Below are 57517 nucleotides of genomic sequence, written 5' to 3'. Positions count from 1 at the left end.
GGAAAAAGCGCCCCTTCCTGCGGGACAAAACCAATTTTTCGCTGATGCGCCGGAACCGATACTGTCGGGCTGAACAGCGGCGTGCCGCGCATCGTTATCTGGCCGCTATCGGGCATCTCAAACCCGGCAATCAGGCGTAACAGGGTGGTTTTACCGGAGCCTGATGGCCCCACTATCGCGGTGCGGCTGCCGGGTGACAGTGAAAGCGTGATGCTATCCAGCACCTGAGTGTGGCCAAATTTTTTCGACACATTAATAAGCTCGAACATCTTAACGACCCGATAGTTTTTGTGATTGCTTGTAAAGCAGGCCCGTCAGGGGAAGAGAAATCAGGATCATGCACAGGGCATACGGGGCCGCAGCAACGTAGTCAATCTCACTGGTCAGCGCCCAGAAACCGGTGGCAAGCGTGCGGGTTCCCAGCGGAGAGAGCAGCAGTGTCGCTGTCAGCTCATTGCTCACCCCCAGGAAGACCAGTGCCGCGGCAGCCGCCGCACCGGGCGCCGCCAGGCGCATTGTCACGCGACACAGCGCCCATCCTGGCGACACGCCGAGACTCTGCGCGACATGTTCAAGTTCGACAGGCGCCTGAGCGATACCGGCGCGTAAGTTGATCAGCGCCCGGGGGATAAACATCAGCATATACGCCAGAAAGAGTGTCACTTCGGTCTGATAAATGGGCCGCGCGTAATGAATGGTGACCGTCACCAGCGCCAGCGCCGTCACGATCCCCGGCAGTGAACTGGCCACATAGTTCATGCTTTCCAGCAGCCGGAACAGGCGACGCGGATGGCGAACCGCCAGCCACGCGCACGGAATAGCAAAGCCAGTGGTAATGAGTGCCCCGGCCGACGCCAGGACCACCGTTTGATGCAGAGATAACCACAAATCACCGTTCTGCCAGACCGCCAGGCCGCCCGCCCACAGCCAGCGCCCCAGCACCGCGATGGGCGTTCCCAGCGCCAGCACGACCACGCAGGCCAGCAAGAGTTGTCCCAGCAGATGACCTGCCATTGCGGGTGCATGGATATTCTGACGGCGGGCGGAGCCTCCCCCTACGCGGGCATAGCGAGCTTTGCCACGGGTTGCCCCTTCCAGCAACAGAAGCCCCAGGCAGCACAGCGCGAGCACCCCCGCCAGCATATTGGCCGCCGGGCCGCTAAAAGTAGACTGGAACTGATCGTAAATAGCGGTAGTGAAGGTATCGAAGCGGATCATCACGTACAGGCCATACTCTGCCAGCAGGTGCAGGCCCACCAGCAGCGCGCCGCCCCAGATGGCCAGTTTCAGTTGTGGCAATACCACACGAAAGAAAACCTGCCACGGAGCAATGCCTAAGGATGCGGCAACGTCTTCAAGGTTCGGATCCAGTCGCCGCAGAACGGCGGCAACCGGCATATAAATAAACGGGTAATAAGCCAGCACGGAGATAAACACGGCGGCCGCCAGCCCATGTAATGAAGGGATAACGCTCACCCACGCGTAGCTTTGCACAAAAGCCGGGATCGCCAGCGGCGCAACCACCAACAACGACCAGACGCGACGCCCCCGCAGCGCGGTTCTCTCCGTTAGCCAGGCTAGCGCTACGCCAAGACAAACGCAAATAGGGAGCGAAAAAAGTATCAGCAGCAGCGTGTTCGCCAGTAACTCCGCGACACGCGGGCGAAAGACGAGCGCCTTAACGCTCTCCCATCCCGTATCAATACCTGTCGCAATCACAAACCCAACGGGCAGTAACGCCAACAGGGAAACCAGCATGGCTAATATCACCAACATTCGCGCGGGGCGATGCTGATGCGTTTGGCGTTGCTGTTTTCCAGCCAACGGAATGCTCAAACCAGACATAAGGCGCTCACTGTTATTATTTTAAAGAATACCCGCCTGGGTCATCAGCTCGGTGACTTTTTTACTGTTGAGCGTAGACGGTTCAACTTTCGGCGCTTCAAGTTTATTCAGCGGTACCAGTTTTTCGTTAGAGGCTGCGTTCACGCCCACCGCATATTCAAACGCGTTGTTGGTGCGCAGAATATCCTGCCCGGTTTTACCGGTGATCCATTTAATAAAGGCCTGGGCCTGCGCTTTATGTTTGCTGGACGCTAACACACCGCCACCGGAAATACTGACAAAGGCCCCCGGATCCTGATGTTTGAAATAGTGAAGTTGCGTGTTTTTGCTGTTCTCACCGGTTTTCGCCTGATCGACAAAATAGTAGTAATGGTAAATAACGCCACTATCAATCTGCCCGGCATTCACCGCTTTTAAGACAGTGCTGTTACCTTTATAAGCAACAAAATTGGTTTTCATCGCTTTCAGCCAGTCGAGGGTCGCCGGTTCGCCTTTTAACGCCAGCATAGCGCTGACAATCGCCTGGAAATCGGCACCCGACGGAGAGGCCGCCCAGCGCCCTTTCCATTCCGGCTTCGCTAAATCCATGAGAGATGTCGGCACCTGGGCCGGGCTGATTTTGCTCGGATTATAAACGAACACGGTGCTACGCGCGGCAATCCCAATCCAGCGGCCATGGGCCGGACGATAAGCGGCAGGCACCTGTTTTAGAGTATCGGCATCGAGCGGAGCGAACAGGTTTGCGTTGTCGACCAGGGTCATTGCCGGAGAGTTTTCAGTCAGGAAAACATCGGCAGGCGAAACACTCCCTTCCTGGACAAGCTGATTACCCAGCTCGGTATCGCCGCCATTACGCAGGGTCACTTTAATCCCGGTCTCTTTCGTGAAACCATCAACCCACGACTGAACCAGATTTTCATGCTGGGCATTATAAATGACAATGCCGTCATCATTGTCGGCCGCAAAAGCAGAAGAACCCGCGAAAACAGAAGAGATGACCAAAGCTATCGAACACATGGCAGAAAAGCGATTTCTCATATTTATTCCTTATAAAACGTGTGTCTAAACGAAGCGTTTGCAAGCTGGCTGGAGTTTAAACGCACAGATATAGGAATGAGAATCGAAATAATTCTCAATATTTGAGTTCGCTATTTAATACTGCCGAATTTTAAATATTTTAATAAACATATCGTCTTGAATTTCGAGAACATCCAAAGATTAAGAAAACCTTAACCCGCCTGAAATTTATCAACTTTTTCCAGCTTCCATTTTTTGTTATCGTCCTTTCTTTTCCGGGTTTATAAAATTAATATCATTCTATCCCTGATGCCAGCAGGGACACTATAATTAATAATAAAAGGCACACTGACTCATCATGAACGGTAAAAAAATAGATACCATCGCAAAAATTGCCATGCGCAGTCGTGGCATTACGGTAAAGGAAAAAAGAGTTCGCTTTCAGGGCGTCACTGTTCTTTTTCGCTACAATGAAGGCCGTTATGATGTCTTCTCTGATAACGAAAAGGTCGACTCTATCGAAACCAATAACATTAATCAGGCCATTGCTGAATACAAGAAGAAAAAGCAAAGCTAACGCCTCCTGCCCCGTTCTTCCCCTGACAACTCAACCGCGTTAAACGCCAGACGGCTACACTCATTACATCCTCTTTTGTCACCATGGAGATTGTTATGTCAGAAAAGCTTCACGCGCAGTGCCACTGCGGTGCCGTCGCTTTTACCGTTGAACTCACTGATGGGTTTAATACCTTACGCCGCTGTAACTGCTCGTTTTGCCGGATGCGTGGTGCGGTAGCTGTCTCTGCCCAGTTATCCGGGCTCGAAGTGACGCGGGGCAAGGAGAAACTCACCGAGTACCGGTTTAATACCCAGGCAGCGGCTCACTATTTTTGCTCCGTCTGTGGGATTTATACCTTTCACCAGCGCCGCTCCAACCCGGAGCAATTTGGCGTTAATGTCGCCTGCATTGAAGGCGTTTCCCCTTTCGATTTTCCGGTCATTCCTGTCATGGATGGCGTGCATCACCCCAAAGATGGCCCAAGCGATGGCATTATGGGCTATCTGACATTCAACCTGAAATAACCCCCCACCCTGGCTGACTTCGGGCCAGGGGTTCTCAACATTTACCTCGTGATTTTGCGCATTTGCCCCTTTTACTCGCCACTGAAAGATACTAGTATGGTAGTTACAAAAACATGACTGAATAAAAGGACAACTGTGATGCAAATGACAATGCGCTGGTTTGGGCCAGACGAGGATAAAATTCCGCTTGAGCATATCCGCCAGGTACCGGGGGTTGAAGGTGTGGTCGGCGCGCTTTACGACGTCGCTGTCGGTGACGTCTGGCCTGTCGATAAAATTAAACACCTGGTTGGTCTCGCCCATCAGGCAGGCCTCAAGATGGAAGTTATTGAGAGCGTTAACATCCATGACGACATTAAGATTGGCCTGCCCAGCCGCGATCAGTACATTGAAAATTACCAGCAGACCATCCGTAACCTCGCCCGTTTTGGCGTGAAGGTGATCTGCTATAACTTCATGCCGGTATTCGACTGGATGAAAACCGAGATGAATTACGTCCTGCCGGATGGCTCGCTGACCATGGCCTTTGAGAAAAAAGGTATCGACAAGAGTCTTGAGCAAGTGGTGCGCGAGGTGCTGGATAATTCTAACGGTTTCGCCCTGCCCGGCTGGGAACCTGAACGTCTGGCCGGCGTGCAGGAACTGTTCGCGAAATACAAAGACGTGGACGATAAGACGCTGCGTACCAATCTGGTCTACTTCCTTGAGCGTGTCATTCCGGTGTGTGAAGAGGTTGGCGTGAAAATGGCTATTCACCCGGACGATCCGCCGTATTCGATCTTCGGCCTGCCGCGCGTGGTAAAAAACCGCGACGACCTTGACTGGATCTGTAACGCCGTCGACTCCCCGGCTAATGGCATTACGCTGTGCACAGGCTCCATCGGTGAAGACCCGGAAAATAATGTCTACGACATCCTGGCGGAGTTCACACGCCGTAAACGCATCCATTTTGCGCATGTGCGCAATATTAAGCTCATCAAAGACAAAGATTTCTACGAGTGCGCGCATCCCTCTCCGTACGGTTCGCTGGACATGTACAAGGTGATGCAGGCACTGCATGACAATGGCTTCGAGGGTTATATCCGCCCGGATCATGGCCGCTTTATCTGGGGGGAAACCGGTCGTCCGGGCTACGGCTTATATGACCGTGCTCTGGGTGTGACCTATCTTGTCGGCCTCTGGGAAGCGCTGCAGAAGAAACAGCATTAACCTGTTTGCCGCCTGCGCATAGTTGGGCAGGCGGTTACCCCACATTTCACATCTTCCTCTCCTCGCCATCACCGCACCGGGTAATTCCCCTCTTATCATTCAATAAATCACCCCTGGATTTTTGCATTTTTTAGCGTTTCGATTACGCTTATGGATCAACTTGCCTGCCGCATGGCGTTCGCCAAATCTTTGGCTATAGATCCTGACTGAATGAGGCCGTCGTGAAGGGTACCCGTGACAGCGATGATGGTGCCATTAAGTGCCCTTTAACACAGATGCGCTCGTGTGAAGAGAGGTTAGGCGCGCTTGTGATAGAGATGTTGCACGCTAAGCAAACCATCAGCAAACGCACCATCTGCCTTAAAATTGCTGCCCGCATCGCGACTGAGACGGACGCGGCAACCGAAGCGCAACTTAACGCCTTAATGGCGCTGATCTTTACCAAAGGTCAGAAGTGAAAGCGCGGCCATCTTTTAAATAAGATCAACAAAAAGAGGCAGGTTTGGCCTGAGTGTGCATAATGTTTAGGGCTTGTGTAAAACAGTGTCGTAAATTTTGAGAGGCGAAATGAGTAAAAATGATAAGGACAAACTTGTAGATACTGTCATGGGAGAAGCGATTCTTACGCTTCTGGAATCAGCGGATGATATTTCTTTCGATGCCTTAATTGTGCAATTGCAGGAAAACCTAAGTAGTGAAACCGACAGTGAAAGGCAGGAAGCCTGGCGAAGCGCAATCAGTGGTGTGCACCATTTCCGTACGCAGCCCGAGCACAGCAAAAAAAGCGCCTGGTCTTTGCAAACGACCCAGCGCAAAAGTCGACTCCGTGACGACACTCTGTTAAGTATCAGCAAAGCAATCAAACACTAAGCATACACGCCCTGTTTAACCTGTATGGTTAACAGGTTTGCGATTCCACCTGTACCCTTCTAATCAGACTTGCGTCAGCATGTTCCGACATAATGCTCATTGTGAATTTGATCTGGCCTCACGGCTTTAGAAGACGTTCATCATCTCAGCAACGGGAGAGTAATTGAACGAAAATGAGCAAGTTCAACCAGAGGAAATCCATGAGGCGATTGGCCTGGCCGCCACTTATCTTATGAATTCGCGCCTGCCCATAAAGGCAGATAACCTCGTCATGGTGCTTCGCGCGCAGGAAGTCATGGCAACATGTTCCCGCCAGAGAAGCGTTCTGGAAGCCACCCGACACTATCTGATACAGCGGCGCAAAAAGCCGCTGTAATGGTTCCCCGGCATTATCCTGGCGTGACGGAGACAAATACGATTGATGGCTGCCTTCGATTTCATCGCGAAGGCAGCATATTTTCAGGCAGGGAATCAGAAAATTTGAATTAAACGTCGTCGGGGGTTTTCTGAACAACCATTTCAAGCGCGTTGCGATAGATATCCAGTTTGACGACATCTTTTTCAATTTCAAGCAGTTGAATGAGCGCAAAGATAAGGTCTTTATTGCTTACATCAGCCTTGTGAGCACGGAGGCTCTGCGTGATTTCTGCGATAAGCTGTTCTTCCGCCTCGAAAGCATGAGGATCGCGACCAAAAAAGGCGTTTAGTTGTTCCTCAGTTGTCGTGCTCTGCATATTCATTCCTGTAAAAAAGTAAACCACGGCTCTCTGCAAGGTGTCAGAAGAACCAAACCAAGAATAAAATTAGACAGCAATCTCATTACCCGCAATGTCATTGATGAAATTTTTTGACCGTCTGGTCCAGACGCGCTTTGCCGCTTGCCTGACATCAATCATTCCGGCTTTTTGTACAGTAAAATACTGGCGTATGACCATAGACAAAATAGTAACTTGCCGCATTCGCTCGCACGATATCGATACTGATACCACGATCGCGAAGATGGTAAAAATCAGGCATCTGGTCCAGTAAAGGTTCCGTCCGTTTTGGCAGTTCATTGGTGTCGTTCGACACCATAATCATTTTCCCATTCTCATACCAATAATTAAAAGAGACGTTATTACTGGTTGACAGCGCCGGCTGAGTCCCTTTTATATATTTTCCCGATGATTCATAACTACCACTACCGCCATCGAATGAATAATTGGTAATGATATCCATTATGGCATCCTCATCGACAATAATGGCATGTGCATCACAGGTAAAATGGTTACGCTGATAGCTGAGATACCCGGCGCAAAGTAGCGGCGTCGCAATGGCGATTAAGATAGCTCCCCAGAGCAGAAAAAGTTTATTGGTTTTCATGATATTTCTGCCGATAAAAAAGGGTCCTGCAATGTGCATTAGCGCTATCAGGTGTTTTATCACATATGAAGATTGATATTCCCTGTTGCAGGCGATTGACAGTCATATAGGCACTGTCCCCTGGCTTACAGGTGATCGGATAACGCGCCGATAACGCGTTAAACTGACTGCGACTGTGCTCCACATCGTACCAGGAAGAAAAAACCTCACAGTTGCCGATTTTTCCAACCTGCTGATAATCCGCAAACACGGCTTTATCATAATTAAGTGAGCCGTAGAGCACAGCACATGAGAGACAAAACAGCAGGCCTGCCATAAAAAAGGCAACAGGTGAATGTAATAGCGCATCCCATCTTGAGTCTTGCTTGTTGATGATTATATTGTCATTCGCAACGGGCATATACCCGGCCTCAACAGGCTCAGGGATAACTGTCCTCTGTGGCAGAAAATCGGCCGCTTCCCCCGCGCAAATTTGCGCGACAGATTTAAACCCTGCCTTGGGAATTGTTTTAATCACATCATCGGCGAGTCCTGCAGACTTCAACGCTTTTCTGACTGACGCAATAGCCTGATATAAAGCATTGGTTGTGACAACCGCCCCCTGCTTTCCCCATACCGCATCAAATAAAAAACGCTGCGAAAGCACCTCTCCGTTATGTAAAAGAAGCTGCAACAAGCATTCGTTTACCGGGCCGTGAAGGATAATGCATTGGGCAGGGTAGTTTTGTATCGCGCAAAGACGTCGCTCATCGGGTTCAAACAGGACAACATCGTTAATCAACCATGCAGTCTTCATAGCGTGATCATCAGAGATATACGCACACTGACTCCCCTTGAAACAACCGCGCGCACAAAAATCTGATTCAGATTTTTATTGTTAATTTTCAGCATTTTATCATCATTTTCTCAAATACTAAACCTACGTATTCCTACCTGCGGATCGCTTTCCATTCAGTATAAATCATATAACGTCACTCCACTTTTTTTCCACATTCCCTAGAGTAGCTGACATCCGGCACGTTGATTGGGCCAAAAGTATGTTCTCCGTCAGACAGGGCGCTGCCAGGCTCATAGGCGGAAGCAAGAAGCTTATATCAGCATGAATGACCAGCTTCTAACAAAAATATAGTTATAAATCTTGATGACTAAAAAAAGAATCTTTAACAGATAAAAGAGGAACGATGAAGCCACTTTTCAGGACAAAAAACTAAAGGTTCGATTTAGATAAGATTAAATGATTGAGGCGTGGAGTAGCATCCACCCCGAAATAGCGCAGCGGATCGGAGATTGGAAAGCCTCGGTATCAGCCATATAATCACCCTATAAATGTATGGTTTATCGAGAAGCACTCTGTGTCGCGGCATCAGGCCGATCTATTTTAATGCGAGCATGACAGAATGGGCTATCGCTTATATGGATTTATGATTGGTAAAGAAATACATTTCGACATTAACAGTCGTCGATTGTACAGGTTACCAACCAGCCAATCTGATAACAATTTGATATTTGCCTCTGTTGTTTTTAACGATACGATGATGAATCTTTTTCTTTACTTATTGAAATATGGTCGACATAACAACATCAGTAAAGAAGAATTGTTTCATAACATTTGGGAAGTGAGCAACTTAAGTCCTTCCTCGCAACGGCTATGGCAGGTTTTAAATAACTTAAGTAAAAAGCTTACTCTTATCGGTCTGCCCCGTGACTTTATCATAAATAAGAAAGGCCGAGGCTATACCATAAATTATGAGGACGTCACCCCTATTTATTATCGAGTGAGTGAACTCCCGACTCACTCTATTAAAAAAGAGGAGAAGCCAGATACCCTGCGAGAGTGATGTCAGCCAGGGATTTGCCCTGCGCACCCCCGTGCAAAGGGCTTTTTTTTCTATTGTAATCCGATCGCGGGACGTAATCTGCCCCCTTTAATACTGATGCAATGAAACCGTCCAATGACGGTAATGCCGATACTGGAAGAATAAATGAATCTGATACAACCTTTTTTAAACCTGAAAGTTGGCAGGAAATTACTGTTAGGTTTCTCGATCGTATTGTTTGTTACAATCGCGGTTCTGACCTCCGGTATTTTTGGCTTAAACAATATTCAGGATAAAGTTACCAAAAACGAGCTTTCAACCGATCTTTTTAATTCACTTTCAAGCGTAAGGCTTGGCCGAACTAATTTTCAGTATACGCTTGATCAAAAATATTTAGACCAAACAAATACCTCCGCACGTCGTATGCAGGACACTATCAACCAGCTTAATACATTCACCTGGTCGGTTGAGGGTAAAAGCGCCCTGGACAAAACGGCAAGTGCGGTTAGCGACTATGTCGAAACGCTAAATCTGTTCACCAAAGCGCTGAACACGAAGAAGCTGAGCGAGAAAAAACTGGATACGCAGGAACTCAATGACGATTCCGCACTGGCAGATAAAAGCAGTAAAAACAGTGCACTCACTCAAAGCCAGGCACTGCTGGCAGAGCAAGTGGCTTTCCTGATGAGTGATATTGACTCACAGGTCACGGTCTATAAAAGCCACCCGACGGAACAGTTGCAAAAGGAGATTATTGTTCGCCTGACCGCCTGTAAAACAGCAACGGAACAGCTTCTTCTGCAATTGCCGGATGACCAGAAAACCTGGCTTGCCGATGATGTGCCTTATTTCCAGAATATTGCTGCGGAACTCGAGCACTATCGCAATGTGTGGACGGAACAGTCCACCCTGTCATCTCAACTGACTGACCGGGCCGTGATATTAACTAATGCCATTCAGGCTCTGTTTGACCTCCAGCAGCAACTTGTCGCCACGGTCGTCAACAATGTGCAATGGCAAATGAGCACGGTAGCACTGATTGGTATCCTGGCCGGTATCGCTTTAGCGTTCTGGATCACCCGCGCCATTACCCGCCCCCTTAATGAAACCCTGTATGTGGCGGAACAAATTGCGAAAGGCGATCTGACCAGTACGCTGACCAGCAACCGTAGTGATGAGCCGGGCCTGTTAATGCAGGCAGTTGCCACCATGAATGAGAATTTGAAAAACATCATTTATGACGTGCGTAATGGCGTGGAGAGTGTGGCGCGGTCATCCTCGGAAATTGCCGCAGGCAATATGGACTTATCATCTCGTACTGAACAGCAGTCCGCCGCCGTTGTGGAAACAGCCGCCAGTATGGAGCAGCTAACCTCCACCGTGGCGCTCAATGCCGAAAATGCCAGCCATGCCCGTCTGCTCTCAGAAGAGGCATCGCAAAATGCCAGCCAGGGCAGCCAGATCTCGCAGCAGGTTATCGATACCATGAAGAACGTGCGTAGCAGCTCGCACCGCATTTCGGAAATTACCACGGTTATCAATAGCATTGCCTTCCAGACCAATATCCTGGCGCTCAATGCGGCGGTTGAAGCCGCGCGCGCAGGCGATCAGGGGAAAGGCTTTGCGGTGGTCGCCGCCGAAGTTCGTAACCTCGCCCAGCGCAGCGCGCAATCGGCAAAAGAGATTGAAAACCTGATTCAGGAGTCCGTGGTGTATGTCGACAGTGGTTTCACGCTGGTCGAAAGCGCGGGTGAAGCCATGTCCAAAATCGAGACGTCGGTAGCCCAGGTACGCGACATCATGGGCGAGATTGCCGCGGCAACCGATGAACAAAGCCGGGGCATTTCGCAAATTGCCCAGGCGATGGCAGAGATGGACACCACCACGCAGCAAAATGCCGCGCTGGTTGAAGAGTCCTCTGCCGCTGCCAGCTCACTGGAGGATCAGGCGGTGCAGCTCGAAAAAGTGGTTTCTATTTTCCGGGTCGCTAAAGAGACCGCCATTCAGAGTGAAAAACGGATGCTGTCGCGCAGTAATCTGCCAGTACTACCGACGAAAAAAGCCAGCAACCATGATAATGGCGACTGGGTTAAGTTCTGAGTCTCCGTTTTTCTAAATCTCGTCAGGCAATCGTAATTGCTGATTGCCTGACGACACAACCACTGATTGCCACCCTTTTGACTCTGTTTTATGACAACGACACCGGACTATGCCAAACCTGATTAAAGCAGCAACGTTGTTTTCACAACTGCAACAGAAAACCTATTTTGGTTTCGTCGTGATGACAGGCACGGTGAAATTAATAGCCGCTGTATTTTTATCACTGGTCTTGCTGGCATCAGGGCTTAGTTTGATAGCGATGCATCAGCTACATTCAGAACGGGAAAATGCCCGCGTCGCGGCACAAAGCATCCTCACCTATACCGAGGAGTTGCTGGGCGAAGCCAGCGATGCCGCTAAAAGTAGCCTGCAGGCGCAACAGGTCATATGCAGTGGCAGCCTCTCTCGTGAACAGGCGTTTTTGCTGAACCATTTCCCCCATATTCAGGCAATAAGTTTTGTGCAAGGGGATACGATTGGTTGCTCCTCATTAACCGCGGCCCAAAGGAAAATAATTCCACAACGGCTGTTTTCACATATCGGCACAACAGAAGCTCCCGTTGAAACATTATTGTTTGATATGCCAACCCTTTATTATCTGGCCAATATTCAAAACAATACGTTACTGGTCAATATCAGCGCCTCTTTTATTAACAATGCCTTTAACCTTGATGGTGTGCAGGGAAATATGTATCTGCAAATTGGCGGCGCACAGGTCTGGAGTGACGGCAGTATTATTTATGCCTCCGGAGACAACGACCACTTTATGCACCTGAGGTCGGCGACCTTCCCGATTTCGGTCGCCTGGCAAAACCCCGTGGCGATACCCTTGTATCGTTTTATTGCGGAAAACACGTCGATACTCGCGTTTGCCCTGCTGGTTTCAACAATGTGCGGCTATCTCTTCTGGCGACTGATGGGCTATTTCACATCGCCTTTCCAGACGTTACAGCAGGCGATTACGCAACGGCAGATTCATCCGTTTTATCAGCCATTCTTTAAAGGTGATACGGGTAAGATCGCCGGGTTTGAGGTACTCGCCAGATGGAAACACCCCACGTATGGCTATGTTTCACCTGATATATTTATTCCGCTGGCCGAACAGCATCATCTGATTGGCCCATTAACCCGGCTGCTGATGCAGCAAATTACCGCCGATTTTCAGAAGGCTATCCATCATTTTCCCGATGGACTCTATATTTGCATTAATGTCAGTGCGCAAAATTGCCTTGATCCCCATTTTGAAATTGATATCAGCGACATGATGCACAACCTGGAGGCGAAAAAACGCCATATCGTAGTTGAAGTGACCGAACGACATCCGCTGCATGTCACGCCACAACTGAACGAATGGCTTGCCGCCCTGCGTCGCGCCAACATATCCGTGGCGCTCGATGATTTCGGCACCGGTTATTCAAACCTCGCCTATATTTGCGCACTGCAGCCTGAATTTCTCAAAATCGACAAAATGTTTGTCAGCCAGATAGACAACAATACCGATACTCGTCTCGTGGAAAGCGTCATTGACCTGGCGAAAAAAATGCGTCTCAAGGTGATCGCCGAAGGGGTAGAAACCCAGGCGCAGGTAGATTACCTGCGCGCAAAAAATGTCGATTTCATGCAAGGTTACTATTTCTGCCGTCCACTGCCTGCAGAAGACTTTATTAAGCGGATGAGGCTTGAGGTTAGCGCTGCGTCGTCGCCAGCTTAAGGGCTAGCCCTAAAAAGACCACCCCGGCCAAGAAAACACAAACAGTGTCAATGGGCACAGGGGAAACCTTCTGCACAGTAAGGAAAAGCGAGGTTAACACTGAATGTGCAGGCGTAAAACGCCCTGTGTTGTCCGGGAGGCTATAACTGCGTTACACCCAGCGCCGCCGCCTCATCGCGCCAGCCGAGCAGCGGGGAATAAGCCTCGCGCGCAACCGGGCTAAACCCCGTTATCAGCAATGCGTCGCAGACCGCCTGGTAACGCGCATCGTTGACCAGCTCAAATAATGCCTCCTGCAGGAGTAAAAGGCGCTGTGCCGATGTCTGTTTTGCGGTGATAAGTGGAAGCCCGGGCGCCAGCGGGCTTGAGCCAATCACCACCAGTCCGGCCAGCAGTTCAGGTTCATGACGCGCTAATAACGCCCAGCTCACGCAGTCAATGGCCGCGATATCCGCCCTTCGCTGCCCAATCGCCACCAGTGATTGTCGGTGGCTACCGCTCAATACCACGGATGAGAAAAACGCCCCGCCCTCTGCCAGCGGTGCCACCATTTTGCGTAATGCATTGTAGCCCGACTGGGAGTCCACACTATTGCAGGCCGCCACGCGGCCACGGAAATCCGCCAGCGTTGGCCGGGTGTTTTCCTCGCGCGTCACCAGCAGGCTGCGGTAGTAAAAGCCGTCACAGCCGGGGGCAGAATAATGAAAGCAGCCGACCGTTTGCACGTCGGGCAACTGCGTGACCAGCGGAAAACCACAGGTCTGGCTTAGTAACAGGGCGTCACTTCGCCAGTGGGAAAGCAGCGCCTCTTGCGGCCAGACCGCGTTGACGGTAATCCCCTTCGCCGCCAGCCGTTCACTCACGGCGTGAATCAGCGCCAGGGTGTCCGGGCGGTGCAGGTCGTACATCGGAAAAGCGATTTCATGGCGCATGATTGTTATTGCTCGCGGTAAACCCCGGATGCGCGTTCACATCGACAGCGCGGAACAGAAAACGCCGCAGCCATACGCCATACCCACGCACCACAAATCCCCCGTTGCGTGCCTGATAACCGGCGCGATCGTATAAGTAGACCGTGCGCAATCCGTACCAGGGCACGCCCGGTAAGTCGTGATGCACAGAATGATAGTTCAGGTTAAGGAATAACACGCGCCAGGGCCAGGCAGCTTCGTTAATCACCGAACGGGCCAGCGGGTCTTCTTCTGCCCGATGCTCCAGGAACGAGCGCACTTTAGTGAGCGCCAGTGCCGGATAACTGACCGCCAGCACAAACCAGATGAGCGAAAAGCCACAGTGGGCAATCCACGCAAAGGTCACCACCAATAACAGCCCGTGAACCAGCCACATCGCGATAGCATCACGCTGGCAGGTGCGAAATGCCGTGATCATACCCGCAACCATTTGCACGATGTCGAATAGCGGGCCCAGCAGCAAACGCCCCGGAAAGGTATTACGTAACTGGATAAGGCGGCGCTGCCAGCGGGGTAAACGCTGCCAACGATGGGCGGAAAAGTAGTAGGATTCCGGGTCGTCATCCGGCAACGTCAGCAGGTGGGCGCGGTGGTGCGCAAGGTGAGAATCGCGGTACAACCCATACGGATACCAGACGGCCAGCGGCATCAGCCCCAGCAGTTGGTTGACCCACGGGTAGCGCGTGGGGTGGCCATGAATAAGTTCATGCTGCAATGACATATACCAGGCGGTAAACCAGATAAGCAGTAACGTGGCGGGCAATAAACCCAGCGTTTCATGGCAGGCCAGCGTGGCAAACCAGCCACCATAGATAATGACTATCAATGCCCAGGTTGGAAATTCACTGCGCCACAGCCAGGAACCGGACAGCCGCCGGATAAACGCGCGCTGCTGCTCGTGTAGGTAAACCGCCTTACTTTTTGCCATCCACTCAATGCCCTTTTTCAGCCTTTTTCTGTGCCGACGATGGGAGAAAAAGCTGGAAATAACAAAGTATTTAAATGGATGAGCTATTGCGAAAAAGCGCTATACGCAGCTATCAAATAAACAGACGAATGGCGCTGTAAAGAAGCAGACAGGCCAGCAATGCATTCACCGCGCGAGCATGGCGACGCAGTAACGCCTGAAACAAGTGCCCTGCTACCGCCCAGCAAAAATTTCCCGCCGCGCCGATAAGGGCAAGACTTACACTCATCACCGCAACAACGGCGATATTATGGGTATAGGGCAAAACAAAAGCAGAGAGCGCCGTAATGCCATAAAGGATGATTTTGACGTTGGCAAACTGCAGTGCAAAGCTGGTCCAGAAGCTCAGTAAAATTGACGTTCCCTGCGCTGTAGCCGGATCGCTGCGTACAATTTTCAGTGCCAGCCACACAATATAGAGTGCGCCAGGAATGTTGAGCCAACCAGTGACGGCGGGCAATACATGGGTGAGCGTAATGGTGAAAACTGCACATAACAGCATAATCACCAGAAAACCACAGGTCATTCCCGCCAGCACGCGCACGCTGCGCCTGAGCCCATGAGCACTCACCGAACTGAGCGCCAGGATATTATTAGGGCCGGGGGTGATGGCAGAGATAACCGTATAGGTCAGAAAAGCAGTGATAACGGCAGTATTCACAAGGATCCCTCAGATAATTTTTGTTTAAACTACCCTGCGCAAATACTTAAAAAAATCGAAATATTTGTTATTCTGACTTCGACATTTTCGATGAATTTAAGAGGGAAGGAATGGATCTGCGTCGTCTGATGACACTGAAAACCGTGGTCGAAGAGGGATCCTTTGCCCGAGCAGCCAATAAACTCTGCTGCACACAGTCCACCATCACTTTTCAGATCCAGCAACTGGAACAAGAACTGTCGCTCCGGCTGTTTGAAAAAATCGGTCGTCGGATGATCCTGACCGAGTCCGGACGTAATATTTTGCCGCATGTCTATGAACTGATGCGGGTGATGGACGGGCTACGCCAGGCCGCGCTGGACAAAGACGAGCCAGCGGGCGAACTGCGTATCGCCGCCGGGGAAACGCTGCTATCGTATAAAATTCCCGCTGTACTCCAGAAGTTTAAGCAACGCGCGCCTGGCGTTCGCCTCTCATTGCAGTCACTCAACTGCTACGCTATCCGTGATGCACTGCTGGCAGATGAGGTGGACCTTGGCATCTTTTACCGTGTGGGCAACGATTCAGCCCTGACCATGCAAAGCTATGGCAAACAGCCCTTAGTTCTGGTCGCCTCACCACAACTTAACGGCCTCGATTTCACCCGCTCAGGCCAGCATATCCCCGCCAGCTTTATCATCAACGAACCGCAATGCATCTTTCGCCAAATTTTTGAAAGCACTTTGCGTCAGCGCCAGATCACTCTCGATAACACCATCGAGTTATGGAGTATTGAGAGTATTAAACAATGTGTTGCAGGTAATCTTGGGATCTCATTTTTACCGCGCTTTACCGTTGAAAATGAACTGGCAAGCGGGTCGCTGGTTGAACTGCCCTTTTCGCTCCCGGCACTTACGATCGAGGCATTGTGCGCGTACCATGCGGGGAAATTTGTCAGCCCGGCGATGCGGGTGTTTATGGAATGTATGCAGGAAACACTGACGGCACCTCAGGCCAACACCGCACTAATCGGATAAATAGTGGCGCGGCATCCAGGCATTAATCTTTAACCCGCCAGCGCACATCCCGCTGTTTTCCTGAGCGCTTTGCCGTCAACGATACCCCCTCGACCGAGGTCAGGGTGACGGTAATCGACGCCATTCCATCAAGCGGGAGCATCATTAAACGAGAGTCCATCATCAATACCGTTTCCAGCGTCTCCTCACCGAGAAGCGCTGAAACGGCATTTAACTGGTTAAAACGTTCATTCTTGTTCATCAGCAGACCTTACTTGAGATAACCCACCAGCGTTGTACCGTGTTTGTAATACGCTTTTTGTTGAGGAAAATAGTGAATCACCGTCTTGTCGCCTGACTGGTAAACCGTTGCCCCAGGTTCGCGTTCGATAATGTCGGCGCGTTGACCGTCAATAAACGCCTCTTCTTTGCTTACATACTCAAAGGTAATGCCGTAGCCGGACCAGCGACGCAGCGCTGACGTTTGCGCACGAACGGAAGCTGCGGAGGTAGCCGCGTCTTCACTGCGGGTCTGAGTAGATGTTATGGGCGCAGATGCCATACACCCCGTCACCATAAACGCCAATATAATCACACTTAAAGTGTTACGCATCTTACTGATATTCCTTTTATTTAATGTTGCACACCCGGTTTTGAATCTGTTTTGTAAGTCGTTTAGATTCATGGGGTCTGAACATGATTCGGTTGTAATGCCAGCCAGAAGAGTCGCGATAAATAGGATTGTCACAGACGTCTATTTCAGCGGCGAATATCCTGTTTGAAGTGCCCGCTTCCGGGCGCTGGAGACTGTTTTCGCATGGCGTGGGGGCGACGTGTTGTACGCTTTCGTCTTCCTCAAACCACCCGCTATAGTCCACGACCTCGTCGCTCTCCGTTGCAAACATCAGCGCATGCTTAAAGGCCTGCATACTTTTCAAAAACGGCGGGTGCGAATCACTCGCCTCCCAGCCCGAATCGCTTAAATTATCTGAGACGAAAAACAACTGATATGCCTGCGTCACGCAGAGCGCCAGGAGGGCGCCCGTCACGATGTTCATGCGTGTTGGTAACTTCATTAAACGTCTCTCTCCATTTACGCGTTACCCTAACGCTTATCGTGACTGCGCCCGTCTTACTCAGTATCGGCGTGGGGTGATTACCAGGAGCCCGATAAACCGACAGAGCCGCCTGTCGCATTACCGTCGTACGAGACCTGCACGCTTACCGAGGTCTTCGCCGTCAGACCAAAGTTCAGGCCGCCTGCAACGGCAGTTTCATTGTCATATTCACCCACCGCCACCGCATACCCGGACTGGTGGCCGGCATAATGCAGATTACTGGTCGCTTGCGACATCGCTCCCACCTGGTTGATCGTTTTACGGTTTTCATGGATATCTTTGCTGTTCTGATCGATACGCTGTTTGTTGGCCGCAATCGCGGAACGGTTCGCAGAGATAGCGCTATGGTTCTGGTAAATGTTGGTGGTGTTGTTGTAAATGGCGGTATTGTTGCGGCTAATCTGGGTCCGCGCTGCCGTATCGACCGTCCAGGCATTAACCGTTAAGGTCGTCGCACTGTTCTTACCATTCGTACCATTCGTACCATTCGTACCATTCGCACCATTCGTACCATTTGCACCATTCGTACCATTCGTACCATTCGTACCATTCGTACCATTCGTACCGTTGGTGCCATTTTTACCCGGCTGCCCCGCAACATTAATCACCTGAACATTCCCGCCAGATTGCGGCGTCCCGGAAGGTTGACCATTGATGGCGGTCACTTTCGTCCCGGTGATAACAGTCTGTACAGGCATTGTCGTTACAGTGGTCTGCGGATAGGTTTTCAGCGGTACTGTCACTGATGCATGTGGAGCCTGTGCTGAAACAGTGTTCGGCTGCGGCGTCAGTTGCTGCACGTTCGGAATCGCCTGCGTTGTCAGGGTCGGTAATGTCATCGGCTGCAGCGTTTGCTGCTGTACGGTCGGAATGGCCTGCGCTGTCAGAGTCGGCAATGTCATTGGCTGCGGCGTCAGTTGCTGCACGTTCGGAATCGCCTGCGTTGTCAGGGTCGGTAATGTCATCGGCTGCGGCGTTTGCTGCTGTACGGTCGGAATGGCCTGCGCTGTCAGAGTCGGCAATGTCATCGGCTGCGGCGTCAGTTGCTGCACGTTCGGAACCGCCTGCGATGTCAGGGTCGGCAATGTCATCGGCTGCGGCGTCTGCTGCTGTACGGTCGGAATGGCCTGCGGGATTGGCGTCGGCACTTTCATCGGCTGCGGAACCTGCTGCTGCACGGTCGGAACAGCCTGCGCTGTCAGGGTCGGCACTTTCATCGGCTGCGGGACCTGCTGCTGCACGCTCGGAATCGCCTGCGGAGTCAGGGTCGGCACGGCCATCGGCTGCGGCGTCTGCTGCTGCATGGTCGGAACAGCCTGCGGGATCGGCGTCGGCGCTTTCATCGGCTGCGGCGTCTGCTGCTGCACGCTCGGAACAGCCTGCGGAATCGGCGTCGGCGCTTTCATCGGCTGCGGGGTCTGCTGCTGTATGGTCGGAATGGCCTGCGCTGTCAGAGTCGGCAATGCCATCGGCTGCGGCGTCTGCTGCTGCACGTTCGGTACCGCCTGCGTTGTCAGGGTCGGCGCTTTCATCGGCTGCGGGGTCTGCTGCTGCACCGCCGGAACCGCCTGCGGAATCGGGGTCGGCACTTTCATCGGCTGCGGTGTCTGCTGCTGCACGCTCGGAACAGCCTGCGGCACCAGAGCAGGCGTAAATCCTGTGACTGCCTGCAAGTCAGCCATATGTCTGGACGCGATATTCATCGTCTGCCCTGCATTAGACCACTCTTTGATCTCCGCATCGGTCAGCATCGCTATCTGATTATGGGTGTTTTTATATCTGCGATTCACATCTGCGGCCTGGTTGAGATCATGCCGTGTGGCCTGAATATCGGCAACGTATTGTTCAATAGTGCCAGGGTAGATCGTTGCGTTCACAGAACAAATCGAACCCACCAGCACGGCAAGGGTCGTCAGTCTGGCAACCGTATTACGTTTCATTATGTGCTTACCATCATTCGTTAAGTTGAAAATGAGGCACAGACAATGTCGCTAGCCCCAGAGTTAATCAAGACTTCAATATCGCGAAGACTACAGACATACAAAAGACTTATCAACTGTTTCTTTATTAGCTACAAATGGGTTTTAAAGATGACTTTGAAAAGACTAATATTTTTGTCTTAAAATATTTCATAGCTTTAAAAAGTTTTTCTAAAGACTTCAAATAGTCACTTAAGTGATAAATAACACGCCAAACAAATAACTGATAACTCTTTTCAAGAAGATGGTAAGAAAGGAGATAAAACCATTAAAAACAATAAATAAAAGATAAAAACCAGCATAAGAAGATAACAAAACTGAACAAAGGTAAGCGTTAACCTGTAAAACGATTGGTTTTTGGCAGTGTTGAGAAAAAGGTAAGGTGGAAGAGTATCAGAAAGAGGGAAAAGACAAAAAAGACGTAGTTTCACATCACCAAGGACAAGACATGAATCAATCAAGTAAGAAAAAGACACAACAAAGACTACAAAAAGCCATTAAAAGAAAATGACAATCATCCCCAAACCTGAGGAATTCCCAGTAATCTTACGTTTTACAGCGACAACGCCGCTTAATAAAAATAAAACAGTGGCAGCGATGACAGGGTCCGGCTGAAAATCGATGAGGCGTTGCGGCTGACCGGGGCCGCCCGCAGGGAAGCGGGCGGAGGGGATAGCCTGCAAGGACGCAGGCTGGTCCCCGACCCGAAAGTCAGACGACATAAGCATCATGGACCGCGCCAGCGGCGATTTTCCTGGCCGGGAGCCCGGGTCGTCAGGGTGGTGGCGGTGAGCCCCCCTGGCACTTTCACGGGTTCTGTCGCGACAGAAAAGCAAGGAACATAAGGTGAACGGAATGACCATCAGAGCCGCATTTCCCCCCTCACCCTAACCCTCTCCCCAAAGAGGAGAGGGGACCGATCGTGCTCGCATTTTTGTGGGGGATTCCTCAGCCCCCAAACCATACTCAGCGCGCACGGCTGTGGCTCTTTTTGACTTGATGACGCTTTTTACTTTGCAGGAGGGAAGATCCGCGTGCTAAGAAAATCGATCAGTACACGTAGCTTTGGCGAGGGATGTTTACTGGCAGGCCACAGAAGATGTACCACGCCGGTGTGGCTGGCGTAATCGGCCAGGACTTCCCGCAGCGCCCCCTCTTCCAGCGCTTCACGAATGGCGAAGTCAGGTAACCAGGCAATGCCCAGCCCACGTAGCGCGAAGCAGACGCGGGTTTCAATGTTATTGCACACCATGGTCGCCGGAAGCGCGAGTTCGTTTTCCGCCTCGTTGCCACGCATCACCCAGCGCTCCAGTTTGCCGCTTGAGGGAAAACGGTATTGCAGGCAGGCATGGCGTGAAAGATCCGCAGGGGTTTGCGGTTCACCACAGCGGGCCAGATACTCTGGCGATGCCACGACCACGGTACGAAAGTGGCCCAATTTGCGGGCAGAAAGGCGCGAATCCGCTGGCGGGCCGATGCGCAGCACGGCGTCATAGCCTTCGGCAATCACATCCACCATGCGGTCGGTAAATTCCAGATCCAACTGGATCTGCGGGTACTGGCGCATAAAATCACCCAGTACGGGTAGTACCAGCGAGCCCACCAGCGGCAAGCTGAGTCGCAAACGTCCGACCGGGTGCTCCGCCGCCTGGGTGAGTTCCTGCTGTGCGGCCTCGATTTCCGCGAGGATGCGTCGGCTGCGCTCCAGCAGTAAATGCCCTTCTGCCGTCAGCGTGATACTGCGCGTGCTGCGGTGAAACAACCGTACACCGAGCTTATCTTCCAGACGGGCGATGCTCTTGCCGACCGCCGAGGCCGACACGCCAAGGTTACGCCCGGCTGCCACAAAGCTGCGCATCTCCGCCACCTGCACAAACACCACAAATCCGTTAAGACTTTCCATACGCCCCCGCTATTGCGGACATTTATCTCCGCAGTGTCATGAAATATACCCCTCTTTTTCCGCAATCGCGAAGCTTCTATTGTGGAAACGTTGAACACTGAGGAGAGAATATATGCACGATTTCATTCAACGCGTTGTCCGTCAGGCTCTGCATGAGCGCCGCCTGGTGGGCGTGGAAGTCATGGTCGCCCATCATGGGCAAACGCGTTATCACCAGGCGGCAGGCTACGCCGACCGGGAAACGCAGCGCCCGATGACACTGAATACCCTTTTCCGCCTTGCGTCGGTCAGTAAACCTATCGTGACCACCGCCGCGATGGTGCTGGTGCAGCAGGGGAAATTGCATCTTGATGAGGCCATTACCCGCTACCTGCCTGACTTTACCCCGCCCTTGCCGAATGGCGGCCAGGCCACCATCACGCTGCGCCAGTTAATGAGCCACAGCGCCGGTCTGGGTTACCGCTTCCTTGAAGAGGATGCGAACGGCCCCTACGCCCGCGCAGGGGTTTCTGATGGGATGGATGCTTCCGGGGTAACGCTTAACGAAAACGTCCGTCGTATCGCCACGGTCCCTCTGCTATATACGCCGGGAACCGCGTGGTGTTATTCGCTGGCCATCGATGTGCTGGGGGCGGTGATTGAGCAGGTACAAGGACAACCGCTGGATGTGGCGATAAAAACGCTGGTTACCGGGCCGCTGGCCATGCACAACACCGCCTTCGCGCTCGCCCCACAACAAGAGGTCGCCACCGCCTATGTGAATGACCAGCCGGAGCCGCACCGCCTGCAAGAGGGGGAGTTTGTAGCCCCTTTTGAGAACACTGTGGGTATCTGCTACAGCCCGTCACGGGTCTACAATAGCCAGGCGTACCCGTCGGGCGGAGCGGGAATGGTCGGCACCGTGGGCGATATGATGCGCCTGCTTGAAACGTTGCGCAGCGGTGGCGGTTCCCTGCTGGCCCCCGAATGGGTAGCGGAAATGGGCCGCGATCAGATTGCGCCACATGAACTCCCGGACGCCCCCGGCGTGGGCTTTGGACTGGGCTTTTCCGTTCTTCGCGATCCACAACTCGCCGCCTCGCCGGAATCCCCCGGCACCTGGCGCTGGGGTGGCGCCTACGGCCACGCCTGGTTTGTCGACCAGAAGCAGGCACTCAGCGTAGTGGCCTTTAGCAATACGCTGTATGAAGGCATGTCGGGACAGTTTGTGAATGATCTGCGCGATGCGGTCTACCACGGCCTGCGGGAGGCATCATGACAGGCGCGGAAAGATTGCCCATTTTGCCGCTGCTGGCGCTGGGGATGGCGGCATTTGTCACTATTGTCACCGAAACGCTGCCTGCCGGGTTGCTGACGCTCATGGCAGACGATCTCTCCATCACGCCCGCGGCGGCCGGGCAAAGCGTGACGGTCTATGCCATCGGCTCGTTTATCGCCGCCATCCCGCTGATGTCGTTACTGCAGGGGTGGCGACGCCGCCGCCTGCTGTTGCTGACGCTCGCCGGGTTCACGCTGGCAAATATCGTCACCGCCTTTGCCACCGATTATTGGCTGCTGCTCGCTGCGCGCGGTATCGCTGGCATCGCAGCCGGTATTCTGTGGGCGCTGCTGGCGGGGTTCGCCGCGTCGATGGCCCCCGTCCATAAAAGGGGAAAAGCGATCGCCATTGTCATGGCAGGCACACCGCTGGCGCTCTCCATTGGCGTGCCCATCGGCACTTTCGTGGGTAACCTGATTGGCTGGCGACTCTGTTTTGCGATGCTTAGCGTAATGTCGTTGCTGTTGATCATCGTTCTGCGGCTGAGCGCCCCGGATCATGACGCGGCAGCCGTACAACAGCGTTTATCGCTACGCCGCGTCGCACAACTGCCCGGCGTGGGCGGCGTCCTGCTGCTGGTGCTCTGTTTCGTGCTGGCGCATAACCTGCTCTACACCTATATTTCGCCGTTTCTGGCCCCCGCAGGGTTAACGGCAAGAACGGATGCTGTCCTGTTACTGTTTGGTCTGTGTTCACTGGCGAGTATCGCGGTAACGGGGGTGTTGATTGACCGCCACCTGCACCGACTCACCGTGCTGAGTGTTGGTCTGTTTATGCTGGCCGCCCTGCTTCTGCAACTGAATGCGAGCAGCGCCTCCACGGTCTGGGTCGCGGTGACGCTGTGGGGGCTGGCCTTTGGTGGGGCCGCCACCCTGTTTCAGACCGCGATGGTGATCCGCGCGAAAGCGGCGACAGACATCGCGCAATCAATGCTGGTAACGGTGTGGAACCTGGCGATTGCTGGCGGCGGCGTGCTGGGAGGCATAGTGTTACAACACACTGGAACAGGCGGTTTTACCCCTCTGTTGCTCTTACTGCTGGCCGTGGCGATGGGGGTGGCATGGGTAACAGGCAAAAAAATCTGTGCGGGTGAGCAACAGTCATTCATCGAACAGTAAGGCAACGAGCACATCGGCACGCAGCGTGATATGTTGTGCGTATTGTGAATAATTTTGCGAAATGCGCAAAGATGATAACGCCCAATTTTGCCGAGTATCTCTCTGTCTTCGCCGATGTCGTGCGCAGCGGCAGCTTTTCCGCTGCTGCGCGTAAGCGTGCACAAACCCCGTCTGCCGTGGTGCGGCAAATTGATGCGCTGGAACATGAGCTGGGTGTCGCGTTGTTTATCCGCTCAACGCGCTCACTGACGCTGACAGATTCGGGGCAGAAACTGTACCAGCGGGCGCTGCGCCTGCTTGATGAGCTGGCTGATGTTCACGCGGAGGTCTCAGCATTTGATATTTCCGTGTCCGGCACCCTGCGCATCGCGTGCCTGCCCTCTTTCGGCAAGCGATACGTTCTGCCGGTCATCGCAGCGCTGGAAGCGGAACACCCGGCGCTGCGCGTTGAACTCGATCTCACCGAACGGCTTTACAATCCGGTCACAGAGCGGCTGGACGTGATGATTCGCATGGGCGATCTGCCGGACAGCACGCTTATCGCCATGACGCTCGCGCCGCTGACACGCCTGCTGGTGGCAAGCCCCGCTTACCTTGCGCGTGCAGGCCAGCCGGTCACTGCCAGCGAACTGGTCTCGCACCGCCTGCTCGATAAACTGCACGGCACCGACCTGCTGGGATGGAAGGAGATCCCCGGTTTTTCGCACAGCGAAGCGCAACGTGCCGGGGTGTTCTTTCGCTGCGATGATTTTGAAGCCTTACGCAGCGCGGCACTGGCTGGCATGGGCATCGCCTTTCTGCCCACCTGGATTGTCGGCCAGGATGTAAAAGCGGGCGCACTCACGCGTCTTTCGCTCGACGGCGAACCCTGGAATGCCGCCCCGTCGCGCATTCATCTGCTGCGCGCGCTGCCACAGCCCGGCGCCAAAGTCCGCGCCTTTAATGCGGCACTTTGCCAGGCCATCGGCACACCGCCTGTCTGGGAACCCTGAACTTCATCTTTGCATAATGCGCAAAGATGTTGCGTCCGAAACGGCGTTATCATCCTGCATCGTGCCGTATAGAGTGGTGGCAACTCTTGATACGGGATTGATGCCACCATGGTTACCTCTTCTTCATCGTCAGCGCCGCTCTCGGCCACCACCGTTTTTCTGATGGCCCTGGCCTGCGCCTTTGCAGTTTCAACGCTTTATTACAACCAGCCGCTACTCGCCAGCATGGGGGCAACCTTCGGGCGCTCCGATGCGCAGGCGGGCCAGATTGCCATGCTGACGCAACTTGGTTACGCCAGCGGCCTGTTCCTGCTGGTTCCACTCGGCGATCGGGTCGATCGTAAACGACTCATCATCGCGCTGCTGGCATGCAATATGGTCAGCCTGCTGGCGGTGGGCGTCGCTCCCAATTTTAACCTGTTAAAACTGGCCAGCTTCGCCGTCGGCGCCAGTGCCGTGAGCGCACAAATTATTATCCCCACCATGTCGGGTCTGGTCGATCCGACCCTACGTGGACGGGTTGTAGGCACGCTGTTGAGCGGCCTCTCGGCAGGTTTACTGTTTGCCCGCACCTTAAGTGGTTTTGTCGGTGCCAGTGAGGGCTGGCGTATGATGTTTTTGCTGGCCGTCGCCATCGATGTACTGGTGATGGTGGTGATTATCCTCCGCTTCCCGTCAACCGCGCAGGCTACATCACTCCCCTATACCGCCTTGCTGTCATCACTGTGGGCACTGTTTAAAGATGAACCCACCGTTCGCGCCGCTTGCGCTACGGGATTTCTGATGTTTGCCGCCTTCTCCGCATTATGGTCTACGCTCGCTATGTTGATGGCGCGCCCGCCGTATGAATTTGGCCCGAACACCGTGGGGGCATTTGGTTTCGTCGGAATCGCCGGTCTGCTGGCTTCCCCGGCGATTGGCCGCGCGGTCGACCGCGTGGGTTCCGGCAAGATGCTTTTCGCTGGCGCACTGCTGTTGGTGGCGGCTTTTGCGCTGGTAGGCGTCGGCGCTTCACATCTGTGGTTACTCATCGTGGCAATGGCGACGATTGATATCGGTAACCGTGCGGGCCTGGTGGCGAATCAAAGTCGTATTACAGCGCTTTCGGCCACCGCGCGTAGCCGCCTTAATACCCTGTTTATGACCAGCTATTTTCTTGGCGGCGCAACGGGAACGGCGGTTGCGGCCACCACATCAGCTTCACTCGGCTGGCACGGGCTGGCGCTGACCGGGGCACTCTTTGCCGTTATGGCGCTGTGCGCCCATCTTTTAATCCGTACATCAACGCCGTCGCATCGCTAAAACGCACGGACTGAGGAGATAATATGTCTGAACAAACGAACGTGATCCCCGACACCATGACTGCCATCGAAATTACAGAGCCCGGTGGTCCGGAGGTGCTGAAACCAACAACGCGCCCGGTACCGCGCCCTAAAGAGAATGAAGTTCTGATTCAGATTGCCGCGGCGGGCGTCAACGGTCCTGATGTGATGCAACGCAAAGGGCAATATGCGCCACCGCCTGGCGCATCAGATATCCCCGGTCTGGAGGTTTCCGGTGTGGTCGTGGCCATCGGTAGCAAAGTACAGCGTGTTAAGCCGGGCGATCATGTGGCCGCGCTGATCCCAGGCGGTGGCTATGCGCAATACTGCGTGGCGGATGAAATCAATATCCTGCCCTTACCGCCTGAACTTAGCCTGACCGAAGCTGCCGCGTTACCCGAAACGTTTATGACGGTCTGGCTCAATATGTTCCAGCGCGGTCAGTTTAAAGCGGGCGATATTATCCTGATTCATGGCGGCGCATCCGGTATTGGTACGACGGCGACCATGCTGGCAAAAGCCTTTTGCGCCGCGAAAATCATCACCACGGTCGGCTCAGAAGCGCATCGTCAGGCCAGCCTGAAACTGGGGGCGGATGCCGCCATCCTCTATAAAGAGGAAGATTTCGTGGATGCCGTTCATCGTGAGACCGACGGGCATGGCGCGGATATTATTCTCGACATTGTGGCCGGGGATTACGTTGCCCGTAATTATGCCGCCGCTGCGATGAACGGTCGCATTGTGCAGATTGGCGTGATTGGCGGCGTAGCTAAAGAGGTTGATTTGTTCCCGATGCTCAGCAAACGGCTCATGCATCTGGGCTCCACGCTGCGTTCGCGTACCCCAGCGGAAAAAGCCGAGCTGATTGATGCCCTCACCGAAAACGTGTTGCCGTTAATTGAAACCGGGTCGGTGAAGCCGCAAGTCTTTAAAACCTTTCCACTGACCCAGGCAAGCGAAGCGCACCGGATGCTGGATGCCAGCGCGCATATCGGGAAAGTGGTGTTGGTGATGGAGCAGTAAACGCACCGGCGATGTCTGGCCCAGGACAGGCATCGCCAACAGAAAAGCAAGAGGAGGTCGATCGCCTCCGTCACCACAGTAACGCCTATCGTTGAGCAAGGAATAAACGATTAAAGTTTGCATATTTTGCATATTCCTATAAAAAACAACGGCCATTTTGCGCCACGGTTATCGGATGCAAAATGTATATAGTTTCTTAGCAAAATTATTTCTCTCTCCCCTGTATTTATTTATCAGCACTCCTGTTAGACTCCAACTAAATCGTACACTATCAAATATCGAGCGATTTACATTGCGTGCCGTTTACGCCCTTTGCCACCTCTCTAAAACAGAGCGCGACTATGAACTCATTAAAAAACTTCACCATCCGCCGCGTTGTGCTATGCATCCTGCTCACGGCATTTGCACTTATCACCGCGACCGGTGGTTATGCCGCTTACACAGCTCACAACATGAATAAATACGCCGAGCAGAGCGCGGCGCAGACACAACAGGCCCTTTTCCTCGCCCACGCCACGCTGGTTTTACAACATGGCACAGACGCTGAAAAACAGGCGCTTAAAAATGAAATCCCGGCGGGCCCGGAATGGGCGACGCTGTCCCAGGCGTTATCGGACACCTCCGCTAACTGGCAAACAGAAGCCACGGCGCGTATTAAAGACCTGACACAGCATGCCGTTTTCGACAGTGCGCTGAATTCATCTGACGGTAAGCGACTGAATATAGTGCTGCTCATCGCGCTGTTTGCGCTCGGCGGGCTGGTTCTGTTCTGTGACTGTTATCTGGTCATCCATCTGGTTAAACCGGTTGGCGATATTCGTTCATACTTCCAGGTTATTGCGCAGGGTGACCTTACCCGTGAGCCGAAAGATATTGGACGTAACTGCGTCGGCCAGATGATCCCCCTGGTGCGGGAAATGCAGCACAGCCTCCTTAAGACGGTCACCGCGATAAGCGAAAACAGTGACGCGCTTCATCGCGAAGCAAGTGAGATCGCGGCGGGCAATAGCGACCTGGCAAACCGCACCACGCGGCAGGCGGCCTCTCTGGAACAGGCGGCGACGAGTATGGAAGAGTTAACCTCAACGGTAAGCCATAACGCGGATAACGCCCGCCAGGTTCGCGACCTGTCAGTGACGACCGCAGAAACGACGGAAAAAGCCAGCAAACTGGTTGAGAATCTTGCCAGCACCATGAACCGTATCGCGGACGGCTCTGAGCAGATTCGCCAGTTCACCTCAACCATCAATAGCATTGCTTTCCAGACCAATATCCTTGCGCTTAACGCAGCAGTAGAAGCGGCGCGAGCCGGTGAGCAGGGGCGCGGTTTTGCTGTGGTGGCGACGGAAGTGCGTTCCCTTGCCCAGCGTAGCGCAACGGCCGCACGGGAAATCGAGTCCCTGATAAAATCAGCCATCGTTTCGGTGCATGAGGGCAAAGAGATTACCGATGCTGCGGGTGCGGCAATGACAGAGGTGAAAGGGAATGTCGCCAGCGTGAATACGCTTATCGGCGAGATTGCACTGGCCTCCGATGAACAAAGTAAGGGGATTTCACAGCTCAACCATGCGGTTGCGGAGCTGGACAGAGTGACACAGCAAAATGCCGGACTTGTCCAACAGGTGACGACGTCTGCCAATAATCTCAACGCCAGAACCGAAATCCTTAATGAGGTGGTCAGTCACTTCACGCTCCCTGGCACCACGGTACGGCGAGAAAGCACCCGCGCAGATTTTGCCAGGAAGCTCATCCCCGCCAGAGCACAGTGAGTCAGACCGGGCATAAGAACGAACATCTATAACGTCACGGACACCGCAGTGTTTTACAACATGAAGGTGTCCGTGACGCGTAAATGCAACACCGCATCGCTGCGCTTCGCAGCCCCCCGTTTCTGCCCCCCCATACCCAACAGCCACTCCCCTTGCGCTTAATGACTGAATTTACCAATCCAGGGGCTGGTTTTATCCTGCGACCATAACTTCATCAACATCTCGCGAAATTTCTCGGCCGCCGGGCTCAATGAATCCCCCCTTCGTAACACTAAGCCAAGCGTTCTTCGGATAACGGGTTCGATAAGAGGACGGCTAACCAGCACATGATGCTCATCGGTAGGCATTGCCAGGCTGGGGACAACCGCAACCCCCAGACCCGCTTCCACCATCCCGAGAGATGTAGAGAGATGCCTGACTTCATAAAACCAGTTCGGCTGCCAGTCGAACCCTTCGAGCGCCTGGTCGATCAGGAGCCGGTTGCCGCTCGATTTGCGGACGCCGATAAGCCGGAGCCCGGCAAGATCTTCCCACATCACCAGCGATTTTTTGGCGAGTTCATGATCGCGTTTACAGGCCAGAACAAAAGGTTCATTCACCAGAGGAGTAAACTCTATATTGGGATGTGTGATGTTTATCATATTTATGCCGAAATCTGCGTCGCCATTAAGCACGGCTTCGAGGCAGTCGCTGGCACTATGCTCAAGAATGCGGATGCGAATATTCGGGTAATGTTCATTGTAATCACGAATAACGGAGGGCAAGAAATAGAACGCGGCGGTAGGTAAACAGGAGAGCGTAATAACCCCCGTTTGATGCGTTGCCATCTCTTTAATGCTGAGAATAGAACTTTCATAAAAATCGATGAGATTCTTTGCCTTAGGCAGAAAATCTCGCCCGACGGCGGTCAGTTTTACTCGTCTGGTCGACCGCTCAAATAACGTTGTGCCCAAACTCTCCTCCAGCTTTTTTATTCGCCTTGTTAAGGCAGGCTGGGAGATGTGTAAAAATTGTGACGCCCTTGTGAAACAGCCAATTTCCGCAATCTTAACAAAAGCTTGAATACCCTGTAATTCATGCTGCATGTTTATCCCCCCCACGTTTACCCCGCTATTAAACCATCGTAACCGACAGTTTATTAATGTGTAAAACGCATTAATTCTTCGTTTTTTGACATTAGAGTTATTTATCCGCATATGGGACGCTTACTGCATCATTTAATGTGTGGAAAGAGAAAACCTATGTTCAACATACCTTGCGTACTGATGCGCGGCGGTACTTCTAAGGGACCCGTTATTCTGGCAAGCGATTTGCCCACCGACGTCCAGGAACGTGATGCGGTTCTGCTGGCGCTGATGGGTGCCGGCCATGAGCTGGAAATTGATGGCATCGGTGGCGGCAGCCCGCAGACCAGTAAAGTGGCGATTGTGAGCCGTTCAGAGAGCCCGGATGCGGATATTGACTATCTGTTTGCCCAGGTCATGGTGAAAGAGCGCCGTGTGGATACCACGCCCAACTGCGGAAATATGTTATGTGCGGTTGGCCCTTTTGCCATTGAAAAAGGGCTGGTTGCGGCAAAAAACCCAGTCACCACGGTTCGCATCCGTAATCTCAACACCGGAACATTTGTTGACGCCGAAGTGCAAACCCCTGATTACAAGGTGTGTTATGAGGGTGACACGCAAATTGATGGTGTGCCTGGCGCCGCAGCGCCGGTCGGTTTAACGTTCCTCAATTCCGCAGGCTGTAAAACCGGTAAATTACTCCCGACCGGTAACACAACGGATGTTTTTGACGGAGTGGAAGTCACCTGCATTGATATGGCGATGCCGATGATCTTAATCGATGCACAGCAGATGGATAAAACCGGTGGTGAATCACCTGCGGAACTGGAAGCCGATCTGGCGTTTATGCAACGGCTTGAAAAAATCCGTCGCAAAGCTGGCGAGGCCATGGGTTTTGGCGATATCAGCGACAAAGTGATACCCAAACCAGTGCTTCTGAGCAAACCTACGGCGGGTGGCACGATTAAGGTTCGCTATTTCATGCCGCATAATTGCCATAAATCGCTGGCTATTACCGGATCTATTGGTATTTCAACAGCAACCATCATTGATGGCTCTGTTGCCCAGAAAATCATTAGTGACCAACCGAAAGATGCATTTACCAATATTGTTAATATTGAACACCCAAGCGGAAAAATTACAGTCTCATTATTAAAAGACGGAAATAAAATCGAAAACACCCGCGCTGCTGTAATCAGAACGACCCGTAAATTGTTTGAGGGTAGTGTTTATGTTCCGGAAATCGCTTTAGCGGAAGTTATCTGAACATCAGCCAGCCTTTTAGAAGTTTTACCGATTAATACCTTTAGCCTGTAACGGCTAAGAAGCTCTGTACCAGAAAAATAATGTCGAGGATATTATGGCTATAACGAACGTTAAAAATATTTCAGGCGGTTCCGGCGATGTAACAGCGAGCCAATACATCCGTGTCATCTTTGCTTTAGCCCTGTCAGGTTTGGCTGAATTAGCGTCTTTGTTTTTCATTCAACCGTTGTTACCTGTTCTCGCGGTTGAATATGATGTCCCGGTCAGTCAGGTCAGTATCATTCTTTCCGCAGAAACCGCCCTGCTTGCCATTGGTCTGTTGTTCACGGGTACACTTTCCGATCATTATGGCCGTAAGCGCCTGATTATTGTCTCCTTATTACTGGGTGGGTTACTCACCATTCTGTGCCCGCTGGTCCAGTCATGGGCGATGCTGGTGGCGCTACGTGCCGTTATTGGCCTGGCGCTGAGCGGCATTGCCGCTGCGGCAACGGCTTATATTAGCGAAGAAGTGGCCCCGGTCGTTGCGGGCGTAGTCACCGGTTACTTTGTGTTTGGCAACTCAATGGGTGGAATGTCGGGCCGTATCGTGGCCAGCCAGTTGATTGAACACATTTCCATAAACACGATTTTCTACGGTTTTGCGGCAAGCCTGATTGTTGTTGCGCTACTGGTTTACTTTATTCTGCCCGCCTCCAAAAACTTCAAACCGACGGAAACCCTGAATGTATTCCGTGTTGTGAAGGGCGCCGCGTCGCATTTCCAAAATAAAAAACTCGCTCTGGCATTTGTTATTAGCTTTATCATTTTTGGTACCTTCACCTCTCTCTATAACTATCTGGCCTTCTTCCTTAAGGGCGAGCCGTTCCATATTTCCCCTGCCAACGCCGGGCTGCTCTCTTTCAGTTTTGCGTTAAGCTTTTTCACGGCGCCGCAGGCCGGGCGGTTCTCTGCGAAATATGGCAGCATGAATGTGCTTCGCGTGTTGTTCGCCATCATGTCTTTGGGGATGTTGCTGACGCTAACCTCTAACGTCATCACCTTTATCCTGGGTGCCGTCATCTTCACGGCATGCTTCTTCGGTTGCCATTCCATCGGTCTGAGCTGGGTAAGTAAGAACGCCACACATGCTCGCGGGCAGGCCGTCGCCCTCTATTTATTCTTCTACTACATGGGGGGCTCTGTTATTGGCTTCCTGAACGGTTTCGTCTTCCACTCAACCGGCTGGGCAGGCATGACCGCATTTATTATTGCTCTGCTGGTGCTGGGTATGATTGTCGCAACACATCTTGCCTCAGGCGCGAAAGCGAATCTGGTGCCAGAAACGTCAAAATAACCGCAATCGATATACCACTCACGCCATCAACTGGCGTGAGTAAATAAAGTTTAAAAGCCAGAATTAGGTGTCATTATGAAACTTGCAAGTTACATTCATCACGGTCGTAAAAGCTACGGTATTTATACCGAAGCAGGTATTATCGACCTTGGTCAAAAAATTGGTCAGCAATATCCAACATTAAAAGATCTCCTGCAATGGGATGCTCTCGATGTCGCCCAGCAATATGTTGACTACCCGGCGGATATTACAGATAAAGATATTGCATTCTTACCGGTTATTGAGGAGCCTGGAAAAATTTTTTGCGTGGGAATGAACTATGCAGAAAAAAGAAAGGAGTTCTCCGAAACCAACAACGCGCCAACGTTATTTATCCGCTTCCCGGATTCGCAGACAGGCCACGCACGGCCGGTCATCAAACCGAATCTTACTGAGGAATTTGATTACGAAGGCGAACTGGCCGTCATCATCGGAAAAGCGGGCGAGAATATTAATCGTAGCGATGCGTTAAGCCATGTGGCGGGCTATAGCTGTTATATGGACGGTTCGGTTCGCGACTGGCAGCACGCATGGTTTACTGCCGGTAAAAACTGGCGTCAGACCGGCGCATTCGGGCCCTACATGACAACCGTTGATGAAATCCCCGATCCGCACGCATTATCCATTCAGACGTATTTGAATGGCATGCTGGTGCAGAATGATTCAACAGCCAGCATGATTCACAAAGTCGCCGATCTCATTGCTTATATCAGCACCTTCACGATGCTTAGCCCTGGCGATGTCATTATTACGGGGTCACCGGGTGGTGTTGGTAAAAAACGCAATCCGCCTTTATTCATGCATGAAGGTGATTGTGTCGAAGTCGCTATTGAGAAATTAGGCAGGCTGACCAATACCATTGTCGAGTCAACGTCGCCATCCAATGCATTTGCCCTTTAATTCGCTCGTCATAACACATGCGTCATTCAGTATCGATGAACACCAGGTCAGGAGAAATTTAGATGTATGCCGAAAAAACGCTAGAATTCGATACGGTTGAAACTAGCAACGGTGTTCTCAAAGACGAGATTATCGCATTTCTGAAAAGTAATGGATTAGGAATTGATGATGATGTCGGGCAATTCGTCATTGCGCGCGCTGGCAAAGAATTAATTGCCTGTGCGGGCCTGGCGGGCAATACATTAAAATGTATCGCTGTGCATATTGAATGGCGCGGAACATCGCTGGGATTACAGTTGATTCGCGAAGCGGAAAATCTGGCAAACCAGAACGGTGATCATCATCTGTTCCTTTTAACCTGCCCTGATAACGTTAAATCTTTCCGTGGTTGCGGCTTCTTTCCTTTAGCCACCCTTGATGGCAAAGCCGCATTAATGGAAAACACCCCGGTTGGCATCCACCGTTACTGTAAGAAACTGCGCGCAGAATTTTTCGTCCCGGCGGCCAATATTGGCGGTATCGTTATGAATGCGAACCCCTTCACGTTAGGGCACCAGTTCCTTATCGAGGAGGCCGCCCGTGCGTGCGACTGGCTGCATGTATTTGTTGTGGAAGAAAACTTATCACAGTTCTCCTTTACTGAGCGCATTGCAATGGTGCGTGACGGGGTGAAACATCTCACTAACGTAACGGTACATCCCGGTTCCAGATACATTATTTCTCGCGGCACTTTCCCCAGCTATTTTTTAAAAGAGAAACAGGTGGTGAATGATGTCTATTCCGCGATCGATTTAATTATGTTCCGACGTTATATTGCGCCCGCACTGGGCATTACACATCGTTTCGTTGGCACTGAGCCATATTGTAAAGTTACAGCCCAGTATAACCAGGCTATGCACCACTGGCTTGAAGACGAATTGGTCATTCCCTCCACCGCCATTAAAGTGCATGAAATCGACAGAAAAACCGATGAAAATAATTATCCAATCTCAGCATCGGCTGTTCGCGCCCTCTTGAATAAGAACAAACTGTCAGTCGCAAGAAATATGGTGCCCGAAAGCACCATGCCTTACTTATATAACTGGCTAAAAGCAAATCACCCTGACTTGCCGGAACAACATCTGGCAGGGAATCTTATGAGCATTAGCGTAGGACTCTAACATGAAAATTATACAGGCAGCTCTGGCAGGCACGCTGGAATCGAGCGACCTCATGGTTAAAGTTAGCCCTTCTGACAGCGGGCTGGATATTGTTATTAATAGCGAAGTGATGAAGCAATTTGGCGAACAAATTACTCAGGTCGTCAAAGAAACGCTGGCTGCATTCAATGTCACCCACGGGCAAATCATTGTTGATGATAAAGGCGCACTGGATTGTGTTATTCGCTCCCGGATGCAAATCGCCATCCTGCGAGGAACCTGTAGCGATGAAATTAACTGGGAGAAATTACAATGAAAAAATTACGCCGCAGTATGCTTTTCTTACCGGGCTCAAGCGCTTCCATGTTATCGACCGCGTTTATTTATAAACCAGATTCAATCATGTTTGACCTTGAAGATGCGGTTTCGTTAAGGGAGAAAGACAGCGCTCGTATATTGGTTTTTAACGCCCTCCAGCATCCCATGTATAAAGATATTGAAACGGTGGTGCGCATTAATCCATTAAACACCCCATTCGGTTTAAAAGATCTTGAGGCGGCGGTCCGCGCCGGGGTCGATGTTATTCGCTTGCCGAAAACAGATACGCCAGAAGATATTCATGAGCTTGAACGTGAAATTGTGCGCATTGAGGAAAGCTGTGGCCGTGAGGTTGGCTCCACACAGGTGATGGCGGCTATCGAATCTGCAATTGGCGTTATCAATGCTGTTGCCATTGCCCGCTCCTCAGAGCGACTGATGGGCATTGCGTTAGCCGCATTTGACTATGTGATGGATATGCAGACAGAACGCGGAGACGGTACTGAACTGTTTTATGCGCGTTGTGCGGTTCTCCATGCGGCGCGTGCCGCGGGTATCGATGCGTTTGACGTTGTTTATGGCGATGTGAACGACGAAGAAGGCTTCTTAAAAGAAGTGGATTTAATTCGTCGCATGGGCTTCAACGGTAAATCTTTAATTAATCCACGGCAGATTGAGCTGCTGCATAACGCCTATGCGCCAACCCAGGAAGAGGTTGATTATGCAGAACGCGTCATCGCTGCCGCCGAAGAAGGTGAACGTAGCGGGCTGGGTGTCATTTCTCTGAATGGCAAAATGATCGATGCGCCAATCATCAATCACGCCAGGGTCGTTCTTGAGAGAAGAAAAGCATCAGGCATTCGCCACTAATCGACGGGATAATAAAGATGAAATTAATCGAAGCTTTACAAGAACAGGTCGGGCAATCAAAAAAATATGTGGCATTTACCCATGCCAACGCGACCACACCTTATCTGGCAGATGTCGGGCAAAAGCACCAGCGTAAACTTTGTGACAGTCTGGACGAGATGATAGACCGCTGCGAATTACGTGATGGGATGACAATTTCATTTCATCATGCCTTTCGTGAAGGCGATAAAGTTATCAATCTTGTCGTTGATAAACTCGCTGCATTGGGTCTGAAAAATATTACCCTGGCATCCAGTTCATTAATGACCTGTAACGCCCCCTTAATTCAGCATATTCGTAACGGTGTTATTTCTAAAATTTACACCTCCGGCATGCGCGGGGAATTAGCCGATGCGATTTCGCATGGCCTGATGGCGCAACCGGTAGAGATTCACTCGCACGGCGGTCGCGTTAATCTCATCCAGAAAGGTGAAATTAATATTGATGTCGCCTTCCTCGCTGTCTCGTGTGCTGATGAATATGGCAATGCGAGTGGGAGCGGCGGTAAATCACGCTGTGGCTCGCTCGGCTATGCGATGGTCGATGCGCAGTACGCTAAACGCGTGGTACTGCTGACCGAATCCATCGAGCCCTTCCCTTATATGCCCGCAAGCATTGTTCAGGATCAGGTCGATTACATCGTAAAAATTGACAGCGTAGGCGACCCGGCAAAAATCAGCGTCGGTGCGGCCCGCGTAACCAGCAATCCTCGTGAGCTGATGATTGCGCGCTCGGCGGCGGATGTGGTCGAGCACTCCGGTTATTTCGAACAGGGTTTCTCCATTCAGACCGGTTCTGGCGCGGCATCAACGGCCTGTACGCGCTTTTTAGAATCGCGCATGAAAAATAAAAACATCACGGCGAGTTTTGCCTTAGGCGGCATCACCGGCAGCATTGTGGATCTTCATGAAAAGGGGCTGATTGCCAAATTGCTGGATACCCAGAGTTTTGACGGTGCCGCCGCCGCTTCTTTAGCCAGAAACCCAAACCATGTTGAGATTTCCACCAACGTTTACGCGAATCCGTCATCCAAAGCGGCATGCTGCGACCAGGTGGACATCGTGATTTTAAGCGCCCTTGAAATTGATACTGATTTTAACGTTAACGTGCTGACGGGCTCTGATGGCGTGATGCGCGGTGCCTCCGGCGGTCACTGTGATGTGGCTGCCGCCGCAAACCTGACGGTGGTGGTTGCTCCGCTTATCCGTAGCCGAATTCCAACGGTGGTGAAGCAGGTAACCACCTGCGTGACGCCGGGCGAAAGCATTGATGTTTTGGTTACCGATCATGGTATTGCCGTAAATCCTTCACGTCCTGAAATTCATCAGCGGTTAGTGGCTGCAGGCTTGCCCGTACTGAGTATTGAGGCGTTGCATCAGCGCGCTCTGGAAATCTGCGGTCACCCAAAAGCCATCGAGTTTACCGACAAAATCGTGGGCATTGTTCGTTACCGTGATGGAAGCGTCATTGATGTCGTCCGGCAGGTAAAAGAGTGATGAACGCGATGGCAGACGCAGCGTGTTTACCTGTCTCATTAGCGCAGCTATTAGCCTCCAGAGACGCCCGCGCAGAGCAACAGCAGCGCTGGTTAACGCAGTGGGGAGAGACGCTCATTTCGACGACCCTGGTCTGGCCGGGCGAGGTCAAAGACACGCCGGTCTCCAGGGCTGTAATGGAGGTGGCGAATGCGGCTCTTTCGGGGCTTATTCTCGCTAATGGCTGGGAGATCGTCCGGCACGACGCTCGCCTGCTTATCACCGGACCGGAGTCATTCTGGTCCGTTAATGCACCCGCATCGCAAGTCAAAAAGGCCACCATCCTTCTTGAGGAGAGCCACCCTTTGGGCAGGTTGTGGGATATCGATGTGTTTTGCCCGGAGAATGGCTTATTGAGCCGTAAATCCGTAGGTGAAAACAAAAGACGTTGCTTCATCTGTGATGAACCCGCACATGTCTGTTCACGCATGCGGCGCCATTCGCTTCATTCCCTGCAAACTGTCATGGAGGCCAGGATCAATGACTATTTCTGCCATCAGAAGTGAACCGTTGGTTGAGGGGCTTAACGTTGCTGAGCTCGCCGCAGAGGCGATGTACCGCGAAGTGATTTTGACCCCCAAACCGGGGCTGGTAGACCGCCATAACAATGGTTCGCATACGGATATGAATATGAAGCTCTTTATGTCCAGTATCGCGGCCATTGCCCCGTGGTTTGCGTTGTTTGTCTCCAAAGGGATGCAGACGGCCAGACAGGAGCCCGGCCAGACACTTCGGGCTATCCGCCCTATCGGGCTTGCCTGTGAGCAGGCCATGTTTCGCGCGACGGGGGGCATCAACACCCATAAAGGGGGGATCTTTTCGCTTGGTCTGCTTTGTTCTGCCGCCGGGCGTCTGCAAGGCAAAGGCGAAGCGATCGATCGCAGCGCGCTCTGCCGTGAAATGAGTCTGATCTGCGCCGGTATGGTGAGCCGTGAGTTGAAACAACATGGCGATGCGAAGACCAAAGGTGAGCAACTGTTTCGGGATCATGGCTTCACGGGCGCCCGTGGTGAAGCGGAAAGCGGATTTGTGACGGTCAGGCACTACGGATTACCCGCATGGGAAAAAGCCATAAGGTCGGGTTATTCACCAGAGGAGTCTTTGCTGCGGGTTTTGCTTTCCTTAATTGCCCATAATCCTGACACCAATATCCTCTCGCGAGGCGGCCTTGATGGATTGCGCTATGCCAGGCGGTATGCGGCCCGACTTCTTCGTATTAAACATCTTACCGGCAACAGGTTCAGGCAGGCTCTTTTTAATATGGACAAGGCGTTTATCGCCCGAAATTTAAGTCCGGGAGGAAGCGCCGATCTGCTGGCCGTAACCTGGCTCCTTTCCCGTTTTCCAGCCTGAGGGCGAAAACGAAAGATTGACGGAATTTACCATGACAATATCGCGCCTGTTAGCACTGGATGATGTTTTTACCACTATTCTGGTTCCGGGATTGAGGGATAGCGACGAGTACCACTGGCAAACCTGTTGGGCACGCCAGTTACCTCGCTGGAAAAGAATAAGCCAACGAAACTGGATCCAGCCGGATATTGAAAACTGGTGTGCCGCGATCCGCAGGGAATTAACCACGTGCAAATTACCCGTTATTTTAATTGGGCATAGCTTTGGTGCCCTTGCCTCCTGGTATCAGGCTCAGCGTCAGGCGTCAAATATTGCCGGAATTGTCATGGTCGCACCGGCGGAACCTTCCTGGTTTGAACTTGAAGAGATCGTCACCGCGTCAAAGCTGAACGTGCCGGGCCTTGTCTTTGCCAGTCGTAATGACCCGCTGATGTCCTTCAACCGCGCGCTATTCTGGTCCGACTGCTGGGGATGTGAGCTTATCGACATGGGTGACGCTGGTCATATTAATTCGGAATCAGGTTTTGGTGAGTGGAAATATGGCCTTGAAAGAATATCTGAATTTGGAGAAGAGCTATTAAAAATAGCAATATGATTATTTGATGTAAAAACACCATAGCACATTTTTTAATTTCCTTATGATAAGGTCAGGATATTTTATGTTTGAAGAATATAAGAAGCATGTCGCTGAGCGCGCAGAAAATGGAATACCCGCTAAACCCTTAACCGCGCAACAGGTCAGAGAATTAATTGCCCTCCTCGAAAATAAACGGTGCGAGGATCGAGAGGCGTTAATTAACCTGTTAATTAACCAGGTTTCTCCCGGCGTTGATGCTGCTGCAAAAGTGAAAGCAGAATTCTTAGATAAAATTATCAAAGCAAAAACAAGTGAATTCGGTATCACGCCGCAGGACGCTATTACTATTCTTGGGACCATGCAGGGGGGCTACAATATTCAGCCGCTCATTGATTCGCTGGACGACAGTGAACTGGCTCAGTTAGCGGCGAATAAACTTAGCCACACTATTCTTATCTTTGAAAAATTTAACGATATCGAGCAAAAAGCCCGTAACGGGAATGTGCATGCCAAAGCGGTTATTACGTCATGGGCGAATGCCGAGTGGTTTAGCGAACGCACGAAGCTTGAGGAAAAAGTCACGCTGACAGTCTTCAAAGTGCCCGGCGAAACCAATACCGATGACCTTTCGCCAGCCCCTGAGGCGTGGTCACGTCCGGACATTCCCCTGCATGCGCTCTCCATGCTGAGTTCCCCCCGTGAAGGTGTGAACCCGGACCAACCGGGGCAATACGGGCCAATCGCCCAGATCCGGGAACTAAAAGCCCGGCAGTATCCTCTTGCTTACGTTGGCGATGTGGTAGGGACCGGCTCTTCACGAAAATCCGCAACAAACTCCATCCTCTGGCATATCGGGAAGGATATTCCCTTTGTCCCCAATAAACGCAGCGGGGGCGTTGTCTTAGGCGGAAAAATTGCGCCGATCTTTTTCAATACCCTGGAGGACTCCGGCGCATTACCTATTGAAGTGGATGTCTCCGGTTTATCGACAGGTATGGTGATTGATCTTTATCCGTACAAGGGCGAGATTCGCCACCATCACGATCAGACGCTTATTGCCTCATTTAGCCTGAAAACAGATGTCTTGCTGGATGAAGTCCAGGCGGGCGGTCGCATCCCGTTGATCATTGGCCGCAGCTTAACGGCAAGAGCCAGGGCCTCTTTAGGCCTGCCGGCAACGTCCATTTTCAGGAAAGCCAAAGCGCCTGCGCCATCCTCAGCCGGGTTTACGCTGGCGCAGAAGATGGTGGGCAGAGCGTGCGGCGTGGAAGGTATTCGTCCTGGGCAATATTGTGAACCTAAAATCACCACCGTGGGATCGCAGGATACCACCGGCGGGATGACACGTGATGAACTGACGGACCTTGCATGCTTAGGGTTTTCTGCCGATCTGGTGATGCAGTCTTTTTGCCATACGTCAGCCTATCCCAAACCCGTCGATGTTAATTTGCATGAGACGCTGCCGCAGTTCATTACCGGCAGAAAAGGCGTTGCGCTGAAACCCGGCGATGGGATTATCCACTCATGGCTGAACCGTATGCTGATCCCGGACACCGTCGGTACGGGCGCGGATTCACATACGCGCTTTCCCTTAGGGATCTCGTTTCCGGGCGGTTCCGGGCTGGTTGCTTTTGCCGCCGCCACGGGAATTATGCCGCTCGATATGCCGGAATCTGTGCTGGTCCGCTTTAAGGGTGAAATGCAAAAAGGGATCACCCTGCGCGATTTGGTTCACGCGATCCCTTACTACGCCATTAAGCAAGGGTTGCTGACCACCGAGAAGAAAAACAAACGCAATATATTTTCCGGTCGTATTCTGGAAATCGAAGGTTTACACATGTTGAAGGCTGAGCAGGCCTTTGAACTGGCGGATGCCTCCGCAGAGCGCTCAGCGGCTGCCTGTGTGCTACGCCTGGAAGAAGAGAACGTTGCCGAATATTTGCGTTCCAATGCCACATTGCTGCGCTGGATGATTAGCCAGGGTTATCAGCACGCGCCGACCCTTGAAAAGCGTATTGCAGAGATCGAAGCATGGCTGGCCAATCCGTCATTACTCAGCGCTGATGAAAATGCCGAGTACGCCGCAATTATTGACATCGACCTGACTGAAATTACGGAGCCGATCGTTTGTGCGCCCAATGACCCGGATGACGCCCGTTTGCTGTCTGAGGTTGCGCGTACACCGGTACAAGAAGTGTTTATTGGCTCGTGTATGACAAACATTGGTCACTTCCGGGCCGCCGGGAAGCTGCTGGCGGATGCAAAAGAGATCCCTGGCCGCCTGTGGATTGCCCCACCAACCAAAATGGATGCCCAACAACTTTCAAGCGAGGGTTATTTTAATAAGTTCATCCGTTCCGGCGCACGCATCGAACCGGCGGGCTGTTCTCTCTGCATGGGCAACCAGGCCAGGGTCAAGGAAGGGAGCAGCGTTGTTTCAACATCTACCCGCAACTTCCCACACCGCCTTGGTACCGATGCAAATGTTTTCCTGGCGTCGGCTGAGCTCAGTGCCATCGCGGCCATGCTTGGAAAAATGCCGACGGTTGAGCAGTATCACTGGCATATGGACAAAATCAATGACACCCGTGAAGAGACCTATCGTTACTTAAATTTCCATACGCTGGCAGAATATCAAGTAGCGGAAAAGCAGCGAATTGACGTGGTAACAATGTAATCGTCTCAAAAACATGCCCGGTAATATTCCCGGGCATGTTTTTCGCCTTCTCATTATCTTTTTTTTGAATTGGCAGAGGTCTCATTTTTAAATTCGACCTCTGATATTGCCAAAGGAATGGATTAATTAAAGCGAGCGCTAAATTATTAAAATTATTACTCCTCGTTTTCGTTATCAGCCTTTCATTAATGACAACACCGCCTGACAGGCTATCAAAAGAGGCATGGGTACTGGCCAGTATTTATCTTGCGGCGACCATTGGTCTGGTGAGCAAACCCTATCCTGAAAATTCGTTATTTATTTGCATCTGGTGGCTGCATTACCCATTATGGCGGCGCGGCAGGGCCAATTACTTTTGCGGCTGGCTATAACGATATAAAATCCTGGTGGATAACGGGTACGATTGTCGAAATATTAACGTTTGTTACTCATATTACCGTCGGGTTCCCGTGGTGGGCGTATTTGAAATCGAGTGGCATGCTCTAATGATAAGAGTGTGCTGATCTTACTTGCGTCGTGTTGATGTCTTATCGCTCAGATGCGTCGGATGACGCAGGATGTTCTCCATCGCCGCCCTGTACCTGTGAAATAGTACAGAACAGATACGTCCGCTCCTCTCCCGGCGCGGGCAATAGTGTGTATCGCCTCAATCAAAATCGCATCGCCGACGGCTGCGGTTAAGTATGCCTGCGCTTTTATCGTTGTTGATTACCACTCGCAGTAAGCATGGCGAAACCAGCCCCGGCACACTCTTTTCTTTATAAATGCAGCGCTTATTATTAACACGCTAATGCTGTACATACCGTTACACAGCAATGCTCATCTTTTCAGATGCACCTGGTATAGAATGTCAAAGAAGATAGATTGGAATAAAGTCCAAATACCCATTGTCCCATTTGTTGTCTATTTGTTGTAACACTAAGAATCAACAAATTTTAAACAAGTTAATGTCATGTAGTCTTACTTTTTTATAATGATAATGAAAATCAAAAATACTCTGTGCCTACATATCCTGATGGCTCTCCTCGCCATCCTGGTTCTGAGCGTTCACCCGGTGGTGACGAGCTTTGATCCGCTGCTTAAATTCCAGCCGATGATTAAATCGATGGAAGGCACACCAAAAGAGCAAGCAGAAAAAATAGCCACCATTTCCCATGCATTACAAGGGAATGCGATTTTCTTTATCGGGGCATCAGAAGTTTCTACTTCCGAAAATGAACATTACGCTGCCTATAATTACTTCAATAAGCAATTGCACAGACCTTTAGTGGCATATGGCGATAGTTATGTCGACGACGTCACACAATTTTTACTGTTCTCCCGTTTTAAAGACAGCCTTAACGCAAACAGTAAAGTGGTGTTGCTCCTGGCACCGGATAGCTTTTATTCAAATGGGCTTCCTCCGGCGATCTTTGCGGATAATTTCCCGGGTTCGATTTTCGATCCATTAATGAAAGACAAGCAGGCTCGTCCTTTGCTGGTCAATTACTTAAAACATATTGAAGCGGACGATATCAGCCATTTGAGTTTTGGTGAAATGGCCATTTATGGCTGGCATCCGGACCTGATCTGGGAAGAGGTGAGCTATCAGTTTGCCAACTTCTGCACCATGATAAAAAACGACTGGCTGGACCTGCTCAATATTGAGCCACAGCCTGCCGCGCAACCCTGGCCCGCACAGCCTGGCAACATAACGATGCCCGACTGGGATCAAGAGCTGGCGAATGCCCGTGAACTCAATAAAGTACGCAAGCAAAGTGCAGCCACGATGTGGATGGACAAGGCGGTTTATGAGGCCGGGGATACCCCTGAGCAGTGGGATGACACGCCTGTCGTGCCGAAGCAAATCGAGGTTTTCCGCGCCACCATCAAACTCCTGAAAGAGCGCCATGTCCAGGTGATTGCGATTGTCGACCCGATTAACCCGTGGGCGCTGATCAATACCAATACGTTCCAGCCGGTTGATAAACAAATTCAGGCAATCCTGACGGAAAACCAGGTGCCTTATTTAGATATGTATGCGATGCCGTATCAAAACGGCTGGAACTGGGATCGTCTGCACCCATCGGAAACGGCATGGGTCCCTATGGTTCGCTTTATCGCGGAGAACTTTAAATGATGAAAACCGCCATTCGCCTGTTTTTACTTTATCTCCTGCTGGCGATAACCATTGTCGCGTGGACCTCCGTGGATGACAGCATGAGTTTGCAATTGCATTTTGAATATCAAAAGTTCTGAGGACGAATAATGTACAGCTCAGGCATGTTTTTCTTCTATTTGTTCTCATCAGCGCTGGTGTTTGCGCTGGTTAACCGCGTATTGCGTTACCGACTGACATATATATCCGCTTTTTCCGTGCTGGCGGCTTTAGGCTGGGGGTATATCTTCGAAGGCGACTATATTGTCCCGGCGGCAGTGTTTTTCAGTTTTTATATTCTTGTCACATTAAAAGAGAAAGGTTGGTTAAAAACCTGGCAGGCGGTCACATTAACGTTGCTGCCGCTGTTCCTGGTGAAATTACATCTGAACAACCACTGGGGCATGATCGGGCTCTCTTTTATGACTTTTCGCGCCATCGATGTGCTGCTGTACCGCAGTAAAAAGGATGGCCAGAATTTTCTGCACTATTTCTGCTACCTGTTTATGCCGTTTATTATCCTGGCCGGCCCGATGTATCGCTGGCGGACCTGGATGACGGATATCAATAAACCGGTTTTCACGCTGACTCGTGAGCAGTTTTTAGTGGCTTTAGAGCAAATTATTACCGGGATTATTCAGAAATTCTTGTTCGCCATGCTGGTCGATACTCTGGTCGTTCAGCCGTGGAGCCATGAAGCGTTTACCCTGAAAGTGGGCGTGGTGATGTCGATTGCCTACAGCGCCTATCTCTACTTTGATTTTGCGGGTTATAGCAACATGGCTATCGGGGCGGGCCGCTTATTTGGCCTGAACATTCCGGCAAACTTCAATATGCCGATTCTGGCGAAAACCCCGCAGGATTTCTGGCGCCGCTTCCATATCAGCCTCTCTGAATGGCTGAGGGATGTGGTCTTTATGCCGATTTATATGAATCTGATGAAGCACAATTTTTTCCGCCAGAACAAAACGCTGGCGCAAAATATTGGCATCTTCTGCACCCTGTTTTGTATGGGGGCATGGAATGGACTCGAACGACACTACGTCATTAGCGGCGCGCTGTTTGGCGCCATTTCCGTTGTTCACAACATGCTGCAATGGTTTGCCAAACGCCATCCGGCTTTGAGCAACGGACTTCAACATCCGGTTTCTGTGTTTGTGGGACGAATTTTGACGCTGGGAAGCGCCGCGGCCTCCCTTTACATCTTTAGTGGAATGTCTCCCTTATGAAAAATGACTCCGAACTTCTGGAACTACAAGACTTCTTGCGTGCGGCATTACGCGATCCCGCGTCCCCTCAGCAACTGGCGATCAGCGGTAGCGATGAAGCCATCACCTGGCAACAGCTCTCCGTCGCGGTTACTGACTGGGCGCAACGTTACCAACAATGCAACCAACCTGCCGGTACGCCGGTGGTGTTGTACGGGCATCAGCAGGCGGAATTTGCCGTCGCGCTCTATAGCTGCCTGTTGCACAATATTCCGTACATTCCGGTGGACTGCATCTATCCGCAGGAGCGTCTCAAAGAGATTTGCCAGCTCGCCAATGCCCCCTTCTATTATGATGTGGCCGCGAAAAAATTTATCGCGACCGGCATAACCGGCCAGGTACTGGCCGAGCCAGATCTCGCCTACATCATGTTCACCTCCGGCAGCACCGGAAAACCGAAAGGGGTGCAGATTGGACGTGAAAGCGTCTGGCATTTCATGAAGTGGGTAAGTAAGGACTTTTCCTTGCCGGAAAAACCGGTGCTGATGAACCACGCGGTGTTCAGCTTCGATCTCTCGCTGATCCCCCTGCTGGCGAATCTGGCTACTGGCGGGCATATTGTGCTGAACGCGAAAGAAGATATCGCGGCGGAAAACTGGCTGGATCGCCTGAAAGCGAACGATGTTTCCGTCTGGGTTTCCACCCCCTCTTTTGCCTATCAGCGCCTGCTGTCGCCCCAGTTTAATAGCGACTATCTGCCTGAACTGAATGTCTTTATCTTCATTGGCGAAGTATTAAATAAAGCGCTGGTAAAACAGTTACGCCGCCGTTTCCCGCAGGCCAAAATCCTTAACTCCTACGGCCCAACGGAAGCGACTATCGCCACCACGGTGGTTGAAATCACCGATGAAATTCTCAATAACGACAACCCGCTGCTGCCCGTTGGCGTGATGATGCCGGACACCCACATGGAAATTACCGCCGATGGCGAGTTGATCATCTGGGGTAAAAATGTGATGCGCGGTTATCTCGGCCTGCCGCAAGAGAACGCGACAAAATTGCTGCGACGCGAAAGTGAAGAATATCGCGGTTACAGAACTGGCGATCTGGGTTACGAAGACGGTCTTATCTACTGCCAGGGCCGCAACGATAGCCAGATCAAACTGAACGGCTACCGTATTGAAATCAACGAGATTGAAAATCGCCTGCTGGCGATGTCCGGCATCAGTGAAGCGGTTGTGCTGCCGCTGATGAAATCATGCGGAAGCGTTCTGCGAATTGCGGCATTCTGCGTGACGGATCTGGCACCAGAGGTGATCAAAACATCCCTTTCGAAAGTGATCCCCCATTACATGGTGCCGTCACAAATTATTATTAAAGATGCATTGCCGCTTAATCCGAACGGCAAAATCGATCGTAAATTGCTGGACACCCATGCCCGCACGAATTAATTAGCCAGGAAACTATTATGGAACAAGAAATTCTCGCCCTGTTTGAAAAAGTGTTATCCCGCAAAGTGGGCTTTCATGATGAACTGATTGAGTCTGACATTCTCGACTCAATTCTGGCGGTCGATCTGGTGCTGGAAGTGCAGGACGTTTACGGCTGCATGATCCCGCCGACCGAAGTCGCCACCGTGCTGAAAACCCCTGCGGATTTGGCGCGCTACATTGAAGAAAACCGTTAATCGTTTGTGAGGTTAATGGCTTTTGTGAAAACCCTGAATGATTTGATTCAGGGTTTTTTTATACCGTCTCGTCTCCCCTGACATCCCCTATTTCGCTTGTTATTAAATAACTTTAATCCCACTAAAAATATTAGTGTGATCGCCCTCATATTTATCCTCATGACATAAAAATCGTCAACCGCGTTACTAATATTAACTCTTTATTTACCAAGCAGTTAATTTCTTTATAACAAAAAAGGAACATATTTAATATTTATATCGATTTTATCGATTAATTTCTTTTCTTTAATTCCCGATAAAAGATATAGCGCGGTCTGATACCAGGGTTGCCGACGCTAAACCAACCATATAAAACAACAACAGGTTAGCATGCTATGAAATTATCCTTTGCCCAGAAACTGTGGATCCCACTCATCGTCGCGCTGTTATGTCTTGCCGGAACGTTATTTTTCGGCTCTGTAAAAATTAAAGAGAACCAGCTCACATTGCGAGAACGGGAGTTAATGCATGTATCGCAGTTAGCCCTTAACGTTGTAAAAACGCAGGCTGCACTTGCCGACAAAGGATTGATTTCACAAGAGGAGGCACAGCAACGGGCCCTTCAGACTATTAAAGATTTGCGTTATGGTGAAACCGGTTATTTTACCATTCTGAATAACCAGGCGCAGGTCATCATGCACCCGATAAATGCCGCGCTCATTGGCAAAGGACCAGATATTTCCGATGCAAATGGGGTTTATATTTTTCGGGATATGGTGGCGGTCACCAAAAACGATAACGCCGGTTTCACGCAGTATATTTTCCCGCGTCCCGGCGAAACAGAGCCGCAACCTAAAGTTGCCTACAGTATTCCGTGGACACCCTGGGGCTGGATAATCACTACCGGCTTATATGTCGATGATATTCAGCAAGCGTTTATGAGTTCGCTTTACCAGAATATGATTGAATTCGTTGTCATCAGCCTTGTACTTTCGATTCTTGTCTATTCCATTAATCGCAGCACGCTGAAAACGCTCGGCGGTGAACCGCGTTATGCCGCAGAAGTCGTCTCGCGGATCGCCTCCGGGGACCTGTCGCAGGCGGTGAACAAGAAAGCCAACGATAACGAAAGTCTGGTACATGAAATGGGAGTCATGCGCGAGCAGTTGACCTCGGTTATCGCGGAGATCAGGGGCGTCGCGGAAGTCATTAACACTAGCACCCATGAGATCGTCGCCGGAAACCAGGAGATTGCTGAACATTCCGAGCAGCAGGCCGTGTCGCTGGAAAAAACGTCGTCCAGCATGGAAGAGATTACCGCTGCCGTAAAACAAAACGCAGAAAATGCCGGGCAGGCGCGCGAGCTGGCACGAGGCGCGGTGGATATCGCTTCGCGTAGCGGCGTGATGATGCAGAATGTGAACGGCACCATGAGTGGCATTTCTGAAAGCGCCGATAAAATCGCCAACATTATTGAGGTGGTCAATAGCATTGCCTTTCAGACCAACATTCTTGCGCTGAACGCAGCCGTTGAGGCAGCGCGCGCCGGTGAGCAAGGAAAAGGGTTTGCTGTAGTGGCCAGTGAAGTGCGAAATCTGTCCCTGCGCAGCTCTCAAGCCGCACAGGAGATAAAAGTGCTGGTCGAAGAGTCGGTAGCGCGAGTCAACAGTGGTTCTACCCAGATCAAAACCGCCGGAAGCCATATCGACGAGATGATTGAAGCCGTGCAGCGCGTTTCAGATATCATGTCGCAAATCTCGGTGGCGACCGATGAGCAGAGTATCGGGATAAGTCAGGTGAATGAATCGATCGTACAAATCGACTCGGTGACGCATCAGAACTCCCAACTGGTTCAGCATGCCGTTGCCGCCGCCAGCGCCCTGGAAGCACAGACCCGGCGGCTGACGCAAACCGTGGCCTTCTTTAATACGGGCCGCTAATCGATCCGTAACACACCGGGAACCCGTGCTCGAGGGTTCCCGGTAATTAACATCGTCATTCCAGGCCCCCCTCATCCAGAAAGCCATTCCCTGTCAGATAAAGCATATGGCAGATTACAGTAACAGAATTATCTGCTATTCCGACGGATGTCGCCTCTCAGTATTATGACTACCCGTGACGTTATTCTTTAAATTTCTGCACCGGAATTGGCCGATTATGACAAACTGCCCGCAACGTTAAGTATGGAAGATGTCCGGATTATCGGCGCACGTTACAATAGGGGGCTTATCCCGACGCTGGAAGAAATTAAGAGAAATACGTCGTATGGCGACTTTATTGTCAATCACTGGCAGCGATTCAGCAGACTGATTTGGGGATAACATGAATAAGTTAGTAAGGATTGTTTTACTGTTGACGTACTGCCTGGGTCTTATACTTTTATGCCTGATCTCCGTCGATAAATATTCATGGATGAGTGAAATGGATCCCTCACTATCTGCGGGTTCAATCACCGCAGATACCAGCAACAGCGACCTGACCTCGCTTTTGATCTTTATCGGCATCATCGTTATCCAGCTTATTGCCGTCATTTTCGAGAAAACTCGTAAAATGAAGGGCCTTGCGGTTGTCCTGGCTCTTATCGCCGCCGCCGTTTTTGTCGCCAGAACACACTATTTCTAAGCGGCGAAGATTTGTCACTCCCCCCGTTTTTGCCGATCGCGCGCCGCTTACTGGCTGGCCGACCACTGTGTTAACAGAGCATGTAGCGTTGCAGGCTCCAGCGGCTTGCGCAGCACCAGATACCCCTCCTCTTCTGCGTCGCGCAGTACCGGAGAGTTGAACTCGCCGCTGACCATCGCTCCGCTGACCTTTGGCAGGCGTTCAAGCAGCGCCTTGAGGATTTCAAAACCGCTTTCACCCGAGCGCAATCGCTGATCGCACAGCACGACGCTTGGGGTAAATCCCCCGTCGACAATAGCAAAAGCCTCTTCGGCGGAGGCGGCGCAGCGCACAACGATCCCCCAACTGCTCATCAGACTTTCCCAGGCGGAGGTGACCAGCGGATCGTCATCAACCACAAGACAGCTTCCCCGTAGCGATGCCCGGCGGGTAACCGGTACGACGGCGTCAATGGCTGGGGTGGGATCGAGCGCTTTACTCTCTCCCTGATGCTGCTGAAAGCGCATCCAGAAGCGGGAACCTTTATCCTCAATAGATTGCATACCGTAAGTGACGTTCATCAGTTTCGCGCAGCGCGCCACCACGGCAAGCCCGAGGCCGTGCCCGGCACTGTCGATTTTCCACGCCAGTTCGGGGCGGTAATAAGGGGAGAAGATTTTGTTTTTTTCGTCATCGGCGATGCCCACCCCGGTGTCCCACACTTCAAGGAGACACGCTTCACCGCGCGGGCGGATCGCCACCAGCACGCCCCCTCGCGGCGTGTAGCGCAGGGCATTCTGGATCAGATTGATCAGCGACTGGCGCACCAGCAGCGGGTCGCCCATCACGTAGATGCGCCGACCGGGCCGCCAGGTACGGAGCTTCAGTCCGCGGCTTTTCGCCTCCTCGCGAAACAGCGTGATGACTGAATCCAGCAACGCACCGATGTCCACATGGGTTGTGGTGGTCATCATATTGCCCGATTCAATCTTGCTCAGATCAAGTAACGAATTGAACATCAACTGAACGGAGCGCACGCTTTGCTGCAAGTCCAGCAACTGCGGCATCAGCGCGTCATTGCTGTTTTTATGAATAATCGCCTCAATAAGAAAACCCATGGCGTGTACGGGCTGGCGCAGATCGTGGCTGGCGGTGGTCAGAAACTGATTTTTATCGCGCAGCGCCTGCTCAGCCTCCTCTTTTGCCTGGCGAAATTGTTCTGCCAGACGCGCACTCTCCTCTTCCAGCCTGGCCTGCTGAATAAAAAAGGCATGCGACGTTAACGCGTGACGGTAGATCGCAAAACCGTACAGCAGGTTCAGCATCAGAACGATCAACATCACGTCGTCCATACGCCAGATGATGCCGAGATTTAAGAATCCCCAGGAAGAGAAAAAAAACCGTTTAAAGGTACTGATGACCGGTGTTAAATGCGTCGCGTTGGCGGCGACAATCGCAGCGATGCTGATATTCAGCAGCAGGAAAAAATCAAAGTTTTGGTTCTGCGGGGTAATCAGGTAAAGCGAAGAAATACCCATGCCGTGAGCGAAGGCGACCTTATTAAGATTCGGCAGCCAGCGGCGCAGAACATCATCTGCATTATTTTCTTTGATTTCCCGCAGATAGCGTCGGTGCCATATTCTGATTAACCCTGCGCAGAGCAGGTAAATAACGATCCAGACAAGGGTTGGCCCGGTGTTTCCCCCTAACCAATATATCCAGATTGCAAATGGAATGCCGACAAAAGGCACAGCGGTAAAGCTGAACACCAGGCGGATAAAGGTATTATTGAGCAGGCGGATCTGCGCGCGCGATGAAATGGCACTATTATCCACATCGGCTATCCATTTCATGATGATTCGTCCCGCTGGCCGTGGAGAAGTGTAATGACTTCCACACGGGTATTCACACCCAGTTTTTTTAAAATATTGCTGATGTGCTCTTTAACCGTAGGCTCTGATATTGAAAGTTGCGAAGCGATCCTTTTATTGGGCAATCCACGCATCATCATCTGTAAAACCTCTCCCTGACGTGGCGTTAAGTTAAATTTTCGCAATATAGCACTGTCTTTTTCATTTATCTCAGCATGAGGTTCCGGAAACCATGTCTGATTATTCATAAGCGCTTGAACTGCCTCACCAAATAATTCCGGCGCCTCGTTTTTCAGCACAAAACCATGCCCCCCGGCATTCTGCACTTTCATCCGGATATCATTATTTTCGTCGCCGCTTACCACTAGCAAACGCACTTTAGGAAAGTTGTTCTTAATTTCTTTTAGTAATTTCAGTGCGGTAGAAGATGAAAGCCAGAAATCAATGATCAGCAGGTCTGGCGGGCCATTGTCGCGGATATGCCGATAACAGCTCTCCTCATCCGCCACCACCATGACTGATCTGAACCCTAAATGGGACGCCAGAAAATTAGCAATTCCGCTGCCGACCAAAGGGTGGTCATCAATAACCAACGCATAATATTTTCCCAAAGGTATCTCCTTTTGGTGAGTGGAAAGGGCGATATTCTGCCAATTTCCACATCAACAACACTCCCTACTTTAGGAGGGTTTTGTATTCCAGAAAAGAGAAATATCTTATTTCAGTTCTTAAAAAAGAGAAATGTTTTGCCATAGCGCAATCGATACGGACTGATTACAAGGATAATTTATGAAAAAGCCACTCATCGCACTCGTCGTTACAATTATGGTCGCGGGTTGTTCAACGTTGAAAACCGATCAGGCTATTCCGCTCCTTCAGGCGGAAACAGCAAAAATGCTGGGACTGGGATCATCCGATGAAATTACCGTTACCCAGGTGAATGGTGCTCAGCCTGATGCGCTGGGCGGGCAAAAACTTACCTATCGCGCGACCACAGAAAAAGGCCGTATTTTTGATTGCTCATCCATGATGATGCCGGGAATTTTAGGTTCTGCGCCGACCCTGAGCGCACCAACCTGTACGCCGGTTGTTACCCATAAATAATCTGTCGCAGAGAACGTTATTGCCGTTCTCTATATTCACCCGCCGCAGCGTAATAACCAGGGAGTTATAGGTTTTCGCTTCGCCGGATAATTTACCTGCACGCCTGAATTCGCGAAATAAAGCGTCATACAAGTCAGTGAATTTAATCTCTATAAAACAATGACCTTCGCGACATCACGTTAATCAATCTGGAGATAGCACGTGAATGACAATTTCTCGCACCAATTAAAAGTGAAAACCTCACTTTCTAAACTTTACCTCGCTCTGTTCTCTGCCCCGCTGATGTTATTGATGCCCGAGGATACCCGGGCTGCCGATGTGATTTTTGACGGCGATACCCAGGTCACGCAGTCGTTAGTCTATACCGACGATGTCTATGTGGGCCGCACGCAGAGCGGCAACTTGCTCATCAATAACGGGAAAATAACGGCTTACAACGTTAATATTGGCAGGCTCTATAACGGTCAGATTTTCAACAGCACGGTGACGGTCAGCGGACCGGATGCTGAGCTGAACGCCCTGAACGATCAATTCGTACTGCACGGCAGTATGGACCTTGGCCTCGGCACGCTACGGGTCGAAAATGGCGCGCTGGCCAGCGCGAAAGAGATTGTGGTGGGCACCACCCGGGGCTATGACAGCCACCTTATCGCCACTGGCGCGAACTCCCGCATCACCAGCAACTATCTGAGCGTTGGCACCACCGCGGGTTCACGCTCTACCGTTTCAATCGAGGATGGCGCGCTCCTTACCACCAACCTCCAGGCACGCATCGGCGATGGCTACGATCCGGATGAAACGGACAAGCTGAACCCGAAAGCCACAGTGACGGGTGAAAACTCCCGGTGGAACGTCACCCAGTTACTGACACTTAACGGCGATCTCGACGTGCTCAACGGCGGCGCAGTTAATGTCGGCAGCGTTGAGGTCGAGGGTGTTCCCGGTACGCGCAAAACCGCCGAGTTGTACGTCGCGGGCAATAATTCCCGCTTCACCAGCGGTGGCAATATCCTCGTGGGCGATTACGGTAACGGCGTCGTGTCAGCGGTGGATGGGGCGGTGATCTCCGCAGGCAGTAACGCGATCGTACTGGGCGATACCGGATCGGGTTCCAACCGCGGAGCGCTGGTTATCGGTAGCCGCGGCAATATCGATACCGGTACCGGCCTTACTGAGCCAACGTTAGGCGCAGCAGGTGGCGCGGGCACCATTGATGCCCAGACGGCAGTTGTCTTGCGCGGTGGGCTGTTCGGCAGCTACGTCTACTTCAATCACACCGATGATAATTATCTGTTCGCCAACACCATGAGTGGCGAAGGTGATGTCATCAACGCCTCGGGGCAGACGACACTCAACGGCGACCTGACCGGACTCAAAGCGAATGTCCTCGCCCGTGGCGGCAAAATCATTATTGCCAGTGATATCAACACGCAGCCTGAAACCAATATTTTTGATATCCAGACCCTGAGCGCGGAAAACGGCGGGACGTTAATCCTCAACGCCACCGCCGGGAGTGACGTCAGCAACGGCCTTGGCTACAGTAGCGCCGCGTCGATTAAAGCGGGCGGTACCCTTGGCGGCAACGGCACCCTCGGGCAAACAGAGATCCTCTCCGGCGGTCATATTTCTCCGGGTGATGGCGGCATCGGCACTCTGACGCTGAAACGCTACCTGAACTTTATCGGCGAGTCGTTCTATGACGTCGATATTACCGGTGACGGGCGCAGCGATCTGCTGAACGTGGAAGGTAAAACCACCATCAGCAATCAGGCTACCGTGCAGGTCACCGCACTCGATCCGCAGACTAGCTACCAGAGCGGCCAGGTCTATCGCATTCTCAACTCGGCAGGCGGTATTGATGGTCAGTTCGCCTCTGCGGTCTCTAAATCTGCCTTCCTGGATGTGGCATTGAATCAGAGCGCGAACGCCGTAGACCTGAGCATCACGCAGAAAGAGAGCGGTGAGAATCCGGGTAATCCGGGCGGTGAAAACCCGGGCAACCCTGGCGGTGAAAATCCGGGCAACCCCGGCGGTGAAAACCCGGGTAATCCGGGTGGCGAGAATCCCGGCAATCCGGGCGGCGAGAATCCGGGTAATCCGGGCACGGGAAACCCCGGCAGCGGCAAACCGGGCATCTTCCAGACTGTGGCACAAACGAGCAACCAGTGGAATACCGCAGGCGCACTCTCGACCCTCACACAAAGCGGCCCATCGCTGGCACTCTATAACTCGCTGCTGATGTTAAGCGCAGCGGAAGCACGCGACGCGTTCAATCAGCTCTCGGGCGAGGCTTACCCTTCCGTTCAGTCCACGCTTATTGCGGGCAGCACTCAGTTGTTTAACGTGTTGAATCAGCGCATGGCGAGTTCATTCGACAATGACACGCTGCCGATCCCGCCGCTGGCCATGTCATTTGCTCAGTCCGCCCCTGTGCAGAACAACGGTGTGTGGGGACAGACATTCGGCTCTTGGGTGAAAACCGACGGCGACGGTAATACCGGTAAGCTGGACGGTAACACCGCGGGCTTCCTGCTGGGTGCCGATCGCAAACTGGACAGTCATAACGTAAGAGTGGGCGGCTTCTTCGGTTACAGCCGTGGAAATTACGATGTCGACAGCCGTCGCTCCTCAATGGATATCGATAACTACCATCTCGGCCTGTATGCAGCGGCGCGTCAGGACGCATTCTCCCTGCGTGGCTCACTGGGTTACACCTGGCATAAAATTGACGCCGAACGTAAGGTTGATTTCAGCGGCTACTCGGATCGCCTGAGTGCCAATTACGATGCCAATTCACTGCAGGCCTTCACCGAAGCAGGCTACCGCTTCGGCCAGCCGGAGCAAAATATCGAGCCATTCGTTAACCTGAGCTATATCCGTCTGAACACGGATGACTTCAAAGAGGACGGCGGTGCTGCAGCCCTGAGCGTGCGTAACGACACGGTTGATACCTTCTTCTCGACGCTCGGCGCACGCGCGGTGACTGAACTGCCGAAAAACGTCAGCCTTTACGGCTCGTTAGGCTGGCAGCACGCCTACGGTGACCGAAAAGCCTCCTCGCGTATGGCGTTTGCTGGCAGCGATGGCTTCACGAGCGAAGGTAACCCGGTTGACAAGGATATGCTGGTAGGCGACGTGGGCGTCAGCTTTACACTGCCGCACTCAGCGACGCTGAATGTCGGTTATAAAGGACAAATCGGTTCCGACACCCGTGTCAACGCCGTGAATGCCAATCTCCGCTGGTCATTCTAAGTGATGTAGTGTGTTACCAGGCCGCCCCGATGGGCGGCTTTTTTGTTAACAGGGCGAAGGGATAGTCAAGAGTTTTACTCGTCAGTAACCGCGCTACGGAAAGAAAATAGGTAAATGACATAACTCGCGCCCACGCAGATTGTAATTCTGGCTGCTTCCCTCAGTGTAATGGTTCCATAATCTGGCAGTCTGGCTCCCAACCTGGCCATATATAAATCATATAACTCTATAAATACATTAAGTTAACCACCAAAAGCGTCCATGGAACCCCCTGAGAAAATCGAACCACCTGGTAACCTTGCGCATGAAGGTGTAATAGTCAGAGAAAGTGGATTTCCTTATCGTTGAGGTGGTTTTATGCGAGCAACAGAACAGAGTAAAGAGGAGATGGCGAAAGCTATCGGTTACGCAGTGATGGAGTTAGAAAATACAGGATGTGCTATCACGGCAGAAGCCATCAACGCGCGGCTGGAATTACGCAAGGGCTCCGAAAAGGCGTTTGCACAAAGAGCAGCGGAACAGCCATACCACATCAGGTTTAACGAATCGTTGTGTGGATGAAAACCGACAGGATTGGAACCTGTGGCCTACGGCTTAAAGAACCCTGAATGCGAATTAAAGTACTGTGAAAAAAGTGTTTTCCGCATTCGGAACCGTATTTGCGTCTTTGCGTGTCGTAATAAGTACCTCTGAGAAAAAACGGTTTATCCCGTCACGACACAAAAACGACATTTTAATTCCACATCACCGGGCTGTGGTCGTAGTCGGCATGGTTAACGAAACACGTCACGCTCCCGACAACAATAACGACCTCAGACTATTCCCCCTCGATCGCCTCACAATCTTACGTAATGAACGCCAGGCCCATTAATATCGCAAAAAGCTTATGATCGATACATTCAAGAAAAGCCAGAGCGAATGGTTAAAATACCGTGACGATTACTGCAATGTAGCAACAACTAACGCTCAATCAACACACTTCCTGGGAGCCGCTTTTACGGGGTGCTATATAAACATGAATAACCGTCACACTAGTGAAATAAAGATGATTAAAATAAAAAGTGTAGAGTAAATTTATTAGCGCATTGTTATTTCAATATCTTACCAATCCCCGGCCCGAGTGTATAAACGCCATTAACTTGTGCCGGGGCATCCCTTTAAATAAGGTTTCATCAATTTAGCTGCGCCATAATGTCCCCATCAGGCGTAAGCACGCACGGTAAATAGATGCCATTTTTGGCAATAACGACAAAAATACGACACAGGGAGGGAATCAGGCTGGGTTGAAGTTAGCCTAACATCTTGAACCCTACAGGATTCGAACATAAGCAATAATCAACTGATAAATATAACTTAAAATGTGTTCGATAAAATTTATACCAACGTTTATACCAACATTATGTTTTGTATCATTT

57 protein-coding genes and 2 pseudogenes (1 of these 59 running past the window's edge) are annotated in these 57517 nt (G+C 51.6%); 41 read left to right on the top strand and 18 right to left on the bottom strand.

Annotated elements, in window-relative coordinates; genetic code table 11:
- The 3 genes in view from ABIB59_RS10175 to ABIB59_RS10165 are tightly spaced (at most 21 nt apart) and all read right to left on the bottom strand, a layout consistent with a single transcriptional unit that may run on beyond the window.
- On the bottom strand, positions 1-269 hold the start of the coding sequence (locus tag ABIB59_RS10175; protein ID WP_354035285.1) for an ABC transporter ATP-binding protein. It extends 766 nt beyond the left edge of the window; only the first 269 of its 1035 coding nucleotides appear in the window; the start codon lies at positions 267-269; the stop codon falls past the left edge of the window.
- A 1-nt stretch (position 270) separates the two neighbouring features.
- Positions 271-1845, bottom strand: a complete 1575-nt coding sequence (locus tag ABIB59_RS10170; protein WP_041852299.1) for an ABC transporter permease — start codon at positions 1843-1845, stop codon at positions 271-273.
- Positions 1846-1866: 21 nt separating this feature from the next.
- Complete coding sequence (locus tag ABIB59_RS10165; protein WP_041852300.1) at positions 1867-2883, bottom strand: iron ABC transporter substrate-binding protein; 1017 nt, start codon at positions 2881-2883, stop codon at positions 1867-1869.
- A 337-nt stretch (positions 2884-3220) separates the two neighbouring features.
- Between ABIB59_RS10165 and ABIB59_RS10160 the strand changes: the two genes are divergently transcribed.
- The 6 genes from ABIB59_RS10160 to ABIB59_RS10135 all read left to right on the top strand — a co-directional run bounded on the left by ABIB59_RS10160 (position 3221) and on the right by ABIB59_RS10135 (position 6400).
- Complete coding sequence (locus ABIB59_RS10160) at positions 3221-3439, top strand: hypothetical protein (protein ID WP_041852301.1); 219 nt, start codon at positions 3221-3223, stop codon at positions 3437-3439.
- Positions 3440-3534: 95 nt separating this feature from the next.
- A complete protein-coding gene (locus ABIB59_RS10155) occupies positions 3535-3945 on the top strand; it encodes a GFA family protein (protein ID WP_041852302.1) in 411 nt (136 codons plus the stop codon).
- A gap of 138 nt (positions 3946-4083) precedes the next feature.
- Positions 4084-5154, top strand: coding sequence for a mannonate dehydratase (gene uxuA, locus ABIB59_RS10150; protein ID WP_041852303.1), 1071 nt, complete (start codon positions 4084-4086; stop codon positions 5152-5154).
- Between the two features lie 221 nt (positions 5155-5375).
- Positions 5376-5612, top strand: coding sequence for a biofilm development regulator YmgB/AriR family protein (locus ABIB59_RS10145; RefSeq protein ID WP_041852304.1), 237 nt, complete (start codon positions 5376-5378; stop codon positions 5610-5612).
- Positions 5613-5721: 109 nt separating this feature from the next.
- Positions 5722-6024 carry a hypothetical protein gene (locus tag ABIB59_RS10140; protein WP_041852305.1) on the top strand — a complete coding sequence of 101 codons (303 nt, stop codon included), beginning with the start codon at positions 5722-5724 and terminating at the stop codon, positions 6022-6024.
- A 163-nt stretch (positions 6025-6187) separates the two neighbouring features.
- Positions 6188-6400 (top strand): hypothetical protein, encoded by a 213-nt coding sequence (locus ABIB59_RS10135; protein WP_041852306.1) that lies wholly within the window; start codon positions 6188-6190, stop codon positions 6398-6400.
- A gap of 109 nt (positions 6401-6509) precedes the next feature.
- Here the strand turns inward: ABIB59_RS10135 and ABIB59_RS10130 are convergent, their stop codons facing one another.
- The 3 genes from ABIB59_RS10130 to ABIB59_RS10120 all read right to left on the bottom strand — a co-directional run bounded on the left by ABIB59_RS10130 (position 6510) and on the right by ABIB59_RS10120 (position 8182).
- A complete protein-coding gene (locus ABIB59_RS10130; RefSeq protein ID WP_041852307.1) occupies positions 6510-6758 on the bottom strand; it encodes a biofilm development regulator YmgB/AriR family protein in 249 nt (82 codons plus the stop codon).
- A 154-nt stretch (positions 6759-6912) separates the two neighbouring features.
- On the bottom strand, positions 6913-7386 hold the full coding sequence (locus ABIB59_RS10125) for a YqeJ family protein (protein WP_041852308.1): 474 nt from the start codon (positions 7384-7386) through the stop codon (positions 6913-6915).
- Positions 7373-8182 carry a winged helix-turn-helix domain-containing protein gene (locus ABIB59_RS10120; RefSeq protein ID WP_103245844.1) on the bottom strand — a complete coding sequence of 270 codons (810 nt, stop codon included), beginning with the start codon at positions 8180-8182 and terminating at the stop codon, positions 7373-7375. The genes ABIB59_RS10125 and ABIB59_RS10120 overlap by 14 nt, the downstream gene beginning before the upstream one ends.
- A gap of 625 nt (positions 8183-8807) precedes the next feature.
- On the opposite strand from ABIB59_RS10120, the gene ABIB59_RS10115 reads away from it, so the two are divergent.
- The 3 genes from ABIB59_RS10115 to ABIB59_RS10105 all read left to right on the top strand — a co-directional run bounded on the left by ABIB59_RS10115 (position 8808) and on the right by ABIB59_RS10105 (position 13014).
- A complete protein-coding gene (locus ABIB59_RS10115) occupies positions 8808-9224 on the top strand; it encodes a winged helix-turn-helix domain-containing protein (RefSeq protein WP_223886929.1) in 417 nt (138 codons plus the stop codon).
- Positions 9225-9626: 402 nt separating this feature from the next.
- The gene (locus tag ABIB59_RS10110; protein WP_354035280.1) at positions 9627-11303 is read left to right on the top strand and encodes a methyl-accepting chemotaxis protein; all 1677 of its coding nucleotides are present in this window, start codon (positions 9627-9629) and stop codon (positions 11301-11303) included.
- Positions 11304-11412: 109 nt separating this feature from the next.
- Positions 11413-13014: an EAL domain-containing protein gene (locus tag ABIB59_RS10105; protein WP_354035278.1), complete on the top strand. Its 1602-nt coding sequence runs from the start codon at positions 11413-11415 to the stop codon at positions 13012-13014.
- A gap of 140 nt (positions 13015-13154) precedes the next feature.
- On the opposite strand, the gene ABIB59_RS10100 is transcribed toward ABIB59_RS10105, so the two are convergent.
- The 3 genes from ABIB59_RS10100 to eamB all read right to left on the bottom strand — a co-directional run bounded on the left by ABIB59_RS10100 (position 13155) and on the right by eamB (position 15613).
- Positions 13155-13946 (bottom strand): phosphate/phosphite/phosphonate ABC transporter substrate-binding protein, encoded by a 792-nt coding sequence (locus tag ABIB59_RS10100; RefSeq protein ID WP_354035276.1) that lies wholly within the window; start codon positions 13944-13946, stop codon positions 13155-13157.
- Complete coding sequence (locus tag ABIB59_RS10095; RefSeq protein ID WP_354035274.1) at positions 13936-14913, bottom strand: fatty acid desaturase; 978 nt, start codon at positions 14911-14913, stop codon at positions 13936-13938. The genes ABIB59_RS10100 and ABIB59_RS10095 overlap by 11 nt, the downstream gene beginning before the upstream one ends.
- A 112-nt stretch (positions 14914-15025) precedes the next feature.
- A complete protein-coding gene (eamB, locus tag ABIB59_RS10090) occupies positions 15026-15613 on the bottom strand; it encodes a cysteine/O-acetylserine transporter (protein WP_041852313.1) in 588 nt (195 codons plus the stop codon).
- A 110-nt stretch (positions 15614-15723) separates the two neighbouring features.
- Between eamB and ABIB59_RS10085 the strand changes: the two genes are divergently transcribed.
- The gene (locus ABIB59_RS10085) at positions 15724-16629 is read left to right on the top strand and encodes a LysR family transcriptional regulator (RefSeq protein WP_354035272.1); all 906 of its coding nucleotides are present in this window, start codon (positions 15724-15726) and stop codon (positions 16627-16629) included.
- Positions 16630-16651: 22 nt separating this feature from the next.
- On the opposite strand, the gene ABIB59_RS10080 is transcribed toward ABIB59_RS10085, so the two are convergent.
- From ABIB59_RS10080 to ABIB59_RS10055, 6 genes are all read right to left on the bottom strand, one after another.
- Positions 16652-16870: a hypothetical protein gene (locus ABIB59_RS10080; protein ID WP_071193969.1), complete on the bottom strand. Its 219-nt coding sequence runs from the start codon at positions 16868-16870 to the stop codon at positions 16652-16654.
- A gap of 9 nt (positions 16871-16879) precedes the next feature.
- Positions 16880-17221 carry a hypothetical protein gene (locus ABIB59_RS10075; protein WP_317078152.1) on the bottom strand — a complete coding sequence of 114 codons (342 nt, stop codon included), beginning with the start codon at positions 17219-17221 and terminating at the stop codon, positions 16880-16882.
- A 16-nt stretch (positions 17222-17237) separates the two neighbouring features.
- A complete protein-coding gene (locus ABIB59_RS10070) occupies positions 17238-17684 on the bottom strand; it encodes a hypothetical protein (protein ID WP_354035270.1) in 447 nt (148 codons plus the stop codon).
- Between the two features lie 80 nt (positions 17685-17764).
- Positions 17765-19666, bottom strand: coding sequence for a YadA-like family protein (locus ABIB59_RS10065; RefSeq protein ID WP_354035268.1), 1902 nt, complete (start codon positions 19664-19666; stop codon positions 17765-17767).
- Positions 19667-20202: 536 nt separating this feature from the next.
- A complete protein-coding gene (locus tag ABIB59_RS10060) occupies positions 20203-20436 on the bottom strand; it encodes a hypothetical protein (protein WP_354035266.1) in 234 nt (77 codons plus the stop codon).
- A 278-nt stretch (positions 20437-20714) separates the two neighbouring features.
- Positions 20715-21608 (bottom strand): LysR family transcriptional regulator, encoded by an 894-nt coding sequence (locus ABIB59_RS10055; RefSeq protein WP_354035264.1) that lies wholly within the window; start codon positions 21606-21608, stop codon positions 20715-20717.
- A 112-nt stretch (positions 21609-21720) separates the two neighbouring features.
- Between ABIB59_RS10055 and ABIB59_RS10050 the strand changes: the two genes are divergently transcribed.
- From ABIB59_RS10050 to ABIB59_RS10025, 6 genes are all read left to right on the top strand, one after another.
- On the top strand, positions 21721-22866 hold the full coding sequence (locus tag ABIB59_RS10050) for a serine hydrolase domain-containing protein (protein WP_354035262.1): 1146 nt from the start codon (positions 21721-21723) through the stop codon (positions 22864-22866).
- Complete coding sequence (locus ABIB59_RS10045; RefSeq protein ID WP_354035260.1) at positions 22863-24044, top strand: MFS transporter; 1182 nt, start codon at positions 22863-22865, stop codon at positions 24042-24044. The genes ABIB59_RS10050 and ABIB59_RS10045 overlap by 4 nt, the downstream gene beginning before the upstream one ends.
- A gap of 71 nt (positions 24045-24115) precedes the next feature.
- The gene (locus tag ABIB59_RS10040) at positions 24116-25036 is read left to right on the top strand and encodes a LysR family transcriptional regulator (protein WP_354035258.1); all 921 of its coding nucleotides are present in this window, start codon (positions 24116-24118) and stop codon (positions 25034-25036) included.
- Between the two features lie 108 nt (positions 25037-25144).
- Positions 25145-26338 carry an MFS transporter gene (locus ABIB59_RS10035; RefSeq protein ID WP_354035256.1) on the top strand — a complete coding sequence of 398 codons (1194 nt, stop codon included), beginning with the start codon at positions 25145-25147 and terminating at the stop codon, positions 26336-26338.
- A 23-nt stretch (positions 26339-26361) separates the two neighbouring features.
- On the top strand, positions 26362-27381 hold the full coding sequence (locus ABIB59_RS10030; protein ID WP_354035254.1) for an NAD(P)H-quinone oxidoreductase: 1020 nt from the start codon (positions 26362-26364) through the stop codon (positions 27379-27381).
- Positions 27382-27722: 341 nt separating this feature from the next.
- The gene (locus tag ABIB59_RS10025; protein ID WP_354035252.1) at positions 27723-29150 is read left to right on the top strand and encodes a methyl-accepting chemotaxis protein; all 1428 of its coding nucleotides are present in this window, start codon (positions 27723-27725) and stop codon (positions 29148-29150) included.
- 158 nt (positions 29151-29308) lie between these two features.
- Here the strand turns inward: ABIB59_RS10025 and ABIB59_RS10020 are convergent, their stop codons facing one another.
- The gene (locus tag ABIB59_RS10020; RefSeq protein WP_052249353.1) at positions 29309-30235 is read right to left on the bottom strand and encodes a LysR family transcriptional regulator; all 927 of its coding nucleotides are present in this window, start codon (positions 30233-30235) and stop codon (positions 29309-29311) included.
- 156 nt (positions 30236-30391) lie between these two features.
- On the opposite strand from ABIB59_RS10020, the gene ABIB59_RS10015 reads away from it, so the two are divergent.
- The 20 genes and pseudogenes from ABIB59_RS10015 (at position 30392) to ABIB59_RS09920 (ending at position 49896) form a co-directional block, all read left to right on the top strand.
- Complete coding sequence (locus tag ABIB59_RS10015) at positions 30392-31480, top strand: 4-oxalomesaconate tautomerase (RefSeq protein WP_354035250.1); 1089 nt, start codon at positions 30392-30394, stop codon at positions 31478-31480.
- 94 nt (positions 31481-31574) lie between these two features.
- Complete coding sequence (locus tag ABIB59_RS10010; RefSeq protein WP_041852324.1) at positions 31575-32816, top strand: MFS transporter; 1242 nt, start codon at positions 31575-31577, stop codon at positions 32814-32816.
- Positions 32817-32891: 75 nt separating this feature from the next.
- Positions 32892-33755 carry a fumarylacetoacetate hydrolase family protein gene (locus tag ABIB59_RS10005; protein WP_317077790.1) on the top strand — a complete coding sequence of 288 codons (864 nt, stop codon included), beginning with the start codon at positions 32892-32894 and terminating at the stop codon, positions 33753-33755.
- A gap of 62 nt (positions 33756-33817) precedes the next feature.
- Complete coding sequence (gene citC, locus ABIB59_RS10000) at positions 33818-34915, top strand: [citrate (pro-3S)-lyase] ligase (protein WP_354035248.1); 1098 nt, start codon at positions 33818-33820, stop codon at positions 34913-34915.
- Between the two features lies 1 nt (position 34916).
- Positions 34917-35210, top strand: coding sequence for a citrate lyase acyl carrier protein (citD, locus tag ABIB59_RS09995; RefSeq protein ID WP_354035246.1), 294 nt, complete (start codon positions 34917-34919; stop codon positions 35208-35210).
- Entirely contained in the window at positions 35207-36082 is an 876-nt protein-coding gene (gene citE / locus ABIB59_RS09990; RefSeq protein ID WP_041852328.1) for a citrate (pro-3S)-lyase subunit beta, read from the top strand. Before citD ends, citE begins: the two co-directional genes overlap by 4 nt.
- A gap of 17 nt (positions 36083-36099) precedes the next feature.
- Entirely contained in the window at positions 36100-37617 is a 1518-nt protein-coding gene (gene citF, locus ABIB59_RS09985; protein ID WP_110295959.1) for a citrate lyase subunit alpha, read from the top strand.
- A gap of 8 nt (positions 37618-37625) precedes the next feature.
- Positions 37626-38162, top strand: coding sequence for a citrate lyase holo-[acyl-carrier protein] synthase (gene citX, locus ABIB59_RS09980; protein ID WP_354035244.1), 537 nt, complete (start codon positions 37626-37628; stop codon positions 38160-38162).
- Positions 38137-39009, top strand: coding sequence for a triphosphoribosyl-dephospho-CoA synthase CitG (citG, locus tag ABIB59_RS09975; RefSeq protein ID WP_079497898.1), 873 nt, complete (start codon positions 38137-38139; stop codon positions 39007-39009). Before citX ends, citG begins: the two co-directional genes overlap by 26 nt.
- Positions 39010-39040: 31 nt before the next feature.
- A complete protein-coding gene (locus ABIB59_RS09970) occupies positions 39041-39604 on the top strand; it encodes an RBBP9/YdeN family alpha/beta hydrolase (RefSeq protein WP_354035242.1) in 564 nt (187 codons plus the stop codon).
- A 64-nt stretch (positions 39605-39668) separates the two neighbouring features.
- Positions 39669-42263: a bifunctional aconitate hydratase 2/2-methylisocitrate dehydratase gene (gene acnB, locus ABIB59_RS09965; protein ID WP_354035240.1), complete on the top strand. Its 2595-nt coding sequence runs from the start codon at positions 39669-39671 to the stop codon at positions 42261-42263.
- Positions 42264-42451: 188 nt separating this feature from the next.
- A complete protein-coding gene (locus tag ABIB59_RS09960; RefSeq protein ID WP_354035238.1) occupies positions 42452-42634 on the top strand; it encodes a hypothetical protein in 183 nt (60 codons plus the stop codon).
- Positions 42573-42749: pseudogene (locus ABIB59_RS09955) on the top strand (anion permease); the annotation flags it as partial. The gene ABIB59_RS09960 and the pseudogene ABIB59_RS09955, both read left to right, overlap by 62 nt.
- Positions 42750-43242: 493 nt before the next feature.
- Positions 43243-44382 (top strand): D-alanyl-lipoteichoic acid biosynthesis protein DltD, encoded by a 1140-nt coding sequence (locus ABIB59_RS09950; RefSeq protein WP_354035236.1) that lies wholly within the window; start codon positions 43243-43245, stop codon positions 44380-44382.
- A complete protein-coding gene (locus tag ABIB59_RS09945) occupies positions 44379-44501 on the top strand; it encodes a hypothetical protein (protein ID WP_255423173.1) in 123 nt (40 codons plus the stop codon). The genes ABIB59_RS09950 and ABIB59_RS09945 overlap by 4 nt, the downstream gene beginning before the upstream one ends.
- A 9-nt stretch (positions 44502-44510) precedes the next feature.
- Entirely contained in the window at positions 44511-45629 is a 1119-nt protein-coding gene (locus ABIB59_RS09940) for an MBOAT family O-acyltransferase (RefSeq protein ID WP_079497896.1), read from the top strand.
- Complete coding sequence (locus tag ABIB59_RS09935) at positions 45626-47059, top strand: AMP-binding protein (RefSeq protein WP_317077786.1); 1434 nt, start codon at positions 45626-45628, stop codon at positions 47057-47059. Before ABIB59_RS09940 ends, ABIB59_RS09935 begins: the two co-directional genes overlap by 4 nt.
- A gap of 17 nt (positions 47060-47076) precedes the next feature.
- On the top strand, positions 47077-47295 hold the full coding sequence (locus tag ABIB59_RS09930; protein WP_041852336.1) for an acyl carrier protein: 219 nt from the start codon (positions 47077-47079) through the stop codon (positions 47293-47295).
- A gap of 374 nt (positions 47296-47669) precedes the next feature.
- Entirely contained in the window at positions 47670-49214 is a 1545-nt protein-coding gene (locus ABIB59_RS09925; protein ID WP_354035233.1) for a methyl-accepting chemotaxis protein, read from the top strand.
- A gap of 481 nt (positions 49215-49695) precedes the next feature.
- A complete protein-coding gene (locus tag ABIB59_RS09920; RefSeq protein ID WP_041852338.1) occupies positions 49696-49896 on the top strand; it encodes a hypothetical protein in 201 nt (66 codons plus the stop codon).
- A 47-nt stretch (positions 49897-49943) separates the two neighbouring features.
- Here ABIB59_RS09920 and ABIB59_RS09915 read toward each other — a convergent pair whose 3' ends face one another.
- The gene (locus tag ABIB59_RS09915; protein WP_041852339.1) at positions 49944-51728 is read right to left on the bottom strand and encodes a hybrid sensor histidine kinase/response regulator; all 1785 of its coding nucleotides are present in this window, start codon (positions 51726-51728) and stop codon (positions 49944-49946) included.
- Positions 51725-52357, bottom strand: a complete 633-nt coding sequence (locus ABIB59_RS09910; protein ID WP_354035231.1) for a LuxR C-terminal-related transcriptional regulator — start codon at positions 52355-52357, stop codon at positions 51725-51727. Before ABIB59_RS09910 ends, ABIB59_RS09915 begins: the two co-directional genes overlap by 4 nt.
- A 178-nt stretch (positions 52358-52535) precedes the next feature.
- Here ABIB59_RS09910 and ABIB59_RS09905 point away from each other — a divergent pair, with 178 nt between their 5' ends.
- The 5 genes and pseudogenes from ABIB59_RS09905 to ABIB59_RS09885 form a co-directional block, all read left to right on the top strand.
- Positions 52536-52850 carry a lipoprotein gene (locus ABIB59_RS09905; protein WP_354035229.1) on the top strand — a complete coding sequence of 105 codons (315 nt, stop codon included), beginning with the start codon at positions 52536-52538 and terminating at the stop codon, positions 52848-52850.
- A 201-nt stretch (positions 52851-53051) separates the two neighbouring features.
- Entirely contained in the window at positions 53052-56102 is a 3051-nt protein-coding gene (locus ABIB59_RS09900) for an autotransporter outer membrane beta-barrel domain-containing protein (RefSeq protein WP_354035227.1), read from the top strand.
- Positions 56103-56459: 357 nt separating this feature from the next.
- The gene (locus ABIB59_RS09895) at positions 56460-56663 is read left to right on the top strand and encodes a hypothetical protein (RefSeq protein ID WP_107222570.1); all 204 of its coding nucleotides are present in this window, start codon (positions 56460-56462) and stop codon (positions 56661-56663) included.
- 325 nt (positions 56664-56988) lie between these two features.
- The gene (locus tag ABIB59_RS09890) at positions 56989-57174 is read left to right on the top strand and encodes a lysozyme inhibitor LprI family protein (RefSeq protein ID WP_499013461.1); all 186 of its coding nucleotides are present in this window, start codon (positions 56989-56991) and stop codon (positions 57172-57174) included.
- A 151-nt stretch (positions 57175-57325) separates the two neighbouring features.
- Positions 57326-57400: pseudogene (locus ABIB59_RS09885) on the top strand (hypothetical protein); the annotation flags it as partial.
- Positions 57401-57517: the final 117 nt, after the last annotated feature.

The sequence above is a fragment of the Citrobacter sp. UYEF32 genome, from assembly GCF_040546205.1.
Classification (GTDB): domain Bacteria; phylum Pseudomonadota; class Gammaproteobacteria; order Enterobacterales; family Enterobacteriaceae; genus Phytobacter; species Phytobacter diazotrophicus.
Note: the sequence above shows the minus strand (reverse complement) of the source record. Positions and strands in the feature narration are given on the sequence as shown.

Bases quoted from the DNA above. Each gene is read 5' to 3' on its own strand.
- ABIB59_RS09935 (WP_317077786.1), top strand. From the start codon at position 45,626: ATGAAAAATGACTCCGAACTTCTGGAACTACAAGACTTCTTGCGTGCG.
- ABIB59_RS10035 (WP_354035256.1), top strand. From the start codon at position 25,145: ATGGTTACCTCTTCTTCATCGTCAGCGCCGCTCTCGGCCACCACCGTT.
- ABIB59_RS10030 (WP_354035254.1), top strand. From the start codon at position 26,362: ATGTCTGAACAAACGAACGTGATCCCCGACACCATGACTGCCATCGAA.
- ABIB59_RS10125 (WP_041852308.1), bottom strand. From the start codon at position 7,386: ATGAAAACCAATAAACTTTTTCTGCTCTGGGGAGCTATCTTAATCGCC.
- ABIB59_RS09970 (WP_354035242.1), top strand. From the start codon at position 39,041: ATGACAATATCGCGCCTGTTAGCACTGGATGATGTTTTTACCACTATT.
- ABIB59_RS10105 (WP_354035278.1), top strand. From the start codon at position 11,413: ATGCCAAACCTGATTAAAGCAGCAACGTTGTTTTCACAACTGCAACAG.
- ABIB59_RS09890 (WP_499013461.1), top strand. From the start codon at position 56,989: ATGATCGATACATTCAAGAAAAGCCAGAGCGAATGGTTAAAATACCGT.
- ABIB59_RS10005 (WP_317077790.1), top strand. From the start codon at position 32,892: ATGAAACTTGCAAGTTACATTCATCACGGTCGTAAAAGCTACGGTATT.
- ABIB59_RS09905 (WP_354035229.1), top strand. From the start codon at position 52,536: ATGAAAAAGCCACTCATCGCACTCGTCGTTACAATTATGGTCGCGGGT.
- ABIB59_RS10015 (WP_354035250.1), top strand. From the start codon at position 30,392: ATGTTCAACATACCTTGCGTACTGATGCGCGGCGGTACTTCTAAGGGA.
- ABIB59_RS10095 (WP_354035274.1), bottom strand. From the start codon at position 14,913: ATGGCAAAAAGTAAGGCGGTTTACCTACACGAGCAGCAGCGCGCGTTT.
- ABIB59_RS10055 (WP_354035264.1), bottom strand. From the start codon at position 21,608: ATGGAAAGTCTTAACGGATTTGTGGTGTTTGTGCAGGTGGCGGAGATG.
- ABIB59_RS10065 (WP_354035268.1), bottom strand. From the start codon at position 19,666: ATGAAACGTAATACGGTTGCCAGACTGACGACCCTTGCCGTGCTGGTG.
- ABIB59_RS10165 (WP_041852300.1), bottom strand. From the start codon at position 2,883: ATGAGAAATCGCTTTTCTGCCATGTGTTCGATAGCTTTGGTCATCTCT.
- ABIB59_RS10050 (WP_354035262.1), top strand. From the start codon at position 21,721: ATGCACGATTTCATTCAACGCGTTGTCCGTCAGGCTCTGCATGAGCGC.
- ABIB59_RS09930 (WP_041852336.1), top strand. From the start codon at position 47,077: ATGGAACAAGAAATTCTCGCCCTGTTTGAAAAAGTGTTATCCCGCAAA.
- ABIB59_RS09945 (WP_255423173.1), top strand. From the start codon at position 44,379: ATGATGAAAACCGCCATTCGCCTGTTTTTACTTTATCTCCTGCTGGCG.
- citG (WP_079497898.1), top strand. From the start codon at position 38,137: ATGACTATTTCTGCCATCAGAAGTGAACCGTTGGTTGAGGGGCTTAAC.
- ABIB59_RS10040 (WP_354035258.1), top strand. From the start codon at position 24,116: ATGATAACGCCCAATTTTGCCGAGTATCTCTCTGTCTTCGCCGATGTC.
- acnB (WP_354035240.1), top strand. From the start codon at position 39,669: ATGTTTGAAGAATATAAGAAGCATGTCGCTGAGCGCGCAGAAAATGGA.
- ABIB59_RS09960 (WP_354035238.1), top strand. From the start codon at position 42,452: ATGACAACACCGCCTGACAGGCTATCAAAAGAGGCATGGGTACTGGCC.
- citC (WP_354035248.1), top strand. From the start codon at position 33,818: ATGTATGCCGAAAAAACGCTAGAATTCGATACGGTTGAAACTAGCAAC.
- ABIB59_RS10110 (WP_354035280.1), top strand. From the start codon at position 9,627: ATGCAGGACACTATCAACCAGCTTAATACATTCACCTGGTCGGTTGAG.
- ABIB59_RS10170 (WP_041852299.1), bottom strand. From the start codon at position 1,845: ATGTCTGGTTTGAGCATTCCGTTGGCTGGAAAACAGCAACGCCAAACG.
- ABIB59_RS10010 (WP_041852324.1), top strand. From the start codon at position 31,575: ATGGCTATAACGAACGTTAAAAATATTTCAGGCGGTTCCGGCGATGTA.
- ABIB59_RS09920 (WP_041852338.1), top strand. From the start codon at position 49,696: ATGGATCCCTCACTATCTGCGGGTTCAATCACCGCAGATACCAGCAAC.
- ABIB59_RS10075 (WP_317078152.1), bottom strand. From the start codon at position 17,221: ATGCGTAACACTTTAAGTGTGATTATATTGGCGTTTATGGTGACGGGG.
- ABIB59_RS10115 (WP_223886929.1), top strand. From the start codon at position 8,808: ATGATTGGTAAAGAAATACATTTCGACATTAACAGTCGTCGATTGTAC.
- citE (WP_041852328.1), top strand. From the start codon at position 35,207: ATGAAAAAATTACGCCGCAGTATGCTTTTCTTACCGGGCTCAAGCGCT.
- ABIB59_RS10120 (WP_103245844.1), bottom strand. From the start codon at position 8,182: ATGAAGACTGCATGGTTGATTAACGATGTTGTCCTGTTTGAACCCGAT.
- ABIB59_RS10025 (WP_354035252.1), top strand. From the start codon at position 27,723: ATGAACTCATTAAAAAACTTCACCATCCGCCGCGTTGTGCTATGCATC.
- ABIB59_RS10080 (WP_071193969.1), bottom strand. From the start codon at position 16,870: ATGAACAAGAATGAACGTTTTAACCAGTTAAATGCCGTTTCAGCGCTT.
- citF (WP_110295959.1), top strand. From the start codon at position 36,100: ATGAAATTAATCGAAGCTTTACAAGAACAGGTCGGGCAATCAAAAAAA.
- ABIB59_RS10100 (WP_354035276.1), bottom strand. From the start codon at position 13,946: ATGCGCCATGAAATCGCTTTTCCGATGTACGACCTGCACCGCCCGGAC.
- ABIB59_RS10140 (WP_041852305.1), top strand. From the start codon at position 5,722: ATGAGTAAAAATGATAAGGACAAACTTGTAGATACTGTCATGGGAGAA.
- ABIB59_RS10020 (WP_052249353.1), bottom strand. From the start codon at position 30,235: ATGCAGCATGAATTACAGGGTATTCAAGCTTTTGTTAAGATTGCGGAA.
- ABIB59_RS10085 (WP_354035272.1), top strand. From the start codon at position 15,724: ATGGATCTGCGTCGTCTGATGACACTGAAAACCGTGGTCGAAGAGGGA.
- citX (WP_354035244.1), top strand. From the start codon at position 37,626: ATGGCAGACGCAGCGTGTTTACCTGTCTCATTAGCGCAGCTATTAGCC.
- ABIB59_RS09895 (WP_107222570.1), top strand. From the start codon at position 56,460: ATGCGAGCAACAGAACAGAGTAAAGAGGAGATGGCGAAAGCTATCGGT.
- citD (WP_354035246.1), top strand. From the start codon at position 34,917: ATGAAAATTATACAGGCAGCTCTGGCAGGCACGCTGGAATCGAGCGAC.
- ABIB59_RS10155 (WP_041852302.1), top strand. From the start codon at position 3,535: ATGTCAGAAAAGCTTCACGCGCAGTGCCACTGCGGTGCCGTCGCTTTT.
- ABIB59_RS09940 (WP_079497896.1), top strand. From the start codon at position 44,511: ATGTACAGCTCAGGCATGTTTTTCTTCTATTTGTTCTCATCAGCGCTG.
- ABIB59_RS10070 (WP_354035270.1), bottom strand. From the start codon at position 17,684: ATGAAGTTACCAACACGCATGAACATCGTGACGGGCGCCCTCCTGGCG.
- ABIB59_RS10060 (WP_354035266.1), bottom strand. From the start codon at position 20,436: ATGATGCTTATGTCGTCTGACTTTCGGGTCGGGGACCAGCCTGCGTCC.
- ABIB59_RS09950 (WP_354035236.1), top strand. From the start codon at position 43,243: ATGAAAATCAAAAATACTCTGTGCCTACATATCCTGATGGCTCTCCTC.
- ABIB59_RS09925 (WP_354035233.1), top strand. From the start codon at position 47,670: ATGAAATTATCCTTTGCCCAGAAACTGTGGATCCCACTCATCGTCGCG.
- ABIB59_RS10130 (WP_041852307.1), bottom strand. From the start codon at position 6,758: ATGCAGAGCACGACAACTGAGGAACAACTAAACGCCTTTTTTGGTCGC.
- ABIB59_RS10160 (WP_041852301.1), top strand. From the start codon at position 3,221: ATGAACGGTAAAAAAATAGATACCATCGCAAAAATTGCCATGCGCAGT.
- uxuA (WP_041852303.1), top strand. From the start codon at position 4,084: ATGCAAATGACAATGCGCTGGTTTGGGCCAGACGAGGATAAAATTCCG.
- ABIB59_RS10045 (WP_354035260.1), top strand. From the start codon at position 22,863: ATGACAGGCGCGGAAAGATTGCCCATTTTGCCGCTGCTGGCGCTGGGG.
- ABIB59_RS09915 (WP_041852339.1), bottom strand. From the start codon at position 51,728: ATGAAATGGATAGCCGATGTGGATAATAGTGCCATTTCATCGCGCGCG.